The sequence below is a fragment of the Streptomyces sp. NPDC107498 genome (assembly GCF_055582805.1).
The window spans coordinates 227,072-284,742 of sequence record NZ_JBVJPE010000010.1 but is presented as its reverse complement, the minus strand read 5'-3'; the positions used below and the strand labels follow the sequence as shown (position 1 = coordinate 284,742).

Annotated in this window: 47 protein-coding genes; 17 read left to right on the top strand and 30 right to left on the bottom strand. The window is 74.7% G+C overall.

All coding sequences use genetic code 11. The features are described from left to right. The first annotated feature begins 70 nt into the window (after positions 1–70). From ACZ66Z_RS20085 to ACZ66Z_RS20070, 4 genes are all read left to right on the top strand, one after another. Complete coding sequence (locus tag ACZ66Z_RS20085; RefSeq protein ID WP_469935716.1) at positions 71–766, top strand: DUF6766 family protein; 696 nt, start codon at positions 71–73, stop codon at positions 764–766. Positions 767–823: 57 nt separating this feature from the next. Then, positions 824–1,642, top strand: coding sequence for a YhjD/YihY/BrkB family envelope integrity protein (locus tag ACZ66Z_RS20080; protein ID WP_469935714.1), 819 nt, complete (start codon positions 824–826; stop codon positions 1,640–1,642). A gap of 139 nt (positions 1,643–1,781) precedes the next feature. Beyond that, complete coding sequence (locus tag ACZ66Z_RS20075; protein WP_469935712.1) at positions 1,782–2,867, top strand: chitinase; 1,086 nt, start codon at positions 1,782–1,784, stop codon at positions 2,865–2,867. Between the two features lie 82 nt (positions 2,868–2,949). Further along, positions 2,950–4,371, top strand: a complete 1,422-nt coding sequence (locus tag ACZ66Z_RS20070) for an amidase (RefSeq protein ID WP_469935710.1) — start codon at positions 2,950–2,952, stop codon at positions 4,369–4,371. Here the strand turns inward: ACZ66Z_RS20070 and ACZ66Z_RS20065 are convergent. From ACZ66Z_RS20065 to ACZ66Z_RS20020, 10 genes are all read right to left on the bottom strand, one after another. After that, on the bottom strand, positions 4,368–4,820 hold the full coding sequence (locus ACZ66Z_RS20065; protein ID WP_469935708.1) for a hypothetical protein: 453 nt from the start codon (positions 4,818–4,820) through the stop codon (positions 4,368–4,370). The two genes, ACZ66Z_RS20070 and ACZ66Z_RS20065, sit on opposite strands and share 4 nt — an antisense overlap. Next, on the bottom strand, positions 4,817–5,347 hold the full coding sequence (locus ACZ66Z_RS20060; protein WP_469935706.1) for an RNA polymerase sigma factor: 531 nt from the start codon (positions 5,345–5,347) through the stop codon (positions 4,817–4,819). The genes ACZ66Z_RS20065 and ACZ66Z_RS20060 overlap by 4 nt, the downstream gene beginning before the upstream one ends. Beyond that, the gene (locus ACZ66Z_RS20055; RefSeq protein WP_469935704.1) at positions 5,334–5,774 is read right to left on the bottom strand and encodes a DUF3995 domain-containing protein; all 441 of its coding nucleotides are present in this window, start codon (positions 5,772–5,774) and stop codon (positions 5,334–5,336) included. The genes ACZ66Z_RS20060 and ACZ66Z_RS20055 overlap by 14 nt, the downstream gene beginning before the upstream one ends. Positions 5,775–6,119: 345 nt before the next feature. After that, the gene (locus ACZ66Z_RS20050; RefSeq protein ID WP_469935702.1) at positions 6,120–7,496 is read right to left on the bottom strand and encodes a DEAD/DEAH box helicase; all 1,377 of its coding nucleotides are present in this window, start codon (positions 7,494–7,496) and stop codon (positions 6,120–6,122) included. 94 nt (positions 7,497–7,590) lie between these two features. Continuing rightward, the gene (locus ACZ66Z_RS20045; protein ID WP_033201600.1) at positions 7,591–7,794 is read right to left on the bottom strand and encodes a cold-shock protein; all 204 of its coding nucleotides are present in this window, start codon (positions 7,792–7,794) and stop codon (positions 7,591–7,593) included. A gap of 142 nt (positions 7,795–7,936) precedes the next feature. Then, positions 7,937–8,752: a DUF817 domain-containing protein gene (locus ACZ66Z_RS20040; RefSeq protein ID WP_469935700.1), complete on the bottom strand. Its 816-nt coding sequence runs from the start codon at positions 8,750–8,752 to the stop codon at positions 7,937–7,939. Between the two features lie 154 nt (positions 8,753–8,906). Then, entirely contained in the window at positions 8,907–10,352 is a 1,446-nt protein-coding gene (locus ACZ66Z_RS20035; RefSeq protein ID WP_469935698.1) for a glyceraldehyde-3-phosphate dehydrogenase, read from the bottom strand. A gap of 229 nt (positions 10,353–10,581) precedes the next feature. Further along, positions 10,582–11,223, bottom strand: coding sequence for a GNAT family N-acetyltransferase (locus ACZ66Z_RS20030; RefSeq protein WP_469935696.1), 642 nt, complete (start codon positions 11,221–11,223; stop codon positions 10,582–10,584). 99 nt (positions 11,224–11,322) lie between these two features. Then, a complete protein-coding gene (locus tag ACZ66Z_RS20025) occupies positions 11,323–12,354 on the bottom strand; it encodes a serine hydrolase domain-containing protein (RefSeq protein WP_469935694.1) in 1,032 nt (343 codons plus the stop codon). A gap of 103 nt (positions 12,355–12,457) precedes the next feature. Continuing rightward, positions 12,458–14,227 carry a VanW family protein gene (locus ACZ66Z_RS20020; protein ID WP_469935692.1) on the bottom strand — a complete coding sequence of 590 codons (1,770 nt, stop codon included), beginning with the start codon at positions 14,225–14,227 and terminating at the stop codon, positions 12,458–12,460. A 288-nt stretch (positions 14,228–14,515) separates the two neighbouring features. Between ACZ66Z_RS20020 and ACZ66Z_RS20015 the strand changes: the two genes are divergently transcribed. The 4 genes from ACZ66Z_RS20015 (at position 14,516) to ACZ66Z_RS20000 (ending at position 21,424) form a co-directional block, all read left to right on the top strand. Beyond that, positions 14,516–14,845: a putative quinol monooxygenase gene (locus ACZ66Z_RS20015; RefSeq protein WP_469935691.1), complete on the top strand. Its 330-nt coding sequence runs from the start codon at positions 14,516–14,518 to the stop codon at positions 14,843–14,845. 106 nt (positions 14,846–14,951) lie between these two features. Further along, positions 14,952–15,986: a LacI family DNA-binding transcriptional regulator gene (locus tag ACZ66Z_RS20010; RefSeq protein WP_469935690.1), complete on the top strand. Its 1,035-nt coding sequence runs from the start codon at positions 14,952–14,954 to the stop codon at positions 15,984–15,986. Positions 15,987–16,145: 159 nt separating this feature from the next. Then, on the top strand, positions 16,146–20,636 hold the full coding sequence (locus ACZ66Z_RS20005; protein ID WP_469935689.1) for an aminotransferase class I/II-fold pyridoxal phosphate-dependent enzyme: 4,491 nt from the start codon (positions 16,146–16,148) through the stop codon (positions 20,634–20,636). Continuing rightward, the gene (locus ACZ66Z_RS20000; protein ID WP_469935688.1) at positions 20,636–21,424 is read left to right on the top strand and encodes a class I SAM-dependent methyltransferase; all 789 of its coding nucleotides are present in this window, start codon (positions 20,636–20,638) and stop codon (positions 21,422–21,424) included. Before ACZ66Z_RS20005 ends, ACZ66Z_RS20000 begins: the two co-directional genes overlap by 1 nt. Here the strand turns inward: ACZ66Z_RS20000 and ACZ66Z_RS19995 are convergent. The 10 genes from ACZ66Z_RS19995 to ACZ66Z_RS19950 form a co-directional block, all read right to left on the bottom strand. Next, complete coding sequence (locus ACZ66Z_RS19995; RefSeq protein WP_469935687.1) at positions 21,415–22,686, bottom strand: beta-galactosidase; 1,272 nt, start codon at positions 22,684–22,686, stop codon at positions 21,415–21,417. The two genes, ACZ66Z_RS20000 and ACZ66Z_RS19995, sit on opposite strands and share 10 nt — an antisense overlap. After that, positions 22,683–23,777, bottom strand: a complete 1,095-nt coding sequence (locus ACZ66Z_RS19990) for a glycosyltransferase family 4 protein (RefSeq protein WP_469935685.1) — start codon at positions 23,775–23,777, stop codon at positions 22,683–22,685. Before ACZ66Z_RS19990 ends, ACZ66Z_RS19995 begins: the two co-directional genes overlap by 4 nt. Next, positions 23,764–25,416, bottom strand: a complete 1,653-nt coding sequence (locus tag ACZ66Z_RS19985; protein ID WP_469935683.1) for a phospholipid carrier-dependent glycosyltransferase — start codon at positions 25,414–25,416, stop codon at positions 23,764–23,766. Before ACZ66Z_RS19985 ends, ACZ66Z_RS19990 begins: the two co-directional genes overlap by 14 nt. Then, entirely contained in the window at positions 25,413–26,273 is an 861-nt protein-coding gene (locus ACZ66Z_RS19980) for a PIG-L family deacetylase (protein ID WP_469935681.1), read from the bottom strand. Before ACZ66Z_RS19980 ends, ACZ66Z_RS19985 begins: the two co-directional genes overlap by 4 nt. After that, positions 26,255–28,090 carry a glycosyltransferase gene (locus ACZ66Z_RS19975; RefSeq protein WP_469935679.1) on the bottom strand — a complete coding sequence of 612 codons (1,836 nt, stop codon included), beginning with the start codon at positions 28,088–28,090 and terminating at the stop codon, positions 26,255–26,257. The genes ACZ66Z_RS19980 and ACZ66Z_RS19975 overlap by 19 nt, the downstream gene beginning before the upstream one ends. Next, complete coding sequence (locus ACZ66Z_RS19970; protein ID WP_469935677.1) at positions 28,087–30,537, bottom strand: lipopolysaccharide biosynthesis protein; 2,451 nt, start codon at positions 30,535–30,537, stop codon at positions 28,087–28,089. Before ACZ66Z_RS19970 ends, ACZ66Z_RS19975 begins: the two co-directional genes overlap by 4 nt. Then, the gene (locus ACZ66Z_RS19965) at positions 30,534–31,982 is read right to left on the bottom strand and encodes a glycosyltransferase family 4 protein (RefSeq protein WP_469935675.1); all 1,449 of its coding nucleotides are present in this window, start codon (positions 31,980–31,982) and stop codon (positions 30,534–30,536) included. The genes ACZ66Z_RS19970 and ACZ66Z_RS19965 overlap by 4 nt, the downstream gene beginning before the upstream one ends. A 5-nt stretch (positions 31,983–31,987) precedes the next feature. Next, positions 31,988–32,737 (bottom strand): glycosyltransferase, encoded by a 750-nt coding sequence (locus ACZ66Z_RS19960; protein ID WP_469935673.1) that lies wholly within the window; start codon positions 32,735–32,737, stop codon positions 31,988–31,990. Continuing rightward, positions 32,737–33,144, bottom strand: coding sequence for a hypothetical protein (locus tag ACZ66Z_RS19955; protein WP_469935671.1), 408 nt, complete (start codon positions 33,142–33,144; stop codon positions 32,737–32,739). The genes ACZ66Z_RS19960 and ACZ66Z_RS19955 overlap by 1 nt, the downstream gene beginning before the upstream one ends. A 165-nt stretch (positions 33,145–33,309) precedes the next feature. Next, positions 33,310–34,104, bottom strand: coding sequence for a glycosyltransferase (locus ACZ66Z_RS19950; protein ID WP_469935669.1), 795 nt, complete (start codon positions 34,102–34,104; stop codon positions 33,310–33,312). A gap of 213 nt (positions 34,105–34,317) precedes the next feature. Here ACZ66Z_RS19950 and ACZ66Z_RS19945 point away from each other — a divergent pair, with 213 nt between their 5' ends. From ACZ66Z_RS19945 to ACZ66Z_RS19925, 5 genes are all read left to right on the top strand, one after another. Next, on the top strand, positions 34,318–36,165 hold the full coding sequence (locus ACZ66Z_RS19945) for a glycoside hydrolase family 15 protein (RefSeq protein ID WP_469935667.1): 1,848 nt from the start codon (positions 34,318–34,320) through the stop codon (positions 36,163–36,165). Between the two features lie 563 nt (positions 36,166–36,728). Then, entirely contained in the window at positions 36,729–37,802 is a 1,074-nt protein-coding gene (locus tag ACZ66Z_RS19940) for a phosphatase PAP2 family protein (protein ID WP_469935665.1), read from the top strand. A 43-nt stretch (positions 37,803–37,845) separates the two neighbouring features. Next, positions 37,846–40,071, top strand: coding sequence for an NADP-dependent isocitrate dehydrogenase (locus tag ACZ66Z_RS19935; protein ID WP_469935663.1), 2,226 nt, complete (start codon positions 37,846–37,848; stop codon positions 40,069–40,071). A 95-nt stretch (positions 40,072–40,166) separates the two neighbouring features. Further along, positions 40,167–40,457 carry a hypothetical protein gene (locus tag ACZ66Z_RS19930; protein ID WP_469935661.1) on the top strand — a complete coding sequence of 97 codons (291 nt, stop codon included), beginning with the start codon at positions 40,167–40,169 and terminating at the stop codon, positions 40,455–40,457. Between the two features lie 87 nt (positions 40,458–40,544). Beyond that, positions 40,545–42,035, top strand: coding sequence for a sigma-70 family RNA polymerase sigma factor (locus tag ACZ66Z_RS19925; protein ID WP_469935659.1), 1,491 nt, complete (start codon positions 40,545–40,547; stop codon positions 42,033–42,035). 10 nt (positions 42,036–42,045) lie between these two features. Here the strand turns inward: ACZ66Z_RS19925 and ACZ66Z_RS19920 are convergent, their stop codons facing one another. The 4 genes from ACZ66Z_RS19920 to ACZ66Z_RS19905 all read right to left on the bottom strand — a co-directional run bounded on the left by ACZ66Z_RS19920 (position 42,046) and on the right by ACZ66Z_RS19905 (position 45,894). Continuing rightward, a complete protein-coding gene (locus tag ACZ66Z_RS19920; protein ID WP_469935657.1) occupies positions 42,046–42,753 on the bottom strand; it encodes a CAP domain-containing protein in 708 nt (235 codons plus the stop codon). Between the two features lie 145 nt (positions 42,754–42,898). Further along, positions 42,899–43,765, bottom strand: a complete 867-nt coding sequence (locus ACZ66Z_RS19915) for a universal stress protein (protein ID WP_469935655.1) — start codon at positions 43,763–43,765, stop codon at positions 42,899–42,901. Positions 43,766–43,930: 165 nt separating this feature from the next. Further along, positions 43,931–45,280 (bottom strand): acyl-CoA dehydrogenase family protein, encoded by a 1,350-nt coding sequence (locus ACZ66Z_RS19910; RefSeq protein WP_469935653.1) that lies wholly within the window; start codon positions 45,278–45,280, stop codon positions 43,931–43,933. A 158-nt stretch (positions 45,281–45,438) separates the two neighbouring features. Next, complete coding sequence (locus ACZ66Z_RS19905; RefSeq protein WP_469935651.1) at positions 45,439–45,894, bottom strand: RrF2 family transcriptional regulator; 456 nt, start codon at positions 45,892–45,894, stop codon at positions 45,439–45,441. A gap of 555 nt (positions 45,895–46,449) precedes the next feature. Between ACZ66Z_RS19905 and ACZ66Z_RS19900 the strand changes: the two genes are divergently transcribed. Beyond that, the gene (locus ACZ66Z_RS19900; protein ID WP_469935649.1) at positions 46,450–47,313 is read left to right on the top strand and encodes a glutathione S-transferase C-terminal domain-containing protein; all 864 of its coding nucleotides are present in this window, start codon (positions 46,450–46,452) and stop codon (positions 47,311–47,313) included. A gap of 61 nt (positions 47,314–47,374) precedes the next feature. Here ACZ66Z_RS19900 and ACZ66Z_RS19895 read toward each other — a convergent pair whose 3' ends face one another. Then, complete coding sequence (locus ACZ66Z_RS19895; protein WP_469935647.1) at positions 47,375–48,412, bottom strand: NAD-dependent epimerase/dehydratase family protein; 1,038 nt, start codon at positions 48,410–48,412, stop codon at positions 47,375–47,377. A 143-nt stretch (positions 48,413–48,555) separates the two neighbouring features. On the opposite strand from ACZ66Z_RS19895, the gene ACZ66Z_RS19890 reads away from it, so the two are divergent. Then, the gene (locus ACZ66Z_RS19890) at positions 48,556–48,795 is read left to right on the top strand and encodes a DUF5133 domain-containing protein (protein WP_469935645.1); all 240 of its coding nucleotides are present in this window, start codon (positions 48,556–48,558) and stop codon (positions 48,793–48,795) included. A gap of 146 nt (positions 48,796–48,941) precedes the next feature. After that, positions 48,942–51,329: an excinuclease ABC subunit UvrA gene (locus tag ACZ66Z_RS19885; RefSeq protein WP_469935644.1), complete on the top strand. Its 2,388-nt coding sequence runs from the start codon at positions 48,942–48,944 to the stop codon at positions 51,327–51,329. A 109-nt stretch (positions 51,330–51,438) separates the two neighbouring features. Here the strand turns inward: ACZ66Z_RS19885 and ACZ66Z_RS19880 are convergent, their stop codons facing one another. Both ACZ66Z_RS19880 and ACZ66Z_RS19875 read right to left on the bottom strand, forming a co-directional pair. Beyond that, positions 51,439–52,092 (bottom strand): DUF6058 family natural product biosynthesis protein, encoded by a 654-nt coding sequence (locus ACZ66Z_RS19880; protein WP_469935643.1) that lies wholly within the window; start codon positions 52,090–52,092, stop codon positions 51,439–51,441. A 145-nt stretch (positions 52,093–52,237) separates the two neighbouring features. Further along, positions 52,238–53,476, bottom strand: a complete 1,239-nt coding sequence (locus tag ACZ66Z_RS19875) for a D-alanyl-D-alanine carboxypeptidase family protein (RefSeq protein WP_469935642.1) — start codon at positions 53,474–53,476, stop codon at positions 52,238–52,240. A 363-nt stretch (positions 53,477–53,839) separates the two neighbouring features. Between ACZ66Z_RS19875 and ACZ66Z_RS19870 the strand changes: the two genes are divergently transcribed. Continuing rightward, entirely contained in the window at positions 53,840–55,093 is a 1,254-nt protein-coding gene (locus ACZ66Z_RS19870) for a cytochrome P450 family protein (protein WP_469935640.1), read from the top strand. Between the two features lie 33 nt (positions 55,094–55,126). Here the strand turns inward: ACZ66Z_RS19870 and ACZ66Z_RS19865 are convergent, their stop codons facing one another. The 3 genes from ACZ66Z_RS19865 to ACZ66Z_RS19855 form a co-directional block, all read right to left on the bottom strand. Further along, positions 55,127–55,372: a hypothetical protein gene (locus tag ACZ66Z_RS19865; protein ID WP_469935638.1), complete on the bottom strand. Its 246-nt coding sequence runs from the start codon at positions 55,370–55,372 to the stop codon at positions 55,127–55,129. 408 nt (positions 55,373–55,780) lie between these two features. Next, the gene (locus ACZ66Z_RS19860; protein ID WP_469935636.1) at positions 55,781–56,257 is read right to left on the bottom strand and encodes an NUDIX hydrolase; all 477 of its coding nucleotides are present in this window, start codon (positions 56,255–56,257) and stop codon (positions 55,781–55,783) included. A 78-nt stretch (positions 56,258–56,335) separates the two neighbouring features. Next, positions 56,336–57,550, bottom strand: coding sequence for an FAD-dependent oxidoreductase (locus tag ACZ66Z_RS19855; protein WP_469935634.1), 1,215 nt, complete (start codon positions 57,548–57,550; stop codon positions 56,336–56,338). Positions 57,551–57,671 lie beyond the last annotated feature (121 nt).

Genomic DNA, 57,671 nt, shown 5'->3' with positions numbered 1-57,671 from the left:
TGTTCGTGGCGTGCGTGGTCACCGTCGTGGGCGGTCTCGCCTACTTCACCGCGATCGGGATGATGCAGCGGTGACGGCCGAGCGGTCCCGGGAGCGCGGATTCTGGCGGTCGAACAGCCTCACCCTCTGCTTCGGGGCGGCCTTCCTGGTCGTCCTGGGCGCCCAGGCGGTCTCCGGGCGCGCGGAGTTCAACGAACAGCTCGCCATCGAGGGGCTCCAGCAGATCGGCTTCGGCGACTACCTGATGTCCTCGGACTTCGCCGTCGACGTCACCGAGAACTGGCAGTCGGAGTTCCTGCAGTTCTTCCTCTACATCTTCGGCACGGTCTACCTCCTCCAGCGCGGCTCGCCGGAGTCCAAGGAGCTGCACAAGGCGGGCACGGAGAGCGAGCGCGACCAGCACATGGGCGACCACGCGCGGCCGGACTCACCCCGCTGGGCGGCCACGAAGGACTGGCGGCAGGCCGTCTACTCGCGGTCGCTCGGACTCGTCATGGCCGTCTTCTTCCTGCTGTCCTGGCTGGCCCAGTCGATCTCCGGCGCGGCCGCCTTCAACGAACTGCGGCTGCGGCAGCTCCAGGCGCCCGTCTCCTGGTCCTCCTACCTCGCCTCCGCCGACTTCTGGAACCGGTCCCTGCAGAACTGGCAGTCGGAACTCCTGGCCGTGGCGTCGATGGCCATCCTCTCCGTCTACCTCCGCCAGCGCGGTTCACCGGAGTCCAAGCCCGTCGGCGCCCCGCACGGGGCCACCGGCATCGAGGGCTGACGCCGGCGCCGGGCGGCCCCGCTGGTTGCCGGCGCGGGTCGGTCCTACCGTGGAAGGGTGGTCTTCCGTCCCACCGGGCGATGGCCCCGGGCCGGGCGGACGCGGAGGGCGGTCCGCCGCTTCCGGGCCGGGCACCGGTGGGCGCCGGCCAGGGACCTCGGGCTGTGGCAGCGCTCGCTGGGGTTCGCGGCGCTCGCCTTCCTCACGCTGGTGCCGCTCCTGATCGTCGTGTCGGCGGCGGGCGCGGGCGGCGGGAAGGGGTTCGCCCAGTGGCTCGGCGACGGCATCGGGGTCTCGGACGCCGCCAGGGCCGAGATCGAGCGGTTGTTCGCGCTGCCGGGCCAGGTGCGACGGACCACGACGGCGTTCGGCCTCGCCCTGCTCGCCGTCTTCGGCCTCACGTTCGGCACGGCGGCGCAGAGCGGGTACGAGAAGGTCTGGGACCTCCCTCCGGCCCACTGGAGGGCCCGATGGCGGCACGCGGTGTGGCTCGCCGTGCTCATCGGGGTCCTCTACCTCCTCGCGGTCTTCCCGTTCTGGCGGGACGTCCCGGTGAGCGACGCCGTCACGCTGCTGATCGGCACCCTCTTCTTCTGGTGGTCGCAGCGGCTGCTGCTCGACGGACGCGTCCCGTGGCTCGCCCTGCTGCCCGGGGCGGTGTGCACCACGCTCGGGCTGCTCGGCCTGCGGGTGTTCTCCCGGCTCGTCTTCTCCCCGCTGATCGCGTCCAGCGCCGTCACGTACGGCCCGTTCGGCGCGTTCCTCGTCATCCAGACCTGGCTCGTCGCGGTGGGCGTCGTGGTGTTCGGCGGTGCGCTCGCGGGCCGCCTGGTCGACGAGGAGCTGTCCCGGGCGACGCGTGCGCGGAAACGGTGACGGTGACGCCGGGGGCCCGTCCCCGGAGCCGTGACTCCCTTGTACGTGCGGGTGGTTGACGAAAGGTCTGGACCAACCTACGGTCTCCTGGAGCGCGCGCCACGTCCAGGACCGCCCCCCCACGTCCTCAGGAGCACGCATGCCAGGCCCTCTGATCCCCCGTGCCCTCGGAGCGGGGCTCGCCGCCCTGCTCGCCGCCGCGTTCCTCGCGGGTCCCGCCGCCGCCGAAGACGCGCAGCCCGCCCCGTCCCCGTCGTCGACCGCCGCGGACACCTGCGCCCTCAAGCCGAAGCCCACCGGAAAGGTGCTCCAGGGCTACTGGGAGAACTGGGACGGCTCCGCCAACGGCGTGCACCCGCCGTTCGGCTGGGCACCCATCGACGACCCGCGTTTCGCCGCCCACGGCTACAACGTCGTCAACGCCGCGTTCCCCGTGATCCGCTCGGACGGGACCGTGCTGTGGGAGGACGGCATGGACAGCACCGTGCGCGTCGCCACCCCGGCGGAGATGTGCCGGGCCAAGGCGGCCGGGGCGACGATCCTGATGTCCATCGGGGGCGCCGCCGCCGGGATCGACCTGAGCTCCCGGGCCGTCGCCGACCGCTTCGTCGAGACCGTCGTGCCCCTCCTGAAGACGTACAACTTCGACGGGATCGACATCGACATCGAGACCGGCCTCGTCGGCAGCGGCAGCATCGGCACCCTGTCCACCTCGCAGGCCAACCTGGTCCGCATCATCGACGGGGTCCTGGCCCGCATGCCCGCGGGCTTCGGACTGACGATGGCGCCGGAGACCGCGTACGTCACCGGCGGCAGCGTGGCCTACGGGTCGATCTGGGGCGCGTACCTGCCGATCGTCAAGAAGTACGCGGACAACGGCCGCCTGTGGTGGCTGAACATGCAGTACTACAACGGCAGCATGTACGGGTGCTCCGGCGACTCCTACTCCGCCGGCACGGTCGCCGGGTTCGTCGCCCAGACCGACTGCCTGAACCGCGGACTCGTCGTCCAGGGCACCACCGTCAGGGTCCCCTACGACAAGCAGGTCCCCGGCCTCCCGGCCCAGCCGGGCGCGGGCGGCGGACACATGGCGCCGTCGGCGGTGGCCCAGGCCTGGAACCACTACGGCGGCTCGCTCAAGGGCCTGATGACCTGGTCGGCCAACTGGGACGGGTCGAAGGGCTGGACCTTCGGCGACAACGTCAAGGCGCTCCAGGGACGCTGACCCGTGTCGACCCCTCGCCTGTTACCCGCTGGTAGGCAATGATGGCGGGAGACCATCCACACGGCCGGGGGCTGAGGCAACGGTGACGACTTTCGACCAGAAGACCAGGGTGCACGCCTTCCGGGACGACGCCCTGGGGGAACACGACGCCGTCGGACTCGCCGAGGCCATCCGCCGCGGCGAGGTCGGCGCCGCCGAGGCCGCCCGGGACGCGGCCGAGCGGGTGCGGGCCGTCGAGGAACGGCTCCACGCCGTCCAGACGCACGTCGACGCCCCCGCGCCCGGCGCCGCGACCGGCGGCGCCTTCGCGGGCGTCCCGACCTTCGTCAAGGACAACACCGACCACCAGGGGCTGCCCACCGGCCACGGCAGCGCGGCCTTCACCCCGAGCCCGGCACGGCAGCACGCGCCCTTCGCCCGGCAGTTCCTGAGCACCGGCGTCACGGTGCTCGGCAAGACCCGCCTGCCCGAGTTCGGCTTCAGTCCCACCACGGAGTACGAGGGCGCCGAGCCCGTCCGCAACCCGTGGAACACCGGCCACTCCGCGGGCGGCTCCTCGGGCGGCAGCGCGGCGCTCGTCGCCGCCGGAGCGGTGCCGATCGCCCACGCCAACGACGGCGGCGGCTCCATCCGGATCCCCGCCGCCGCCTGCGGGCTCGTCGGCCTCAAGCCGACCCGCGGCCGCGTCGTGCCGAACGCCCAGAGCCGCCGACTGCCCCTGGACCTCGTCGTCGACGGCATCGTGAGCCGCTCCGTACGGGACAGCGCCGCGTTCCTCGCCGCCGCCGAGACGTACCGGCGCAACCCGAAGCTGCCGCCCGTGGGACTGGTCGAGGGCCCCTCCGGACGACGCCTTCGCATCGGATTCCTCCTCGACTCGCCGAACGGCGTCACCTCCGACACCGTCACCCGGGAGGCCGTCACGGAGACGGCGACGACGCTCGAACGGCTCGGCCACACCGTGGAGCCCGTCGAGATGGCCGTCGACCCGCGCTTCACCGAGGACTTCCTCACCTACTGGGGGATGCTGTCGTACCTCCTCGGCGCCACCGGCCGCTCCCTCGGCGCGGACTTCGACCGGCACCGCATGGACGGCCTCAGCCGCGGGCTGCGCGCCACCTACCTGGAGAACTGGCGGCGCACCCCGGGCGTGCTGCGGAGGCTGAAGCGCACGAAGGAGGCGTACGCGGCGGCGTTCCGCGGACTCGACCTCCTCCTCACCCCCGTCCTCGCCCACCCCGCACCGCCGATCGGCCGCCTGGCCCCGACCGTCCCGTACCCGGTGCTCGTCGAACGGATCCTCGCGTACGTGGCGTTCACCCCGGTCGACAACGTCGTCGGCACCCCGTCGATCTCGCTGCCCAGCACCCGCACGACGGACGACGGACTGCCCGTCGGCGTCATGTTCTCCGGCCGCCCCGGCAGCGAACGGACCCTGCTGGACGTGGCGTTCACCCTGGAGGCGGACCGGCCGTTCCGCCGGATCCAGGACGACGCCGTCTAGGAACCGACCCGTTCGGCGAGGCGCGCCATGGCACGCTCCAGCTCCCGGCGCGCCCCGAACGGGAGGAGCGCGGCGCGTCCCGGGACGCGGACGCCGCCGGTGAGCGCCACCCTGGTCCGGCCGCCCTCGTCCACCGCCGCCATCCCGACGACCAGGAACCGGCTCTGCAGCCAGCACCAGCCCGGCCGCAGCACGCCGTGGAAACGGGCCCGCAGGCCGTAACGGCTCCGCGCGAGGGCCTCCACCCGGTCGCCGTCCCTGCGCAGCACCCGCACCGACCGCATGTCGGGCTGGAACTCCCCGAAGCCGCCCTCCAGATCGCCCATGACGCCCCACACCACGTCGAGCGGCGCGGGGAGCACCCGCTCCACGATCCGCGCGCCCCGGACGGCGGCGCCCATGACCCGCAGCCGCCGCACCTCGTCGATCATCGCCTCGTCGCCGTTCACGCGGACCACGCCCTTCGGAAGCTCTGCCGTGCCCGGTGCAACCGGGACTTCGCCGTGCCGGCCGGCACTCCGAGGAGCGCCGCCGCGGCCTCCTCGTCCCTCCCCTCCACGTCCCGCAGGACGAGCACCGCCCGGTGCGCGGGCGACAGCCGGGCCAGGACGTCGCCGATGTCGGCGGCCAGCTGCGGATCGCCCCGCTCCGGCACGTCCGGCAGCTCCGCGGGCCGCGCCCGCGCCGCCCGCCTGGCGACCCGCACCGCCTCCCGCACGGAGATCGCCCGCACCCACCCGTACAGCGCCTCGGGCTCCCGCAGCGACCGCAGCGAGGTGAAGACGGCGACCAGGGCCTCCTGGGTGGCGTCCGCTCCGTCCTCCAGGGCGATGGGCCGGCAGATCCGGGCGATGTACGGGGTGAGGTGGTCGAGCAGGTCGTGCAGGGCCAGGGTGTCGCCGCGCCGGGCGGCCCGGGCGAGCGCGACGCCCCGGTCGACGGGGTCGACGGGGTCGACGGCCTCAGCGGGCGGCACGCAGGGCCGTCCAGCCGAAGACCAGGCTCAGCGGCGTGTACAGCAGCGCGTTCAGCCAGGGAAAGGCCGCTCCGGAGCCGTCCCGGCCGACGACGATCCACACCAGACCGGCCGCCCCGCGCAGCAGCATCCCGCAGGCCACGGCGTACGTGACGAGGCGCGGGACCCGGCGGGCGCGGACCCCGCGCGCGTGGGCCGCCACGGCGACCGCGGCGCCCCCTTCGAGGACGGCCAGCGGCAGCACCACCGCCGGCCCGAAGGACACCACGCCGCCGAGGACGGCGAGCGAGAGGCCCCGCTCGTCGGCGGCCGGCCAGGTCAGACCGGTGCCCCAGTAGACGTGCGCCAGTGCGAGGACGGCGAGCAGCACGGCGACGGCACGCCCGCCGGTTGCCGCACGAGGCCGCTGGATGTCGATGACCGCCATGGGGTCCCCTCCGTATCGGGATGGTGAACGAGCCCGGGTCCGGCGCCGCGGGGCGCCGACACCTGAAGGAGGAAGCGAACCGGGCGGGGGTTCCCTGTGATCCGGCTCACACGCACCGGCCCGCCGCCCCCCGATGCCGGCGGCCCGGCGCGGGGCGGGCCGAGCACGCCCACCACCCCGGGCGGCGACCCGCTCGTCCCGCCCCGCTCTTCCGGGACCGGGACCCGGCCGCCTCCCCGCTCGTCCTCACGCCCGTCGGCACGGGCGTCCCCGTCCTGCTCCTGGTCCCGTACCTCCGGGCCGCCCTTCCGGAGCCACGTCCCCGACGATCACGGAGCCGTCCGGTCAGCCGCCGCGGCGGATCCTCGCCGCCCGTCGGGCCTCGGCCGTTTTGCGCGCCTCGGCGACCCGCCGGGACTCGTTCTTCGCGCGGCCCGGGCGGCCCGGGACGGTGCCGATGCCCCGGAAGGCCGCACCGCCGCGCCGGTCGCGCTCCTGGCTCGGCGCGCTGCCCTCGACCGGCACGCCCGAGGGCTTGCGGGCACCGGTGAGGCGGGTCAGCTCGGCCTCGCCGGAGCGGACCCGGGTCTCGCGGGGCCGGATCCCGGCCTCCGCCATGAGGCGGGCCACGTCACGGCGTTCCTCGGGCGTGACCAGCGTGACGACGACGCCCGACTCGCCCGCGCGGGCGGTGCGCCCGCCGCGGTGCAGGTAGTCCTTGGCGTCGGCGGGCGGGTCGACGTTGACGACCAGGTCGAGCTCGTCGACGTGGAGGCCGCGCGCCGCCACGTCCGTGGCGACCAGGACGGGGACCTCGCCGGTCCTGAAGCGGTCCAGGGTGCGGGTCCGCAGCGGCTGCGACTTGCCGCCGTGCAGCGCCGCGGCCCGCACGCCGCTGCCGAGGAGGTGCTTGGTGAAGCGGTCGACGGCGGCCTTGGTGTGCAGGAACATGATCACGCGCCCGTCCCGGGCGGCGATCTCCGTGGCGGTGGCGAACTTGTCGGCGCCGTGCACGTGCAGCACGTGGTGCTCCATGGTGGAGACGGCGCCGGCCGCGGGGTCGACGGAGTGGCCCGCCGGGTCCCGGAGGTAGCGCGCGACCAGCTCGTCGACGTCACCGTCGAGGGTGGCCGAGAACAGCATCCGCTGGCCGGCGCCCGGCACCTGGTCGAGCAGCTCGGTGACCTGCGGCAGGAAGCCCAGGTCGGCCATCCGGTCGGCCTCGTCGAGGACGGTGACGGCCACCCGGTCGAGACGGCAGTCCTTGCGCTCGACGAGGTCCATGAGCCGGCCGGGAGTGGCGATCAGGACCTCGGCCCCGTCACGCAGCGCGCCGGCCTGCCGCCCGATCGACATGCCGCCGACCACGGTCGCCAGGCGGAGCCCCAGGGCCTCGGCGTACGGGGCGAGGGCGTCGGTGACCTGCTGGGCCAGCTCGCGGGTGGGGACCAGGACCAGGGCGAGCGGCCTGCGGGCCTCGGCCCGGCGCCCGGCGGTACGGGCGAGCAGCGGCAGGCCGAACGCGAGCGTCTTGCCGGAGCCCGTCCGCCCGCGTCCGAGGACGTCGCGGCCCGCGAGGGCGTCCGGGAGCGTGGCGGCCTGGATCGGGAAGGGCGTCTCGACGCCGTGGCGGGCGAGCTCCGCGAGCAGTCCGGCCGGCAGGCCGAGGGCGGCGAAGGTCACGGCCGCCGCGGAGGCGTCCTTGGGGGGCGTGGTGTTCATGCGGCACCTGGTCCGTCGGAAAGGCTGGGAAACGCGACGGGCCGGGGCCCCCACCACACGGGTGGGGGCCCCGGCCGCGTCGGACGTGTCAACGTCAGGCGGGGAGGATGTTCTCCGCCTGCGGGCCCTTCTGGCCCTGCGTGACGTCGAAGGTCACCTTCTGGCCTTCCTGGAGCTCACGGAAGCCGGAGGTGGCGATGTTGGAGTAGTGGGCGAACACGTCCGGGCCGCCACCCTCCTGCTCGATGAAGCCGAAGCCCTTTTCCGAGTTGAACCACTTCACGGTGCCAGTAGCCATGTCATATCTCCTTCGGGGCGTAGCCCTGGGAACCGCACTGTGCGGGTCCCGGCGTCGCCGTGATGATTGCCCCGTCCGGAAAACTGCACCGAAAACACATAAAGTGCCTGACGATGTCGAATCGTCGAAGGCACTTGTAAGTTCAATGGGAACCACGACTGCAACTGATCCACACTGTAGCACGGTTCCGGCGGCCGCGCATGAGGAATGTCCGATTTGCCGTGAGGACGAACGTGACCGTGACGAGCAGCGCCCAGGCGCCGAACTTCGTGGGGGAGACCGGCCGCCAGCCGTCCAGCTGGTCCGGGTAGCTCCAGGCGCCGACGTACGTGGCCGCGTTCTCGGCGATCCAGAGGAAGAAGCCGATCAGGACGAAGGACAGGGCCAGGGGCATCCGGTGCTCGCTCTCGCCGACCCGGAAGCGGACCCGGGTCCCCGCCGTCGCGGCCAGGAGCAGCGCGGCCAGGGCCCAGCGGGCGTCGGGCAGCCAGTGGTGGCTGAAGAAGTTCACGTACACGGCCCCGGCGAGGACCGCCGTGACCCGGGGCCGGTAGCCCGTGAGCCGCAGGTCGAACAGGTGCCAGGCGCGGCAGACGTAGCTGCCGAGCGCCGCGTACAGGAACCCGCCGTACAGCGGTACGCCGCCGAACTTCGTCAGGGCGTCCTCCGGATAGCTCCACGAGCCCATCCGCACCTTGACCAGCTCGAAGAGGAGGCCGATGGCATGGCACGCGGCGATCACGGCGACGTCCCGGCCGGTGTCCCAGCCGACCTTCCACGCGAGGACGGTGAGCCCGACGCCGTACAGGAGCAGCAGGTCGTAGCGGGCGAGCGGCAGTTCGGGCAGCAGGGCCGAGGCGCCGATGCCGCCGACGAGCGCGACGGCGAAGGCGCAGCAGCGCGCCTCCAGGACCGCGAAGCGCAGCAGCTGGCGCGTCGCGTGGATGAGCGTCTCCATGGCGGGAGGGACGCCGGCGGCCCGCGATCGGTTCGCCGGTCCGGCCGGACCGGCGCGGCGGCGTCCCGCACTCCCGGAACGGTGGAACGGCGGCGCGCCGCACTCCCGGGAGGGGGAGTGCGGCGCGCCGCCGTGCCGTCGGGCGTGCCGGAGGTCAGACCGCCGGGGACGGGAAGGTCGGGTACTCCACGCCGGAGACGTGCTGGACGACCCGGATGACCTGGCACGAGTAGCCGAACTCGTTGTCGTACCACAGGTACAGGATCGCGTTGTCGCCGTCGACCTTGGTCGCGCCGGCGTCGACGATGGAGGCGTGGCGCGAGCCGACGAAGTCCATCGAGACGGCGTCGGGGGCCGTGGTGAAGTCGATCTGGCGCTTCAGCGGCGAGTGCAGCGAGACGTCGCGGAGGTACTCGAGGACCTCCTCGCGGGTGGTCTCGCGGCCCAGGCGCAGGCTCAGGATGGCGATCGAGACGTCCGGGACGGGGACGCGGATCGAGCTGCCGGTGATCGGCGCCTTCAGGTCGGGCAGCGCCTTGGCCACGGCGGAGGCGGCGCCCGTCTCCGTGATGACCATGTTGAGCGGCGCGGAACGGCCGCGGCGGTCGGCCTTGTGGTAGTTGTCCAGCAGGTTCTGGTCGTTCGTGAACGAGTGGACCGTCTCCACGTGGCCGCGCAGCACGCCGTACTCGTCGTCCATGGCCTTCAGCGGCGGGACGATCGCGTTGGTGGTGCAGGAGGCGCAGGACAGGATCTGCTCGTCCGGCTTCACCGTGTCGTGGTTGACGCCGTGCACGATGTTCGGCACGTCGCCCTTGCCGGGGGCGGTCAGGACGACCTTGTCGATGCCGGGGCGCAGGTGCTTGGAGAGGCCCTCGCGGTCCCGCCACTTGCCGGTGTTGTCGATGAGGATGGCGTTGTCGATGCCGTACGCCGTGTAGTCGACCTCGGAGGGGTCGTTGGCGTAGATCACCTTGATCGTGTTGCCGTTGGCGACGATGGTGCTGTTCGCCTCGTCGACCGTGATCGTGCCCTGGAACTGGCCGTGGATGGAGTCGCGGCGCAGCAGTGAGGCGCGCTTCACGAGGTCCTGGTCGCCGCCGCCGCGGACGACGATCGCGCGCAGGCGCAGACCGTTGCCGGAGCCGGCCTTCTCGATGAGGAGACGGGCGACGAGGCGGCCGATGCGGCCGAAGCCGTAGAGGACGACGTCGCGTCCGTCGCGGCGCTCGATCTTGTTCTCGCCGATGGCGCCGGCGACGGCCTCGGCGGTGAACTCCGCGACCGAGAGACCGCGGTCGTCGGTCTTGTAGTCGGCGGCGAGCACACCGATGTCGATCTGGCAGGGGCCCAGGTCGAGGGTCGTGAGCGTCTGGAGGAACGGCAGCGTCTCGGTGACCGAGAGCTCCTCGCCGTCGATCTGCCGGGCGAAGCGGTGGGTCTTGAGGATGCTGACCACCGACTTGTTCACCAGGGAGCGGCTGTGGACCAGGACGGTGACGTCCTGCTCCCGGTGCAGCTTCCCGATGATCGGGATCATCGACTCCGCGATCTCCTCGCGGTTCTTCCAGCTGGTGAACGAGTCGTCATTGACAGTCACAAGATTATCTTTCGAGCTAGGCGGCGCTCATATGGTAACCCCCGGCCGGTTTGATCAATCAAGGGGTGCCGAACCGTACGACGGGACGCGTCGGAGGCCTGCCCCCGCCCCGGTGGACAGGCGCCGGGGGCGTACCGGCCCGGAGTGATCCCCGGCCGGTTCGCGGTCGGCCTCCGCCACCGGGCGGGCCTCCGCGCCGGGGCGGCCTCCGCCACCGGGGCGAACCCCGTCACCGGGGCGACGCGCGGCGCTTCCGGATGTCCGCGAGGCGTCCTTCGAGGGCCGCCCGGCGCTCGGGCCACTCCTCGGCGACGATCGAGAAGACGGCGGAGTCCCGGAGGCGGCCCTCCTCGCCCGGGGCCCAGGAGGCGGCCCATCTGCGCAGGACGCCCTCGAAGCTCGCGCCGACGCTCGCGATCGCGGCCCGCGAACGGGCGTTGCGGGCGTCGGTCTTGAGGTCGACCCGGGCCACGCCCCAGCTCTCGAAGGCGTGCCGGAAGAGCAGGTACTTGGCCTCCGTGTTCACCCCGGTGCCCTGGGCGGAGGCCGCGAGCCAGGTGTAGCCGATCTCGATCGCGCACAGGCCCTCCCCGGAGGGCCACGGGCGCGGATCCAGGAAGGCGGTGGCGCCGACCACCCGGCCGGACGCCGGGTCGACCTGGACGTACGGGGCGACCTTGCCGTCGGCGGCGCGGCCGAGCTGCGCGTCGACGTAGGCCCCGGCCTCCTCCCGGCGCGGCACCCAGGTGAACCCGTACGCGTCCCTGTTCTCCTCCGCCGCCTCCGCGAGACCGGAGAGGTGGTGGTGCCCCAGCGGCTCCAGGCGGACGAACGCGCCCTCCAGAACCGGCCTTTCCCCTGTGAAACCCATCAGTCCGCACCCCGTAGGCGTCGAGTCGTCCAAGAGCGTTCGATCAGGGTGCAGGGTCGCAGAGCGGAGGCCGGGCGGCACCCCGTTTCCGCCCGGTGGTCAGCCGAAGGCGAGGGTGCGGAAGTCGTCCCTGACCCGGGCCAGCGGGCCGGGGGCGCGGGTGAGGCGGAGCCGGTTGGTGAGCAGCACGGCCCAGCGGCCGCGCGCGGGCGACACCCACAGGGCCGTGCCGGTGAAGCCGAAGTGCGCCCAGACGTCCTCCGCCGGTTCCGTGCCCGGCGCCGGATGCCAGAACAGCCCGCGCGGCGGGAGGAGCCGGCCGGTGTGGACGCGCAGCGAGGCGGCCGTCCATCCGGCGGAGAAGGTGCCGGGCACCGGGGCGAGCAGATGGCGCAGGAACCGGCCGATGTCGGCGGTGGTGGTGAAGACCCCCGCGATCCCGCAGGCGCCGCCGAGGAGCCGGGCGGAGAAGTCGTGGACGGTGCCCCGGAGCGGGGCGCCGCTCTCCTCGTCGTACTCGGTGGGCGCGCACCGTTCCCGGGCCTCGGCGGGCAGCGGCCCGTACCGGGTCCGCGTCATGCCGAGGGGCGTCCAGACCCGGTCCCCGGCGAGCCGGGGGAGCGGCTGCCGGGTGAGGTGCTCGGCGAGGTAGCCGAGGACCAGCGCCGCCCGGTCGGTGTACGCGACGGCCTCGCCGGGCCGGTGCCGCAGGGGCTCGGCGAGGACGCCGTCGCGGACGTCCTGCGGATCGGAGCCGTACAGGTGCCGGAGGTTGGCGCGGAGCGGCAGGCCCGCGGTGTGGGTGAGGAGGTGGTGCGCCGTCGCCCCGGCGAGCGGCCGGCCCGCGGCCTCGGGCCAGTACGAGCCGAGCGGGGCGGACAGGTCGAGCTTCCCGGCGTCGACGAGCGTGCCGACCACCGCCCAGACCGCGAGGACCTTGGTGAGGCTCGCGACGTCGAAGAGGGTGTCGGGGCGCGTCGGCGCGTCGGGGTGCGCCGGGTCGAGCAGCCCGACCGCCCCGGACGAGAGGGTGGCGCGGGCGTCGCCGACGGCCCATGCGGCGCCCGGGTACGTGCCCGCCCGCGCCGCCTCGTCGAGGAGCCGCCCGAAGGGGTCGCTGCGCTGTGCCAAGGCGTGCCTCCGACGGTCCGGGGAGGTTCGGGGCGGACCGTCGGGGTGCCGACGGACCGCGCTCCGAAGTCATGCCCCGGGCGTACCGGAAGACACCCTTCCGTCAGTGGCCGTCGCCCTCCTGGGCGGTCGGCGCACAGGTCACCTCGTCGCGCGGGGTGTAGTGGGTCTTGTAGGTCTCCCGCTTGACCTCGACGCCGTCGTTCTTGAAGACGCGGTCCACCGAGACGTCGAAGCCCTCTAGGGGCGTCTGCGGCACACAGGCCTTGCCGGTGCCCTCGCGCTTGGAGGGCTGCGTGATGTTCGTGCGCGGTCCGGCGACCGCCTCGACGGAGTCGTACTTCTTCGTGCCGAGGAAGCTCACGGTGACCGAGGAGTCCGTGGCGCTCGCCTTGATGTAGATCGGCTTGCCCGTGTCGTTGCGGAACTTCAGGTCGAGCGAGCCCCAGGCGACGGTCGCCTCCCGGCCGGCCGGGTAGCGCTCGATGTAGAAGGAGTGGGCGCCGTGCTCGACGGGCTGCACCCCCGCGAAGAACATGGCGTTGTAGACGGTGGTGGCCATGGCCGACACGCCGCCGCCGGGCGCGGAGCGGTACGAGCCGTCGAGGATCATCGTGCCGTCGACGAAGCCGTTGTCCGGGGTCCGCTCGCCGACCGTCCTGTTGAAGCTCCACACCTCGCCCGGCTGCACCAGCGAGCCGTTGATGAGCTCGGCCGCCCGGCCGATGTTCGTCGTCCGGTACGGCGCGCTCGGGAAGTTCACCGTGAACGTCGACATCTGCTCGGTGATGCCCAGCCGGGCCAGCGAGGCGGAGGTCAGCCCGGGCTCGGTGACCGTGGTGGCCACCGGAGCCGTGCGGGCCGCCTCGCCCGTTCTGGTGAGCAGCGGGCGCACGGCGTCGCCCAGGGCCTTCGCGGTCACCTCGTGGCCCGGCCGGCCCTCCGACTCCACGACGACCTTGCCGTCCCGCACCCCGAGGGAACCCTCCACCGGCGCGTTCGTCAGCGCGGCGAGGGGCCGCGCCACGTCCGGGTCGCGCCGCAGGGCCTGCGCGTCGAGGGAGCCGGTGAGGCGGCCGCCGTCGTTCTTGACGGCGAGGTGGTCGGCGAGCGTGGCGGGGGAGATCCGCAGCCGCTGGCCGGCCGCCGTGAGCGTCACGGGGCCGGAGACGGCGGGCTTCGCGTACGAGTCGAGGAAACGGGACACCTCGGCGGCGGGCAGCCTGGGCTCGGTCACCGAGACGGGGAGCGCCACCGCGGCGGCGCCGGTGGCGGCCGGATAGGCCGCGCGCAGGGACTCGGCGGCGCGCTCCGTGTCCAACGCGCTGCCCGTGACGGGCGGGGTCGCGACGGCCTTGCCGTCCCGGAAGGCCACGGAGCCCTCGCGGACCGCCCGGTCGTTCTGCTTGGCCAGCTCGGCCACGGCGGCCCGGGTCCTGGCCCCGTCGTACGCGAACACCGGCCGGACCTCGCGCTCGCCGGAGGAGAACAGCCGCCCGATCACGGTGAAGGGGTCGCGGGACGGGTCGGCCGCCAGGTCGGCGGTCTTCGCGACGTCCACGGTCAGGCCGGCGGAGGCCGGGTCCACGGTGGCGGCGCGGTCGCCGACCCGCACGGGTATCGGCGCCTTCCAGGAGGCCGGGGCCGCGGCCGTCAGCTTGGCCCGGGCCTCGGCGCGGCTCATGCCGCCGATGTCCACGCCGTCGACCCGGGTGCCGGCGGATATGTCGTCCCCGGTGGCGACCAGCCCCGTCACGTACAGGCCCCCCGCGGCGACGGCGACCACGCCCGTCGCGATCGCCGCCGTCCGGAGGAGGCGCGGACGACGCCCCTCGCGGGGCGTCGGGGCAAGGTCGGTCCTGGGGCGGGGCACGCGCTCTCCCGGGGCGTCGAGGAATGGGGCAACCACACGACGGTACGCCGAAAGAGTGTCTTATGCACATAAGAAGGTTTTGACCTGCGGTGATACGGAGTGAGGCGAATCGACCACGGAGCGTACGGCCGTTCGGGTGCGGCCGGACGGGACCGGGGCCGCACCGGCCCGTGCCGTGCCGTGCCGAGCCGTGCTGTGTTGTGCCGTGCCGTGCCGAGCCGTCCGGTCCCGCCGGAATCCCGGGCCGTTCCGCTCGCCCGTCGGGCCCCATGGGCGCAAGGTGGACGCATGATCTTCATCGCCGTACGGTTCACCGTCCGCCCCGACCGCGCCGACCGCTGGCTCGACCTCGTCGACGGCTTCACCCGCGCCACCCGCGCGGAGCCCGGCAACCTCTTCTTCGACTGGTCCCGCAGCGTCGACGACCCGAACGTCTTCGTCCTCCTGGAGGCCTTCGCCGACGCGGAGGCGGGCGCCGCCCACGTCGCCTCCGACCACTTCGCGGCCGGGCTCTCCGCCATGGCCGACGCCATCGCCGCCACCCCCGAGATCATCAACGTCGAGGTCCCGCAGCAGGGCTGGGGCGCCATGGCCGAACTCGCCCCGAACGGCGCCTGAAGCACTCCGCCGACGACCCCCGGCGCGCCCCGCCCCGCCTGATAGGTTCGCGTGGAACGTCGCGTGAGACGCGGGTGGGGCGGCGCCCCGAGGGGAGGACCGGCACATGGCGGTGAGCGGGCGACAGACCGGCAGACCCACCCTCGAGGAGGTCGCGGCCCGGGCCGGAGTCGGGCGCGGCACGGTCTCCCGGGTCATCAACGGCTCCCCGAAGGTGAGCGAACAGACCAGGGCCGCCGTCGAACGGGCCGTCGCCGAACTCGGGTACGTCCCCAACCGGGCCGCCCGCGCCCTCGCCGGCAGCCGCACCGACGCCGTCGCCCTGGTGATCCCCGAGACCGAGGCGCGGCTCTTCGCCGAGCCGTACTTCCTCGACATCATCCGCGGGGTCAGCGCCGAACTCGCCGCCGCCGACAAGCAGTTGCTGCTGACCCTCATCCGCAGCGAGCAGGAGCGGCAGCGCTTCGAGCAGTACCTCGCCGCCCAGCGCGTCGACGGCGTCCTCCTCGTCTCCGTGCACGGAGACGACCCGCTGCCCGACCAGGTCCGCGCCCTCGGCCTGCCCGCCGTCCTCAACGGCCGCCGCACCGAGGCCGAGCGCGTCGCCTTCGTCGACTCCGACAACACCGGCGCGGGCCGGACCGCCGTCGCCCACCTCGCCGCCCGCGGGCGGCGCGCGATCGCCACCGTCACCGGACCCCTCGACATGTACGTGGCCCGCTGCCGCCTCGACGGCTACCGCGAGGGCCTCACGGAGGCCGGACTCACGCCCGACGGGACGCTCGTCGCCAACGGCGACTTCACCGAGGAGGGCGGCCGTCGCGCCATGCGGGAGCTCCTGGACCGCCGGCCCGACCTGGACGCCGTCTTCGCCGCCTCCGACGTGATGGCGGCCGGCGCGCGGAGCGTCCTGCGCGAGGCGGGCCGCCGGGTCCCCGAGGACGTGGCCCTCGTCGGCGTCGACGACTCGGCGGTCGCCCGGCACATGGACCCGCCGCTGACGAGCGTGCGCCAGCCCATCGAGGAGATGGGCCGCACCATGGCGCGCCTGCTCCTGGAGGAGATCGCCTCGCCCGGCGACGCGGACGAACAGCCCCGCCGCATGCTGCCGACCGAGCTCGTCGTCCGCGCCTCCTCCTGACGCCGGCCCGCGCCCCACCGGTCCCGCCGACGGCTCCGGTGCCCCGGGTGCCGAGATGCAGCCGCCCCGAGTGTTCCGGAGAATGGACACCGTACGGGGCCCGTATCCGCGAACAGGGCGCCTCCGACGGTGTCCGACCCGGCTAGGGGGCGGTGGACGATGTCGCTGCGCAGGCCGAACCGGCCGCCCACGGCGCCCGGCGCCCTGCGCCCCTGGACCCTGGTGTACCTCCTGGTCGTGACCCTGCTGACCGTCGCGTACCTGGAGGTCCCCGCCCGCCACACCACCCTGTGGGCGCTCATCGGACTCAGCGGCGTCGTCGCCATCCTCGTCGGCGTCCACCGCAACCGGCCGTCCCGGCGCTGGCCCTGGCTGGTGCTCGCCGCCGCCAACCTCGCCTTCGTGAGCGGCGACACCGCCTACAACGCCCTGGAGGCCTTCTTCGGCCAGACCAGACCCTTCCCGTCCGTCGCGGACGCCCTCTACCTGATCACCTACCCGCTGTTCGCGATCGGCCTCTACGGATTCATCCGCCACCGGGCCGTGGGCCGCGACCTCGGCGTCCTCCTCGACGCGCTGACCCTCACCTCGGGGCTCGCGCTGCTCTGCTGGGTCAACCTCATCACCCCGCTCGCCCGGAGCGAGGACATGACCTGGCTCGAGAAGGCCATCTCCATCGCGTATCCCCTCGGCGACGTGCTGATGCTCGCCATGCTCGCCCGGCTCCTCGTCCCCGGCGGGCTGCGCTCCCGGTCCGTGCAGCTCCTCGCCCTCGGCACCTGCGGCATCCTCGCCTCCGACGTCGTCTACGGCATCAAGCAGCTCGACGGCACCTGGCAGGTCGGCACCCCCTGGGACCTCGGCTGGGTCGTCTTCTTCACGGCCTGGGGCCTCGCCGCCCTCCACCCCTCCATGACCGGCCTCACCGAGCGCGCCCCCGAACCGGCCCCGCGCGTCGCCGAACGACGGCTCGCGCTGCTCGCCGGGGCCTCCCTCGTCGCCCCCGGCCTGCTGCTCCTCCAGTCGCTGCGCCACACGCAGAACAAGGACATCGCCGTCATCGCGATCTTCTCGGCCCTGATGTTCCTGCTGGTCCTCGCCCGGCTCTGGGGCATGATGAACGACCACGGCAAGGCCGAGGCCCGCGAGCGCAGCCTCCGGGTCGCCGCCGCCTCCCTCGTCGCCGCCCTCAGCCCCCGCGAGGTCGCCGGAGCGGTCGAGACGGCCTCCGCGACCCTCTTCGGGCCCGGCACCTCCCACCAGGTCCTCCTGCTCGTCCGGGACCGCCGCGGCGGCCTCACCGCCGTGGCCACCGCGGAACACCCCTGGAGCTGCCGCACCGACGAGCTGATCCGCCCCCGCGGCACCCCCTGGCCCGAGCTGGTCGCCGAAGGCGCCCGGCTGCTCCCGCTGACCCGGCTCGACCCGTCCGTCGCCGCCGAGATCACGCCCGAGACCCACGTCCTGCTCTGCCCCCTGGAGCTCCAGGCCCCCTCCGGGGGCGAGCCACTGCTCGGGGTGCTGCTCTTCGCGGGATCCGAGAAGAAGCTCGCGGAGATCTCGGGCCCCGCCCAGTCCCTCGCCTCCCAGGCGGCCCTGGCCCTCGAACGCTTCGGGCTCAGCGAGGAGGTCAACCGCCGCACCAGCGAGGCCTACTTCCGCACCCTCGTGCACAACACCTCGGACGTCATCCTGATCCTGGACGACGACGACACCATCCGGTACGCCAGCCCCTCGGCCGAGTCCATGTTCGGCCGCTCCCTGCTCCCCGGCACGCCGCTCACCGAACTCCTCGCCCCCGCCGACACGGCGAGCGCCCTGCGCCTCGTCGCCGACGCGCGCGCCCGCGGCGCCACCGACGCCCGGGACGACTGGAAGCTGCTGCACGGCGGCTCCGGGGAGCTGGAGGCCGAGGTCCGGTGCAGCAACCTGCGCGACGAGCGCACCGTCCACGGCCTCGTCCTCACCCTCCGCGACGTCACCGAGCAGCGGAAACTGGAGCGGGAACTCACCCACCGGGCCTTCCACGACTCGCTCACCGGCCTCCCCAACCGGGTCCTGCTCCTCGAACGCATCGAGCGGGCACTGCTCCGCGGACGCCGGGAGTCCACCCTGACCTGCATGCTCTTCGTCGACATCGACGACTTCAAGGTCGTCAACGACACCATGGGGCACTCCGTCGGCGACGAGCTGCTCGTCGCCGTCGCCCGCCGTCTCGCCTCGGTCCTGCGGCTCACCGACACCGCCGCCCGGCTCGGCGGCGACGAGTTCGCCGTCCTCATCGAGGGGGCGCGCGAGCCCCGCGACGCCGAGGCCCTCGCGGCCGAGATCGTGCACACCCTCGGCCAGCCGTTCCTCCTCACCGACGGCGCCGTCTCCGTGTCGACCAGCGTCGGCATCGCGACCGTGCTCGACAGCGCCCACGCCGAGGAGCTCCTCGGCCACGCCGACCTCGCCCTGTACGCGGCCAAGGCCGCCGGCAAGAAGCGGTGGCGGCTCTTCCACCCCGAGCTCCACTCCCGGCTCGTCGCCCGCCACGAACTCCAGGCGGGCATGGACCGGGCCATCGCCGACCACGCCTTCGCCCTGCGCTACCAGCCGATCGTCGAGGTGGAGGACGGGGCCCCGGCTGGCCTCGAAGCGCTCATCCGCTGGCCGCACGCCCGCCGCGGCATGGTGCCGCCCGACCAGTTCATCACCCTGGCCGAGGAGAGCGGCCACATCATGCCGCTGGGCGCCTGGGTCCTGGAGCACGCGGCGCTCGACATCGCCCGCTGGCAGCGCGCCCACCCCGGCCGCACTCCGCTGCGGGCCAACGTGAACGTCTCCGCCCGGCAGTTCCGCGACCCCGGGTTCCTCGAAGAGGTGCGACGCGCCCTCCACTCCTCCGGGCTCGCACCCGGCTCGCTCGTCCTGGAGCTCACCGAGACCGTCCTCATGCGCAGGGACACCCAGATCAGGACCACCATGTCCGCCCTCAAGGAGCTGGGGGTCGGCATCGCCATCGACGACTTCGGCACCGGGTTCTCCTCCCTCAGCTACCTCCGCGAGTTCCCCATCGACGTCCTCAAGGTCGACAAGTCGTTCATCGACGACATCACCACCGACCCGCAGCAGGTGGCGCTCGTGGAGGGGATCGTGCGCATCGCCGACGTCCTCGGCCTCCAGGTCGTCGCCGAGGGCATCGAGCACGAGGAACAGCGGGCGCTGCTCGCCGAGATGGGCTGCCGCTACGGGCAGGGCTACCTCTTCGCCCGCCCCATGACCGCCCACCAGGCCGAGTCCTATCTGCACCGCGCCCCGCCCGCGGCCACCCGGCCCGGCGCCCGGCCCGCCGCCCGTCAGGCCGTCCGGCTCGCGGGCCCCGCCCCGGCCGTCCGCACCGCCCGGGCCCCGAGCGAGTCCCGCTGGCGGGACCTGGAACACCTCCAGCGGACCAGCCTCATGTGCGACGCCGTCATCGACGAGGTCGACGGCCGCCGCATCCGGGTCGGCGACGACTGGCTCGTCGACTTCGCCTCCTGCAACTACCTCGGCTTCGACCTCGAACCCGCCATCATCGAGGCCATCGAACCCGAGGTCCGGAAGTGGGGCACCCACCCCAGCTGGTCCCGGCTCATCGGCAGTCCCCGGCTCTACCCCCACATCGAGGAGCGGCTCACCGAACTCCTCGGCGCCCCCGACACCCTGCTGCTGCCCACCATCACCCTCATCCACCAGTCCGTCATCCCGCTGCTCGCCGGCACCGGGCAGGTCTTCGTGGAGGCGCAGGCCCACCGCACCGTGTACGACGGCTGCGTCGGCGCGCGGGGACAGGGCGCCGAGGTCCACCGCTTCCGCGCCGACCGGCCGGAGGAACTGGCGGGCCTGCTGCGCGGCGCGCCCGCCGACGCCGGCCGGCTCGTCTGCATGGACGGCGTCAACAGCATGACCGGCAACTTCCCCGACCTGCCCGTCCTCGCCCGGATCTGCCGGGAGAACGGCGCCCTGCTGTACGTCGACGACGCCCACGGCTTCGGCGTCATCGGGGAGCGCCGCGCCGGCGAGAGCAGTCCGTACGGCTCGCGCGGCAACAGCATCGTCCGCCACCTCGGCGAGAACTACGACGACCTGGTCCTGGTCGGCGGCTTCTCCAAGGCGTTCTCCTCGCTGCTCGCCTTCCTCGCCGTACCGAAGTGGCTCAAGGACCACCTCAAGGTGGCGGCGGCCCCGTACCTGTACTCGGGACCCTCGCCGACCGCCTCGCTCGCCACCGCCCTCGCCGGACTCGACCTCAACGACGAGCGCGGCGACGAGATCAGGGCCCGCCTGTACCGCATGACGGCCCGCGTCCTCGCCCACGTGCGGGGCCTGGGCATCGCCACCCCCAACACCGACGGACTGCCGATCATCGAGATCCCCCTGGGCGACGCCGGGGACCTCGACGCCGTCGCCACGTTCCTCTGGGAGCGCGGCATCTACGTGACGCTCGCGTCGTACCCGCTCGTCCCGCGCGACCGGGTCGGCTTCCGCGTCCAGATCACGGCCGCCAACACCGACGAGGAGATCGACGAGCTGTGCGGGGCCCTCACGGAGCTCGCCGCGCGCTACGCCCTGCAGCCCGCCGGGGCCCCCCGCACCGTCGGGGCCGGCCGGCCGGCGGAGGAGTGATGGGCCGGACCCCACCGGGCCCCCCGCGGGCGGGCCGGGTGCGCCGCAACCGGGACGCCGACTGGAACGACTGGCCCGTCGCCGACTACCTCGCCGAGAACTACCGCAGGCTCCACCCCTGCGACGTCGGCGTCATCCGCCACCACGCCGCCGTCTACCGGCGCTTCGCCCCCGGCGCCCTGTCCCGCACCCTGGAACTCGGCGCCGGTCCCAACCTGTACCCGCTGATGCTCGCGGGCGCCGCCAGCCGCGCCGTCGACGCCCTCGAACCCAGCGCCGCGAGCGTCCGCTACCTGCGCGGACAGCTCGCCCACGGCGTCGACGACAGCTGGCGGCCGTTCTACGCCCTGTGCCGCTCCCTCGACCCCGGCCTCCCGGCGGACTGCGCGGAGGCGCTCCACCGGGTGCGGGTCGTGCGCGGCACCGCCGACGACCTGGCCCCCGGCACCTACGACCTCGCCTCGATGAACTTCGTCGCCGAGAGCGTCACCGAGGACTTCGACGAGTTCACCGCCCTCTGCGACGCCTTCGTCCGCGCCGTCCGCCCCGGCGGCACGCTCCTCGCCGCCTTCATGGAACGGATGCCGAGCTACCGCATCGGGACCGGCCCCGTCTGGCCGGCCTGCCCGGTCGACGAGACCGCCCTGCGGACCGTGTTCGACCCCCGTACCACCGGGCTGCGGATCCTCGGGCTCGCCAAGGACCGCACCCTGCCCGAGTACGGGGACACCGGCGTCCTGCTGCTCACCGCCGAACGGCCGGGCACGGGCGCGCCGCTTCAGGGGTGACGCCGGATCGTCTCCGCGTACCGGTCGAGCGAGGAGCCGGGCGTCCCGTCGTACAGCTGCCGGTCGAAGGCCCACATCATGCCCTCGAGGCCGCAGGACGCCATCTGCCGGTACGCCGTGTCCGTCACCCCGTCGCGGTACGCGGCCACCTGCGGGCCCGCGCTCTCCCCGGCCAGCCGGGTGAAGCCCGCGCTCCGGGCCACCGCCGCCACCCAGCGCGCCGAGGACCAGTCGCGCACCGTCGCGTCGTCCGGCGCCGACACGTCGACCCGGGCGTCCTCTGCCGCGCAGCCGTTGTCCCGGGGGTGGCCCGTGCCGTCCACCAGGGCGGTGGTTACGATCCTCACCGCGTCCCCGTGCGCGACCCGGCCGAGCGTCAGGAAGAAGCCCACGCCGCGCCCGACGAGCCGGATCGACGGCGAGCCGGCCAACCGGGCGTCGACGGCCGCCCGCAGGTCGGAGGGGTAGAAGCCGGAGCCCGGGATCAGGACCTTGAACTGTCCCCGGTAGCCGAGCGAGGCGTACAGGTCGAACTGCCAGTTCACGGCCCCGGCGAGCGCTCGCGCGTACCAGTCGTACCAGCGGGTCACCTCCTCCCGGGTGAACCGCCGTCCGTGGTACGTGCGCTCGCCCGGACGCCATCCGGGGAACGGGGAGCCGGCCTGGGCGTGGCTGTCGTACGCCCAGAACTCGCCCGGTCCCCCGTCCTTCGACCGCGGCTTCGGGTAGGCGAACTCCCCGTTCTCGTCGATCCCCACGCGGACCGCCCAGAAGTTGCCGAGGCCGACCCGCCGGTCCACCGCGCGCGCGTAGGCGGCGACGTGCTTCCGCACGGGCTCGCTGAACACGATGTTCGGGGTGGTCGTGGACCGCTCGCCGAACTGGTTCACGTAGACCGAGTCCGGGAAGGCGCCGGCCAGCCAGGACGGCGGGTGGTTGAGTCCGAGACTCGTCTCGACGAGCAGTCCCGCGCTCCGGAAGGCGCCGAGCCGGTCCCGCACTTCGCGTGCGTACCCCTCGTCGTACACGCCCTGCTCCGGTTCGAACCTGCCCCAGTCGATCTGCAGGTGCGCGACCCGGATGCCGTGGTCGTACTCGGTGCGCGCCCGCTCGGGATCGGTCTGGAGCGTGCCGTACCAGTACGGCCGCGGCTCGGACTCGCGCCGCAGCTCCCGGAACGCCCCCGCGAGCAGCAGGAGCACCGCGAGGACGACGAGCGCGGCCGGCACGCCCCGGCCCCCCGCCCACCACGGCGCCGTCACGACAGCAGCTCCCGGTAGAGCGTCGCGTACCGGGCGGCGAACCGCTCGGGCCCGAAGCGGTCCTCGACCAGGGCCCGGCCCCGCTCCGCGAGCATGTCCCAGGAGCGCGGCTGGCCGAGCAGCCACGCCAGCTGCTGCCCGGTGCGGCGCCCGTCGCCCGCCGGTGCCCGCAGCACGGCGTGGCCGAAGTCGGCGAACTGGGGCAGGTCACTGAGGATCGAGGGCCGTCCCGAGGCCAGCGCCTGGAGCACGGTGAGCGGGACGTCCGCCTTTCCGCCGAGCGAGGTCGGCGGGAACAGCAGGACCTGGACGGAGGCGATCAGGGCGTGCATGTCGTCGACGTACCCGCGCACCTCGACGTCCGGCACCCCCGCCGCCTCGGCCCGTTCCCGCAGCGCCCTGCCGAGGGTCTCGACGTCCTGCCCCGGCCGTCCCCGCATCGCGAGCACCAGCCGGAACCTGGCCCCTTCCCGGTGGGCCTCCGCCGCCGCCTCGATCGCCGTCTCCGCCCCGCCGCGCGGATCGTGGTGCCCGGCGAAGAGGACCGTGGGCAGTCCCTCGGGACGCGGCAGGTACGGCCACTCGTCGAGGCCGATCATGGGAGGGACGACGCGGACGTCCCCGAAGTCCGCGGCCCGCAGCCGACGGGCCATGGACTCGGACAGGGCGACCGTCGTCCCCAGCGGCCGGGCGTGCCGGAGATGGCGCTCGTCCATCACGCCGGGCACGGTGTGCACGACCGGCCGTCCGTCGAACAGCAGCGGGCGCAGCCAGGAGAAGGCCGGGAAGGTGCGGCCGATGGTGAGGAAGGCGTGCACCAGGTCGACACGGCGGGAGAACAGGCTCCCGGCGAGCGCGGACTGCACGCGCTCGGGGACGTGCGGCACGCCGTCCCGGGAGACGATGCGGACCGGCCTGCCGCGCTCCGGCGCGGCCTGCCGCCTCCTCGGCCACTGGGTGAACCACACGAAGTCCACGTCGGAGAGGGTCCCGAGGACGTCGGCGGCGAGCCGCATGTCACAGCCCTCCGACCCGTCCAGCGGACTGCTGGTCAGGAGGAGGACACGGAGGCGCCGCTCAGCGTGGCGCATCGGACACCTCCGCGGCGGCCGGTCCCGGCGCCGGGAGCAGCGGCCCGGTCACGGCGGAGCCGGGCACGACGAGGCGTGCGAGGTCCGGACCGGGCAGCGGCGCGGGCAGCCGGTACAGGGCCAGCGTGCCGTACGTGTGCCCGTGGTAGGCGGCCAGGGGCCGCAGCCCCTCGGTCAGCCGCCGCACCTCGGCGAGGGGGGAACGGCCGTATCCCTGCTCGACGACCCGCCACGGGACGATCAGGTAGCCGGCGTTCGCGGCGGCCCGTTCGCCGGGCGTCACCCAGTGGCCGAGCCGGTAGGTGTCGTCGAGCGTCCAGGACGTCACGCCGCGCGTCCGCTGCCCGTCGACCGTGACGATGCCGCTGCCCGCCGGGACGTGCGTGAGCAGATACGCCCGGAGGCGCACGAAGCCGTCGTCGGGCGCCCAACGGCTCTGGGCGTACACGGCGGCGGGAGTGGCGAGCACCGCGAGCAGGACGCCGCCGGCCAGCACCCGCAGCCCGCGCCGGTGCCGGGACGGCACCGGCACGGTCACCGCGAGCGCCACCAGGTTCGGCACGAACAGCAGGTACAGGGCCTGCTCCTCCAGGGTCCCGAAGGCCAGCGCGTACCCCAGGGTCAGGATCGCGGAGGCGTGGAAGAGCGCGAGGAGCCGGTACACGGGTTCCTTGCGGCGCCACAGCAGCACCAGCGCCACCGGGGTCAGGGCGAGCAGCAGGTACGTGCTCGCGTAGCCCGGGAGTTCGGCGACGAGCCGGCCCGAGAGCGAGGGCGTGCCCGCCGCGTTGAAGCCGGTCTCCTGCAGCAGTCCGAGCAGCCGCCGCACCCCGGCCGTCTTGGCCTCCCAGAAGGGTTCGAGGTGCCCGAAGCCGGCGACGAGCGCCACGTACACCGCGTACGAGAGCACCGTCACCGACAGGGTCAGCGCCACCAGCCGGCGGGGCGGCCCCCAGCCGAGGAGCAGGGCGACGAGCAGCGGCAGCACGGCGATCAGGGCCGCGTGGTCCTTCGTCAGGACCGCGAGGCCCAGGAACACCCCGGCGAGCAGCGCCCGGGCGCGGGGGCGCCCCGGCGGATCGGGGCGGGCGAGGCCCACCAGGACCAGGTAGCCGGCGAGGACCCACATCATCGTGGAGGTCTCCAGGAGGACCCGGTCGTTCTGCCGGACGCAGAACTGGTCGAGGGCGAACAGCAGCCCGGCGACCGCGCCGGCGCCGCGTGAGCGCACCCGGGCGACCAGGAGGACGAGGAGGGCCGCGGTCACCCCGGCGAGCAGGGAGTTGAGCACCCGCGAGGAGTGCACGCCCGCGATGACGTCCGGGTGCTCCCCGACGAGCTTCGTCCAGCCCGCCTCGACGTAGAAGTAACCGGGCGGGTGGAGGAAGAACAGTCCCTCGTCGGTCCGGGGGAAGCCGCCCGCGGCGGCGCTGTCGCCGAGACGCCGGTAGATCGGCTCGTCGACGAACACGTCTCCCGCCCGCCCGATCTCCATCAGGCGCAGCGTCACGGTCAGCAGCGCCGCCAGGGCCGCGTACACCCCGGCGGGGAGGGGGGCGCGCCGCCGGGGCGCACGCGCGGACGGCGATGCCTCCGGGGCGGTCCCGACGGGCGCGGAAGCGGTGTGCGGGGCGGTCACGGCACACCCCCGGCGGTCCGCGCCCCGGTGCCGGCCGGCCGGCCGGCGGTCCGGAGTCCGGTCTCGGGCAGCAGGTACACCTCGGGCGCGCGCGGAACGCGGCCTCCGGGGAACAGCGCGTCGGCCTGGGTGCGGTAGCCCCGGACGAGCTCCGCCTTCCGGTCGAGGTCCCGTTCCCAGGCGTACGCCACCAGCCGGTGCCGGCGGGTGAACTCCGCGTCGGCGGCGGACGTCTGGTTGTACGGGAAGTCGCTGTAGTACACGACGCCGCGGCCGCTGCGCTCGGCGGCGGTGCGGACCAGCACGTGGTCGGCGTGCCCGCCCACGCCCAGGGGCGCGAGCAGCAGGCCGCCGGAGCGGGCGGGCAGCAGCGCGTCGATCGTCTCCCCGACCACGCCCAGGGTGGCGTCGTCGTGCGCGGAGATCCGGCCCCGGGACAGGTGCAGGCGGTACGTCGGGTACACGTGCGCCAGTTCGGGGAAGAGTCGGGCCAGCCGCTCCGTGCCGGGGCGGGCCCGCGGCAGCCGCCGGAACAGCCCGTCGACCAGGCCGACGTGACGCCAGCCGACGTCGAGCGGCTCCAGGACCCGCCGGTCCTCCTCGCGCCGCTCCGCGAACAGCTCCTCCGCGTCCCCGGCACGGGTCTGCTTCAGGTACTGCCGGGCGGAGAGGGTGTACGGCGGTGGCGCGGCTTCCGTGAACAGCGAGGCGACCGTCACCGACGCCCGCCGCCCCGCCCGGCCGAGCAGCGCGCCGCAGGACAGGACGGCGTCGTCCAGGTGCGGCGAGAGCACGAGCACCGGGACGCCGGAGCCGACGACGGTACGGACGAATTCGGTCAGCGGGTCGTCTGCCATGACGCACCCCTCCTCCTCGACCGCCTCACGGCGGTGGGCGGGTCCAGAAGCCGGTGGGCCAGGGCCAGGTAACGACCCGTCGCCTCGTTCCACGTGTAGTGCCGCGCCGCGATCCCGGCGCGGTGGCCCAGCCGGCGGCGGAGCGCCGTGTCGGTGGCCAGCTCGGTCATGCGCGTCCCGAACGCCGCCACGTCGAAGGGCGGCACGGCCACGTCGCCGCCGTCGCGCATCCAGCGCAGCGAGGGCAGGTCGAAGTGCAGCACGGGCTTGCCGTACGACATGCCCTCCAGGGCCACCAGACCGAAGGTCTCGTGCCGCGACGGCATCACCAGGAAGGCGCTGTCGCGCAGCAGTTGCCGCTTGCGTTCCTCCTCGGCGAAGCCCACCCAGTGGATCCGGGGCTCCGGGCCGCGGGAGCGGGCGGCGACCATCGCGGCGAGCCGGCGCTCCTCGGCCGGGGTGCCGCTGCCCGCGAGGAGCAGGTCGAGCGGGGGCCGGGCCCGGTCGTAGGCGTCGAGCAACAGGTCGATGCCCTTGCCCCAGGTGTCGATCCGGCCCAGGAAGAGGATGAACTGCCCGCTCCCGAGGAGGGACCCGTCGATCCGGTGCTGCTCCACCCCGTTGGGGATGACCTGCACGTCGGCCCGCGGGCTGAGCCGGCGGACCGCCGAACCGTCCGCCGTGTTCAGCACCACGATGTGCCGGTAGCAGCGCAGTCCGAGACGCTCGACCAGGACGAACGGGACGTGGTACCGCCGCCACAGCGCCTCCGCGCTGCGGCCCTGGTCGATGCCGACCACGGGGGCGCGGCTCGTCAGGGGCAGGAAGCTCGTCGAGAACGGGGGGGTGAAGCTCTCCAGCCACAGGTCGTGCCGAATCCGACGGGCCGCGAACGGCAGCGCCAGGAGGAACAGCAACTGCCCGGCGCGCGGCCCGGCCCGGCCCACCGGCAGCCGGACGTACCGGATGCCGTCCCGGTCCTCGGTGCCGCCGCGCCGGCCCGCCGTCACGACCGTCACCCGGAAGTCCTCCGCCAGCCGCCGTGCCACCTTGGCGACCACCAGCGCCCCGCCGCCCCGGTAGGCCGGGTTGTCCGCGTCGTCGTAGGTCGACAGCACCACGTGCCGCCGGTCCCCGGCCGCCTCGCGCTCCGGCACGGCGGCCGCCCGTCCGCGCGTCCGCACCTCGTCGAGGATCCGCTCCAGGGCCGTGTCCGCCACCAGGGACGGACCCCGCTCGCCGTCGAGGCGCGCGATCCCCGGCAGGCTCCCCGACCAGTTCCGGTAGCGGGTCCACCAGACGGTCGGCGGTCCGGCGATCTCCTCCCAGCCGCGGCTTCGCAGCGTCTCGGGCCCGGTCTCCACCAGCAGGGTCAGGCCGTAGCGGTCGGCGATCCGGCGGAGGACGGACGCCGCTCCGGAGGAGGCCGGCAGGTCGAACTTCACCAGCGCGTCGAGCGGCCCCCGGTCCGTCACGACCACGGCCGGCCCGCCGCGCGCCCGTGCCCGCGCGAGCAGCCGGGTCGCGGCGATCCGGGCCGCGAGCTCGCCCGCGTCGAGGAACGCGTGGGCACGCCGCAGCCGGGGTCCCCGGCACTCGGGGTCCGAGGCGCGTCGTCCGCACCCGTCCCCGTCCGGCTCCCCCGCGCGGGGCGGAACCGGGAACCGGCGGCACAGGAAGCAGCCGTAGCAGTGTGTGGTGACGACGGTGACCCCGCGCTCGCGGAGCAACGTCGACAGCCGGCGCACCAGAGAGGACTTGCCCGCGCCGTCCGGTCCCGACACCGCGACGAGCAGAGGGCCTCGGAAGGTCGTCATGACACCCGCCTCCGCAGCTTCTTGGCCGTTACCAGGGGGATCCGCAGGGACGCCTCGCGCGCCGCGGCCCGGAACCGGCCCGCGCCGAGGAGGTGCCCGGAGTGCTCGGCCCCGGCCCGGAGGGAGGTCCCCGCGGGCAGCGGCAGCGGCAGCGGGACGGGCTCGCCCCGGTCGAGCCGCGCCATCGCCCCGACGGCGAGCACGAGCGCCGCACGGCCGCTCGTGCCCCAGCCTTCGCGGGCCGCCTCCCGGCAGGCCTCGGCGATCACTTCGGGGCGCAGCAGGGGCCGCAGCGCGAGGAGCTCGGACAGGTCGAAGGCCAGGTTCTGGAAGAGGGCGTGCGCCAGCCAGATCCGCAGCCGGTCGGACGGACACGGCGTCAGCCAGGCACAGCCCCCGCCCTCGTCCGCGGGCACGGCCCGCGCGAACAGCCGCTCGGTGGGCACCACCGGCACCCCGAACCAGGAGACCGAGCCGTGCAGATGCGCGGCCGGGCCGGTCGGCGGCTCCAGGAGCACCTTGCTGGTCCGCTCCAGCCAGTAGACCGAGCGGTGCGCGGACCAGCCGTCGAGCGCCTCCTGCGCCGCCGGCAGCCGGCCCGGGGGCACCACCAGGTCGAAGTTCCCGTACACGTAGTCGCCCGAGAGGTCGGCCTTGATCAGGACGGTCGGGATGCCCGCCGCCCGCAGCCGGTCCGTGGACTCCACGAGGTTCCGCCGGAACAGCGCGGTCGCGCTCTCCACCTCGTCGAGCGTCGCCGCGAGCTGCCGGGGGTAGGCGCGGGCCAGCCGGCCCTCGACCTGGTTGCGTCGGGCGGCGGCCAGCGCGCCGGGCAGCTCCCCGTCACCGGCGGGCCGGACCCGGCCCCGCCAGACGGCGTCGACGAGCAGGGCCACGGACCGCTCGTCGGGGGCCGCGGTCCGCGTCGTCGGCCGCTCGTCGTCGACCGGCGCCCCCGTACCGGGCCGACCGGCGCCGGACTCCGCGGCCGGGCCCGGGGGCGCGGCCGGCGCCCCGTCCCCGGCGGCGCCCGCCGCCGGGACGGGCGCGCCGCGCCGTCCGAAGAAGCGCCACAGCGTGACGGCCGTGACCAGCACGGCGGCGGCGAACCAGGCGTGGGCGTACGGGCGGAGCAGGGCCAGCGCGCAGGCGAGCACGAGCAGCGGCAGCACCACGCGGCCGAAGGGCCGCTCCGCCGTGCCGAAGCCGTGCAGGCGGGCGTGCCGCGCGACGAGCAGCACCAGGGCGGTGGCCGTCCCGCACAGTCCGCCGATCGCCATGCCGAGCACCCCGCCGACGGCCCAGCCGGACGCCAGGCCGGTCACGTAGACGGCGAGACCGGCGAGGAGGGTCCGCAGACAGGCGTAGTCGTTGACCGCCTGGGCGAAGGTCACGAGCAGGGCGAGGGCACCGAGCGCGAGGCCCGACGTCGCCGTGCAGGCCATCAGGGTTGCGATCATAGAATATCCCGGGGGGAAGATCTCCGCGAGCAGGGCGCCGGGCGCCGTCGCCGCCACCGTCGTCAGGGGCAGCGCCACCGTGAGGTACATCCGCAGCGCGCTCGCCGTCAGCGGATCGCCCGCCCGCCGCCGCGACAGGGCGGGCAGGAAGGCGATGGAGACGGCGCCGGCGAGGAAGAGCGGCACCCGGCCCAGCATCACGGCCGCCTGGTAACTGGCCGCCGCGGCCCGGTCGGTGGGCAGTATCGCGACGAGGACGATGTCCACGGCGGCGAGCATCGCGACCACGCCCTGGAGCGAGGCGACGCCCATCGCCTTCCGCCACAGCCGCCGGTCGACGCCCACCGCCCGCCACGGGCGGCGCGAGGTGCCGGGGAACCGGTGCGGCCGGACGAACACGTACGGCAGGACGGCGATCCCGAAGGCGGCGAGGGCGCCCGTCTCGCCCATGCCGAGCGCCGTGACCAGGAACAGCCCCACGCCGAACTTGAGGAAGGCCTCCAGGGCGGTGAGGACGGCGAGCGTCCGCAGCCGTTCGGTGCCCTGGAGCCAGCCCGCGCTGACCCGTGTGACGTACACGCCCAGGGTGCCGGCCGCGACGACCAGGGCCGTCGCCCCGCTCGCGAACCCCAGGGACACACAGGCCACCACGATCGCGGCCACGGCGCCGCCGGCGAACGCCGTGATCACGGCGAAGCTCACCGCCTCGCCGCGTTCGGTGTCCGAACGGGCGCGGGCCAGGGCCTGCGCCAGCATCCAGGGGACGGTCACCACGGCCACCGCGGCGGTGCACACGAGGAGGCCCTGACCGGCGGCGAAGGTGGCGTACTCGGAGACGTCGAGGAGCCGGGTGAGAACCAGGGAGTACGCGTAGTTCAGCACGCCGACCACGAGGACGGCGGTGGCTATCCAGCGTGCGCCGTGCACCGCCCTGGCCTCGTCCTGCTGCACGGGCGCCCGGGTGGCGACGGAGCCGGCGGGGGTCACGGCCGCCGCCCCGGAGGCCGGCCCGTGGCGGGCCCGTCGGGCTCCGCCGTACCGAGCAGGACGTCGTGACCGCTCGCCAGGGAGACGTCGGCCTCGTCGACGTCGAGGCGGTCCAGGGCGCTCAGCGCCCGCACCTCGTCGCAGCCGTGGAGGAGCAGCCGGAAGGTGTCGCCCGCACGGTTCCAGACGTCGGTCTGGCGCAGGGAGCTCCGCAGCGTCCGTTCGGTCGTGTCGGGGTCGGCCGAGGTGAAGCGGGTGAGCACCGACAGGTCGTTGGCGGAGCGGCGGGAACGCCGGTGGCGGTGGATGCGCTGGAGGTCCTCCAGGACGACCTGGGCGAGCCGTTCGGCGCTGGCGTCCCAGGAGAAGGAGTCGGCCCAGGCCCGGCACCGGAGCGCGGCGAGGCGCCGCGCCTCCGCCGTGGACAGCGCGTCGAGCGCGGCGGCGACGCCGTCCGCGAGGTCCGTCTCCGGGTCGAGCAGCCAGCCGTTGACGCCGGGCCGGATCGCGTCCCGCAGTCCCGGCACGTCGAAGGCGAGGGCGGGGGTGCCGACGGCGTTCGCCTCGATGACGGCGAGCCCCCAGCCCTCGGCGACGGACGGCACGACGGTCAGCCACGCGCGGTGGAACAGTTCCTGCTTGCGCTCCTCGGTCACGTGCCCGTGGAAGACGACGGCGGAGCCCACGCCCAGCTCGGCGGCGAGCTTCCGCAGGCGATCGGCCTCGGGGCCGTCCCCGCACAGGTCTACGCGCAGCTCCGGACGACGGCGCAGCAGCGCGGGCACGGCCCGGAGGATCAGGTCGACCCGCTTCTGCGGGACGAGCCGGCTGACGACGGTCAGCACGGGGCTGTCGGACCGCTGCCCGGCCGGGGCCGTGGGCCCGGGGCCGGAGCGCCCGTTGGGGACGATGTGGATCGGATTGCCGAAGCCGAGTTCGCGGCGGGCGCCCTCGCGGGTGGAGGGCGAGACGACCACCATCGGCCGGCCCCGGTACACCCGCCGGCTGACCTGCTTCTCCAGGACCCGCCCCACCGAGTTCAGGGGCCAGCGGAACCTGGTGTCGAACTGCTGCTGGTGGACGTGGTGGAGGACGCAGATGTCGGCGGTCCACCGGGGGGTGAAGAGCGGGGAGAAGAACGGGATCCCGTTCTGGAAGTCGATCACGGCGTCGTACGCGTGACGGTTCCGCAGCAGGTGGGCGGCGGTGGCCGCGTACACCCCGAAGGTGCCGCCGCCGCGCACGACGCGGACCCCGTCGCGGTACTCCAGGGCGCGCGAGCCGGGGTGCCGCGACGAGACGAGGGTGACGTGGGCTCCGGCCGCCGCGAACCGCCGGGCGATCTCCCAGCAGTACGTCTCGGCTCCGCCGGCGTCGGGGTGGGCGGGGTCGCGCCAGTTGAGGAAGGCGAGGTCGGTGCGGGCGAGCCGGTCGAGTGCGGTCACGGCGATCACCGGGCCAGCGAGATCCGCAGCAGGTCGGCCATCGAGCGCAGTCCGTCGCGCCGTGCCGAGAACGTCGAGCCGGGCACGTCGTGCCAGGCCACGGGAACCTCCACCACGTCCCGTCCGGCCCTCACGACCCGGGCGAGCAGCTCGACGTCGAAGGCGAAGCCGTCGATGCGGCAGTCCCGCACGATCGACCGCGCCAGTGGCCCGGGGAAGAACTTGAAGCCGCACTGGGTGTCGGCGACACCGGGGAGCGACAGGTGCGCCAGCGTGCGGAAGAGCAGGCCGCCGCCGCGCCGCAGCAGCGGCTGTTCCACGGCGAGGTGCGCGCCGGGCGCGTGGCGGGAGGCGATGACGGCGCCGTGCCCCGCCCGCAGCAGCCCCATGACCCGGTCCAGGGTCTCCACGGGCGTGGCGTTGTCCGCGTCGGCGAAGCCGACGAACCGGGCCGAGGAGGTCTCGATCCCGCGCCGGACCGCCGCGCCCTTGCCCTGGTCGCTGCAGCCGATGGCGTGGACCGGGACGGAGGAGCCGGCGAAACGCCCGAGGACGTCGAGCGTGCCGTCGACGCTGTTGTTGTCGACCACGACGACCGCCGAGGACCAGGGCCGTCCGGCCAGGTAGTCGACGGTCGCGGCCACGGTCGAGGGCAGCCGGCGCTGCTCGTTGAACGCGGGGATCAGGAGTTCCAGTTCCACCGGCGGTCGGACCAGCCGGCGGGGGAGCGGTACGTGGACGCGCGCGGCTGCCATCACGCCTCGCCTCCTCGGGGGACGGCGCGGGGCGCGGGGCGCACGGTCGCGCGGGGGTTCGGGACGGGGACGAGGGCGCGGTGGACGGCGCCGTCAGCCGTGCGGGGGGAGGCGGGCGGACCCGAGGGGGCCGGGGGGCGGGCCGGGCCGGAGCGGCGGGACGAACCGGACGGGCCCGGTGGGTCCGATGGGCCGGACGACCGGCCCGAGCCCCGGCCGCGCCCCGCCGCGCGCGTGCGGGTCGTGCGGGCCCGCCGCCGGCGCCCGGCGCCGTGCGGCCTGCAGGCCAGGGGCCGGGGGACGCCGAGGGCGATCCGGTCGGACGCCCGGCGGGTCGGGTGGGCGGCGGTGCGCGGGGAGCGGCGGAGCGAGCGGCGCCCGGCATCGGCGAGGGGCCAGTCGGTCACGCGTCGCAGCGGGTGCGGAACGGGTGCCACCGGCGTTCGGCTGAGGGGCTGTGAGGTCACGACGAGCCTCTTCGGTCAACCGACCCTGTCGAAGATGTGCGCTCAGGGTCTGCTTTGTCCTGAAATGTTGCTTCCCCTAGCGTTAGCACCCTTCGGTGCGTTTCGTCAACCGGGCGCGTCCCGGGAACGACGGAAGGCCCCGCGCGCCAGGCGCGACAGGACGTTGTGCGGCCGCTCGTGGACGAGGGTGCCGAGGATGCGGGCGCCGTCGCGGATCGTGCGGGGGTGCGACGGATCGTGACGGCGCTCGTGACGGCGCGGCAGTTCGAGGCTCGGCACCTCGGCGACGCGCAGCCCGTAGTGCAGCGCGTGCGTGACGAGTTCGGCCCCGAGCTCGACGCCGTCCTCGCGCAGGTCGAGAAGATCGACGAAAGGGCGCCGGAACGCGCAGAATCCGTACCAGAGATCCGTGAGGTGCTGACCGTACAGCCGACGTGCGAGCCGCAGCAGCGCGCGGTGTCCGAGGCGCCGCGACAGCGGATAGTCGGCGTAGTCGCCGCCCGCGATGAAACGCGAGCCCTTCACGAAGTCGTAACCGCTTTCCAGGTAATGCAGGTAATGCGGGATCTCGTGCGGCGACATGGTGCCGTCGGCGTTCATCAGGACGACCAGGTCGCCGGTCGTCGCGAGCAGGGCCGCGTGCGGGATGTCGCCCCGGGTGGAGTCCCAGGCGCCGAGCCGGAGCACCCGGAGCCCCTCGCGCACGGCGCCCTCCCCGGCGGGTCCGCCGACCAGGACGACCTCCCGCACGCTCGGCGGCACCTGGTCGAGGAGCCGGTCGAGCGCCGCTCCGGGACGCCCGCCGCCGGGGCGGACCGTGAGGACGAGGCTCACCGTCCGGGTGCCGGAGCGGGGCGTCCGGTCGGTCGACCGGCGCAGGGGGTGCGAATCGCTGCTCATAAGGGCCCGCCGCTCATGAGGGACCACTACTCATCGGTACGCCCTACTCGTCGGCCCGGCCTTTCGTCGACCGGCCCGCGACTCTCAGAATCCTGCGCCCGGGGCGGCGCCGTCAAGGAAAACGGAAGAGTATGCGGCCGGTCGCGAAGGAATGACCCGCCCTGTCGCCCGGTCATTTCTGCGCGTGCCCTCCGAGAGGAATACAATCCCGTCATGGCAGGGCGAATTGAGGACTACGCCCTCGTCGGTGACCTGGAGACCGCTGCGCTCATCGGGACCGACGGGTCCGTCGACTGGTGGTGCGCGCCGCGCTTCGACTCGCCCGCCTGCCTCGCCGGCCTCCTCGGAGGGCCGGACCACGGCAGCTGGATCCTCGCCCCGGTCGGCAAGAGCCGCTGCACACGCAGGAGTTACCGGGGCGACACGCTGGTCCTCGACACCTTCTGGGAGACCCTCTCCGGCACGGTCCGGGTCACCGACTTCATGCCGCCGCGCTCCCGGGGCCTCCCGGTCGACGGCGGCCCGAGGATCGTCCGCGTCGTCGAGGGGATCACGGGACGGGTGGACGTGCGGGGCGAGTTGAGGGTCCGCTTCCACCACGGCAGCATCGTGCCCTGGACCCGCTCGACGGACCGGCTCACCGTCGTCTCCGTCGCCGGCCCCGACTCCGCCCACCTCTCCTGCGGACCCGGCGTCGAACTCGACGTCACCCCGGAGCGCACGAGCTGCGCGTTCACCGTCACGGCCGGTCGACGGGTCGCCTTCGTCCTCGGCTGGAGCCCCTCGCACGTCCCGGCGCCGCGGCCCGCCTCGCCCGCCGACGTGGCCGCCGCGCTCACCCGCACCCTCGACTTCTGGAACGACTGGGCCGCCGCCCTCCGCTACGAGGGCCCCGCGCGCGAGGCCGTGCTCCGCTCCCTGCTCACCCTCAAGGCCCTCACCTACGCCCCCACCGGCGGCATCGTCGCCGCCGCCACCGCCTCCCTCCCGGAGTCCGTCGGCGGCGGCCGCAACTGGGACTACCGCTTCTGCTGGCTGCGGGACTCCACCTTCACGCTCTCCTGCCTGCTCCGCAGCGGCTACCGCAGGGAGGCGCTGGCCTGGACCGACTGGCTGCTGCGCGCCGTCGCGGGCGACCCCGCCGACCTCCAGCCGCTGTACGGGGTCGAGGGCCAGCGACGGCTCCCCGAGACGCACGCCGACTGGCTGCCCGGCTACGAGGACTCACGGCCGGTCAGGTTCGGCAACGCGGCCGTCGACCAGTTCCAGCTCGACGTCTACGGCGAGGTGCTCAGCACCGTCTACTCGGCCGTCCGCGCGGGCATCGTCCTCGACCCCGCGGCCTGGGCCCTGGTGGCCTCGCTCCTGGAGTACCTCGGCGAGCGCTGGCGGGAGCCCGACGAGGGCATCTGGGAAGTCCGGGGCCCGCGCCGCCACTTCGTCCACTCCAAGGTCATGGCCTGGGTCGCCGCCGACCGGGCCGTCCGCCTCGCCCGCGTCGCCGGACTGCGCGGCTCCCTCCCGCGCTGGCAGGCGGTCCGCGCCGAACTGCACGCGGAGATCTGCGCCCGCGGGTGGAGCGAGGAACAGCGCTCCTTCACCCAGTACTACGGAAGCCGACAGGTCGACGCCACCGCCCTGCTGATCCCCCGGCTCGGCTTCCTGCCGGCCGGCGACCCCCGCGTCCTCGGCACCGTCCGGGCGATGGAGCGGCTCGACGACCACGGGTTCCTGCGCCGGTACGGCGACGTGCGGGACGGCGGCACGCACGACCTCGACGACCTCGGGGACACCGAGGGGGCCTTCCTCGCCTGCACGTTCTGGTACGCCGACGCGCTCGCCGTGACGGGCCGCGCCGACGAGGCCCGGGCCGTCTTCGAGCGGCTCCTCGACGTCCGCAACGACGTCGGGCTCCTCGCCGAGGAATGGGACCCCGTGGCGGGCCGCCAGCTCGGCAACACGCCCCAGGCGCTCAGTCACGTCGCCCTGGTGAACACGGCGTTCACCCTGTACGGCACGCGTCGCCGCGACCGCGACCGGGGTCGCCTCGCCGTGGCGTGACCGGGCCGACTCCCGGCGCGGTGCCGGAGGGGCGGGGACGGACCGTGCCCCGGTGCCCCGCGCTTCCGGCCGCCGTGCTCGCGGCCCTGCGGCCCCGCCTGCCGGCCGGCGGGGCGGCAGCGCTCCGCAGCGGCCGGGCGACGCCCCGGCGGCGGGGTGCGTCCACCGGACGCGACTCCTCGGCCGGATGCGTCTCCTCGGCCGGACGGAGCCGGCGCCGGGAGGGGCCCTCGCGCTCCAGACGTCCACGGCGCTTCGGGTGTCCACGCGCTTCGGGCGTCCACGGGCTCCTAGCCGCCCACGGCGCTCCAGCCCGCCCATGGCGCTCCAGCCCCTCCGCGGCGCTCCAGCCCCTCCACGGCGCTCCTCCACGGCCGCGGAGCGGACTCCACGGTCCGGCTGATCGGCCCGGGCCGCCCCTTCGCGGGGCTGGCCCCCGCCGGGCCCCGGCGCCCGTCCCCGGAGCGCCGAGACGCCTGTGAGGTGCCCGACCGTTCGGCGTCGGCGTGTCGTTCGGGTGCGTCCAGCGGGCGCCACGGGCGCGCGTGGGTTCGAATCGGGGCATGGCTTCCTACGACAGGCCCCGCGCCGGCGGCTCCCCGAGGCCGCTGGAGACCGGTGACACCTGGTGGTACGCCGCCGTGGCCGGCGAGGCCGCCGGCTCGTTCAGCACGCGGGCCCGCACCCGGACCCGGCGTGCCTGCCTCGGGGCCGTCCTCGTCCTCACGGTCGTCTACGCGGGACTCGTGCTCACCGCGACCGGCCGCCGCTGGGGCGACGCCGCCGTGACCGGCCGGCGCGCCGACTCCGTGGCCGTCACGGTGATCCGCGAGCACCCCTCCCTCGCCGGGCTCACCACCCTCTCCCTCATCCTGGGCTGCGTCCTCCTCCTCGCCGTCGGACTCATACGCAGGCGGTACGCCCTCACCGGCGCCGCCGCCGGTGCGGTCGTGACCGCCCTCGTCCTCACCGGGCTCCTCCAGCGGTACGCGCCCCGGCCCCGGCTCGTCGACACCGCGGGCGCCCTCGTCCCCAGCGGCTTCCCCAGCGCCCAGACCACGCTCGCCCTCGGCGTCGCCCTCGGTCTGGTCCTCGTCGTCCCCCACCGGCAGCGCGCCCTCGCCGTCGGCGTCGCCACCCTCTGGGCCGCCGCGGTCGGCACGTACACCATCGCGTCGGGGCGGCACCGGCCCGGCGACGTCATCGCCGCCGCCCTCGTCGTCCTCGCCGTGACCTCCGGCCTCCTCGCCGTCATCGCCCGCAAGGGCAAGGTCCGCCCCGCCCCGCGACGCGGCACCCCCCTGCCCGGCCTCCTCGCCGCCCTCCCGCTCGCCCTCCTCACCGTGGCGGGCCTGGGCGCCGGACTGTGGCTGCTCGGCGACACCCTCGCACTGCCCGCCGCCGCCCCGTACGACCCGGCCCAGCTCCGGCTCGCGCACCGCTGCGGCCAGGCCCTCGCCGCGGGCGTGGTCGCCGCCGCCGGCCTGGTCCCGCTCCTCCTGCTCCGCCGCGTCGACGTGGACGGCGCCCCCGCCCCGTACCGGCTCGGAGGCCCCTTCGTCGAGGCCGCGGGCGTTCCGCACGACGCCGAGCTCGTGGGGCCCTTTACGGAGGACCACGATCACGAGATATCTTGATGTCGAGCAATCTCGCATACGCAGACGTGGAGCGGAGCACCCGGTGACTGACTCGACCATCATCTACACCCACACTGACGAGGCGCCCGCCCTGGCGACGTACTCGTTCCTGCCCGTGATCCAGGCGTATGCCTCGCAGGCCGGCGTCACGGTCGAGACGCGTGACATCTCCCTCGCGGGCCGCATCATCGCCGTCTTCCCCGAGTTCCTGGAGGAGGGGCAGCGCATCCCCGACGCCCTCTCCGAGCTCGGTGACCTGGCCAAGACGCCCGGCGCCAACATCATCAAGCTGCCCAACGTCTCTGCGTCCATCCCGCAGCTCAAGGCCGCGATCGCCGAGCTCCAGGCGCAGGGCTACGCCCTCCCGGACTACCCGGACGACCCGAAGACGGACCAGGACAAGGACGTCCGCGCCCGTTACGACAAGATCAAGGGCTCGGCCGTCAACCCGGTCCTGCGCGAGGGCAACTCCGACCGCCGCGCGCCCGGCTCGGTCAAGAACTACGCCAAGACCCACCCGCACCGCATGGGCGCCTGGACCCCCGAGTCCAAGACCAACGTCGCCACGATGAGCGAGAACGACTTCGCCTCCACGGAGAAGTCCGTCGTCATCGCGCAGGACGACACCCTCCGCTTTGAATTCACCGCCGCCGACGGCACCGTCGGCGAGCTCCGCGAGCCGCTGAAGGTCGTCGCGGGCGAGGTCGTCGACGCCGCCGTCATGCGCGCCGCCGCCCTGCGCACCTTCCTCGGCGAGCAGGTCGCCCGCGCCAAGGCCGAGGGCGTGCTCTTCTCCGTGCACCTCAAGGCCACGATGATGAAGGTCTCCGACCCGATCGTCTTCGGCCACGTCGTGCGCGCCTTCTTCCCGAACACCTTCGCCAAGTACGGCGAGGTGCTCGTCGCCGCCGGCCTGTCCCCGAACGACGGCCTCGGCACCGTCCTGAGCGGCCTGGACGCCATCCCGCACGGCCTGGGCGCCGAGATCAAGGCCTCCTTCGAGGCCGAGCTCGCCGACGGCCCCGCCCTGGCGATGGTCGACTCCGACAAGGGCATCACCAACCTGCACGTGCCGTCCGACGTCATCGTCGACGCCTCGATGCCGGCCATGATCCGCACCTCCGGCCACATGTGGGGCCCGGACGGCCAGGAGGCCGACACCCTCGCGGTCCTCCCGGACCACAGCTACTCCGGCGTCTACCAGGCCGTCATCGAGGACTGCCGCGCCCACGGCGCCTTCGACCCGTCGACCATGGGCTCCGTCCCGAACGTCGGCCTCATGGCGCAGAAGGCCGAGGAGTACGGCTCCCACGACAAGACCTTCGAGATCGCGCAGGCCGGCACCGTCCGCCTCGTCGACTCCGAGGGCACCGTCCTCCTGGAGCAGGAGGTCTCCGAGGGCGACATCTTCCGCGCCTGCCAGACCAAGGACCTGCCCATCCAGGACTGGGTCAAGCTGGCCGTCACCCGCGCCCGCGCCACCGGCGCCCCGGCCGTCTTCTGGCTGGACGAGAACCGCGCCCACGACGCGCAGCTCATCGCCAAGGTGAAGCAGTACCTGCCGGAGCACGACACCGAGGGCCTGGACATCAAGATCCTGTCCCCGGTCGAGGCCACGAAGTTCTCCCTGGAGCGCATCCGCCGCGGCGAGGACACCATCTCGGTCACCGGCAACGTCCTGCGCGACTACCTGACCGACCTCTTCCCGATCCTGGAGCTGGGCACCAGCGCCAAGATGCTGTCGGTCGTCCCGCTGATGGCGGGCGGCGGCCTCTTCGAGACCGGCGCCGGCGGCTCCGCCCCGAAGCACGTCCAGCAGCTCGTCAAGGAGAACTACCTCCGCTGGGACAGCCTCGGCGAGTTCTTCGCCCTGGCCGCCTCCTTCGAGCACCTCGCGACCACCACGGGCAACAGCCGCGCCCAGGTCCTCGCCGACACCCTCGACCGCGCCACCGGCACCTTCCTCAACGAGGACAAGTCGCCGACCCGTCGCCTCGGTGGTATCGACAACCGCGGCAGCCACTTCTACCTGGCCCTCTACTGGGCCCAGGAGCTGGCCGCCCAGACCGAGGACGCGGAGCTGGCCAAGGTCTTCGCCCCGCTCGCCGAGACCCTCTCCTCGAACGAGCAGAAGATCGTCGACGAGCTCGTCGCCGTCCAGGGCTCCCCGGCCGAGATCGGCGGCTACTACCAGCCCGACCCGGCCAAGGCCGCGGCCGTGATGCGCCCGTCCGCCACGTTCAACGAGGCCGTCGCGTCCCTCGCCTGATCCGGCGCGGGCCCCGCACGCCCCGGCCGGAACTCCTCCGGCCGGGGCGGTCCCGTCAGTGGCGCATCTCACCCCCCGGTGTGACCCTGGAGGGCATGAGCTGGGCATCTTGGACGACCGCCGGTGTCTACACCGGGCGAGGTGGGGTGCTGACCGCCGAGGCGGGCGTCGTCACGGGCGATCTGACCGTGCACACGACGTTCGCCGAGGGCGAGGCACGCGTGGCCGTGCAGTACAGCGGCGCATCCGACTGGTTCACCATGTCGGGCAGTCCCGTTCCGTGCGGATCGGAGGAGGAGAGCCGCGAGCTCCACGACGCCGTCGTGGCAGCCGTCCGGGAGGGGAGCGGGGCCACGGTCCCGAGCCTGCCCGTACCACCGAGATAGCCACCGTCCCGGAAGAAGTGTTATCCCTCCCGTGCCCGCGGGTCTCCCACCACGGGGGACTCGGACCAGGGATGAGGGAGCAGATCCATGCACAGCGACGAGCGACGCACCACCGCCCTCGTGGAGGCGGCCAGGGCGGGCGACGCGGACGCCAGGGACGCGCTGGTCCGCGCCCATCTGCCGCTCGTCCACGACATCGTCGGCCGGGCCCTCGACGGCCACGCCGACACGGACGACGTCGTCCAGGAGACGATGGTCCGCGCCCTCGACGGCCTGACCGGCCTCCGGGACCCGTCCCGCTTCCGGTCCTGGCTCGTCGCCATCGCCATGAACGGGATACGGCGCCGCTGGCACGAGCGCCGACGGGCGCCCGTGCCCGGCCTCGACCGGGCCACGGACCTCGCCGACCCGGCCGGCGACTTCACCGAGCTCACCATCCTGCGCCTCGGCCTCTCCGGGCAGCGCCGCGACGTGGCCCGCGCGACCCGCTGGCTCGACGAGGACGACGCCGAACTCCTCGCCCTGTGGTGGCTGGAAGCCGCCGGCGAGCTCACCCGCGCCGAGCTCGCCGAGGGCCTCGGCGTCGCCCCCCAGCACGCCGCCGTCCGCGTCCAGCGGATGAAGGAGCGCCTGGACACCGGCCGTGCCGTGGTCCGCGCCCTGGACGCGCTGCCGCCGTGCCCGGAGCTCACGGAGACCCTCACGGCCTGGGACGGCCGCCCCTCCCCGCTCTGGCGCAAACGGATAGCCCGCCACCTGCGCACCTGCGCCGCCTGCACCTCCCGCGTGGCGGGCCGCAGCGGCCTCGCCCCCGTCGAGGGCCTGCTCGTCGGCATCGGCCTCGTCCCGCCCCTGACGGCCGCGGCCGCGCTCACGGACGGACCGGCGACGGAGTACGCCGCCCACGCGACCGGGCTGCCCGAGGCCTCCGGCACCACCGGGTGGTGGACCCCGCTGCGGCGCGCCTCCGCCGCCGGGGCCGCGGCCGTCGCCGTCCTCGGGGCGGTCGCCCTCCTCGTGCCGCCGCGGCCGGAGGCACACGTCCGGCCCGACCGGCCCGTCGCCGCGCCCCCGGCCACGACGGCCCCGGTCACGGCCCCGGCCTCCCCGGGCCCGGAGGCCACCGTCGCCGCCCCCGCACCGACGACCGCGGTCCCCGCGCCCCGCCGCACCCCGCGCCCGACGCCGGCCGCCGACCCGGGGGAGCGGGTCACCGCGCTCGTCAACCGGCTCCGGGCCTCGGCCGGTTGCGCCCCGCTGCGGACCGATCCCCGACTGGTCGAGGCGGCCCGCGGCTACGCCCGCGACATGGCCGCGCGCGGCTACTACGGGCACAGCAGCCCCGAGGGCGACTTCGCGGGCACCCGGATCACCGCCGCCGGATACGACTGGAGCGCCTGGGCGGAGAACCTGGCCAGAGGCGCGGCCGGTCCGGAGGCCGTCGTCGAGGACTGGCGGGACGGGGCCATGCACGAGGAGAACATGCTCGACTGCCGGTACCGGGACACCGGCGTGGCGTCGGTGCCCGGTCCCGGCGGCAGGATCTGGGTGCAGCAGCTGGCCGCCCCCGCCTCCTGAAGCGCAGGCCTCAGCCCCTGGTGCCGAAGTCCTGCACCCACCAGGGGCCGTTGGCCGCGAGGGCCACCCCGACGCCGATGTCCTTGAAGGAACAGTTGAGGATGTTCGCCCGGTGCCCGGGGCTGTCCATCCAGTCCTCCATGGCCCGGGCCGGGGTCTTCGGCCCGCGGTGGATGTTCTCCGCCCAGGCCGACCACGCGTATCCGGCGCCGCTCATCCGGTCGCCCGCGTCCCGGCCCTCCGGGCTGTGGTGCTCGTAGTAGCCGCGGGCGGCCATGTCGTCGGCGTGCCCCTGGGCCGCGTTCCGCAGATGTCCCTCCGCGCGCAACGGGCCGCAACCGGCCTTCTCCCGCTCGGTGTTGACGAGCGCGACGACGTCCCGCACGAACTGCGCGACCTTCCCGGTGCCGGCCTTCCCGGTGCCGGCCCGGGCCGGGGCCGCCGCTTCGCGCGGCGCCGCGGCGACCGTCGTGCCGGTGGCCGGGACGGCCACGTACATCCCGGTCACCACGGTGAGGACCACCGCCGCGGAACCGGCGAGGGTGACGACGGTGCGGAACGACGGACGGCGCGGGCGGCGCCGCCGCGTCCCGTCGGCTCTTCGGTGCCGGCCCCCGGCGCGCCCCGCCGGGGCGGCCGGCCGGGCTCCTCCGGACGGGTCGGGCCGCGCGGGGCCCCGGGGGGCTTCGGAGTGACCGGGACGGTCGTGGTGCCGCATGGAGCTCCGCTCTCTCGCCGGGGTCGCCGGACGGTCCGGTTCCGGGGAGGGCCACCGGGGCGACGGCGGTAAGGCTTTCCGGCCCCGGCGGTCCCGACACTCCTCGTCAACACGGCACGTCAACTCATGTCCGACCCTTTCAGCCCTACGGGACGACCGCCACCGGACAGGGCGCGAGGTGGAGCGCCGCGTGCGCCACGGAGCCGATCCGCGGCCCGACGGCCCCGCGCCGGGCGCGCCGGCCGACCACGAGCAGCTGGGCGCCGCCCGAGGCGGAGAGCAGCACCTGCCCCGCGCTGCCCATCTCGACGTGCTCGGAGACCGGAACGTCGGGGTACCGCTCGCGCCAGGGGGCGAGCGCCTCGCGCAGCGCCTTCTCCTCGTACGGGACGAGCCCGCCGGCCTCGTCCGCGAGCCGCATCGAGGCCGGGCTGTACGCGTACAGCGGCGGCAGGCTCCACGCGCGCACGGCCCGCACGGCCGCCCCGCGCGCGGCGGCGGTCTCGAAGGCGAAGCCGAGCGCGGCCGCGCTGTCCTCCGGGCCGCCGAGCTGGCCGACGAGCACGTGTCCCGTCGGTGGTTCGGCCTGCTCGCCGTCGCGGGACCGGACGGCGACGACCGGACGGGCGGCGGAGGCGACGATCTGCTGCCCGTACGAGCCGAGCAGGAAGCCGATGACGGCGCCGTGACCGCGCGAGCCGATGACGAGCATCTCGGCCCGGTCCTCGGTGCCGAGCAGCGCGGTGACCGGGGTGTCGGGGAGGAGCTCGGCCGTGAGCGCGAGCTCCGGGTGGCGGGCGGCGACCGTGGCCTCGGCCTCGTGCAGGACGGCACGGGCCGTGCGCTGCTGGGCGTCGGGGTCCTGGACGAGGGGCAGGTCGAGCGGTTCCCAGCGCCACGCGTGCGCGAGCCGTAGCGGGAGGCCCCGGCGCAGGGCCTCCCGGGCGGCCCAGTCGGCCGCGGCGAGGCTCTCGGGGGAGCCGTCCACTCCTGCGACGACCTCACGACTCATCAGGCTGCCTCCGTCGGTGCGGTGACGGGCCCGCCGACCGGCCGGCCCTCCTCCCTCCAGCTTGGGCCCATCGGCGGGTTGACGGGAGGGCCGGACGTCCCGACGTGCCGGTCCGACCGTCCCTCTGTCCCCCTGCCCGTCCCTCCGGCGGCCCTGCCGACGGGCTCAGGCCAGCAGCGTGAGCCGGGCGTGGGTGCCGTGGAGGTAGTGGTCCCCGATGTCGCGGAGCCGATGGGCCGCCTGGGTGGGGGCGGTGAGCGCACGGGCGTTGCGCCAGAAGCGGTCGAAGCCCGGCCCGCCGCCGTGGGGGTCGGCTCCCGTCGCTCCGTCGACGAGTTCGAGGACGCGCGTGGTGATGTGGACGGCCGCCCGTCCGGCGACCGTCTCGGCCGCCGCCACGAGGACGCCGATGTCGGCGCGTTCCTCCAGGCCGAGCGACCACTCGGCGAGCAGCCCCCGGGCGAGGACGTGCGTCGCCCGCTCCACCACCGCGGCGGCGGTGTGCGCGGCCGTCGCCAGCTCCCCGTAGGCGAGCAGGAGGTACGGGTCGTCCCCGCCACCGATGCCGTCCGTGGCCGTCGGGACTCCCGCGCGGTCGACGGGGACGGGGCCCGCCTGTCCGGCGCGGCTGATGTCCCGGGCCTCCGCGAGCGCCCCCTCGGCGATGCCGAGCCCGACCTGGACGAGGAGCAGCCGCAGGGCGAGCGGCGCGAGGGCGGTGAAGGGCGCGACGGCGTGCTCGTCCTGCGGAAGGACCCCGAGGACGTCCCGGGGTTCCACCGGCACCTGGTCGAACGTGACGGTGCCGGCCCCGGCCAGGCGCTGACCGACCCGGTCCGCGGCGGCGTCCGTGAACACCCCCGGCCGGGCCGGGTCCACGAGGACGACCAGCAGGTCGCCGGTGCCGCCGGGCCGTGCGCCGACGACGAGCCGGTCGGCGACCGTGACGCCGGAGGAGAAGGCGCGGCGCCCGTCGAGCGTCCAGCCGCCGCCGGTGCCGTCGGCGGGCGTGAGCGTGAGGCCGGGGACGGCTTCGACGTGCGGCGGTTCGATGCCGCCGGCGAGCAGCCAGCCCTCCTCGGCCGTGCACACGTCGAGGGCGGGCGCGGGGGAGGGCGCGGGGGAGGGCGCGTCGCCCGCCCCGGGCGCGAGACCGAAGAAGCGGCTGCTCCAGGACAGCGCGTAGTGGTGGGCGAGGAGTTCGCCCACCGAGCTGTCGGCGGCGGAGATCTCCCGTACGACCGCGCAGGCGGCCCGCAGGTCCGCGCCCCGCCGGGTCGGACCCGGCGCCGTGAGGAGGGCGGGCAGTCCCGCCTCCCGGAGGCGCGCGACCTCGTCGAAGGGCGCCTTGCCGGCGCGGTCCCGGGCGAGGGCGTCGACGGCGAGGTCGTCGGCGAGCTCGCGGGTGACGCGGGGCCAGATCTCGTCGTCGGCCGACCGTTCGACGGGCCGGCCGGGCGGTGCGGAGGCGGTCCGTACCGCTGGTCTCTTCGGCGATCTCCTCGGCGTACTCACGTCACCTCACCCGATCCCTAGTATCCCCACTGGAATAGTAGGGATACTGGCAGAGGCGGTCGCCCACTCCCAAGGGGCGTCCATGGGCTGGACAACGCCGTATCGATGGGCGAGACGGCTTCAGGTTCGCGCAGGTGGCGAGGGGGCGGCCGATTCGATCAGGGGTTGGTCCAGGCCTCGGGGTCGTCCGCGAGCGCGACGATCCCGGCCGGCAGCTCCGCCGCCGCGAGCTCCGCGAGCGACACCCCCAACACGCCCCGGACGCTGGCCCGCAGCGCGATCCACAGCGTCAGCAGCGACTCGGCCGGCCCCGAGTACGACAGGTCCGGCGGGCGCTCCCCCCGCACGGAGACCAGCGGCCCGTCCACGCAGCGGATGACGTCCGCCACCGAGATCGTCTCGGCCGGACGGGCCAACCAGTACCCGCCGTTGCCCCCGCGCTGGCTCTGCACCAGACCGCCCCTGCGCATGTCGCCGAGAATGCCCTCCAGGAACTTGTGCGAGATGTCCTGGTCCACCGCGATGGCCTCCGCCTTCAGCGGCCCCGCGTCCGGGGCTGCGGCGAGCTGGAGGGCGGCCCGCACCGCGTAGTCGGCCCTGGCTGAAATGCGCATGCGCGCATTATTCCGCACGGGCGCGGCCGGAGCCGTGCGCCCGCACGGCGGCCCGTGCCGTGTCCGCACGGCGGCCCGTGCCGTGTCCGTGCGGTGACCCGTGCCGCCGCCCGTGCGGCGAACGCGCGGCGACCCGTACCGCGCCCTGAGGCGGCCGTGCCGCACCCTTGACGGCGTCCGTGGCCCGCCGGACACTCGTGGACGGGAAACCGAGCGAACAGGTAGGGAACCATGGGACGCACCGGCCGGAGGGACACCTCGCCCGCCGCGCCCCTCCCGCGCCCGCTGCCCCTGACCTCCCGCCGGCACATCGATCTGCTGCGGGTCTGCAGTGCGGCGAGTCGACGTTCCCGCGCGGACGTCCCCCCGTCCCCCGAGGCCTGAACCGCGGGGCGCGCCCCCGGGACGCCCGCCGCGGTCCGCCCGTCTCCTCTTCCCGTACCCCTGCCGCCTCCGGGCCCCGTGCGGCCGACGCGCCACGCCGCCGGCGGGACCGTCGCGCCCCGCGCCGTCGCACGCCGCCCGGTCCGGCACCGAGCACCCCGAGGGAGAACCATGTCCGTCGTCGTCCCGTCCCGGCTCCTGCCCGCCTCCACCGCCGTGCCCGTCTTCCGGGGCCGCATCGGCCGCGACGCGAACAGCGGCCACTACGCCGTCCCGCACCGCTACCGCCTCCACGTCGACCCGTCCGACCCCCGGTGTCTGGGCATCGCCCTCACCCACGGCCTGCTCGGACTCGACGACACGCTCCCGCTCACCGTGCTCCCCGGCACCCCCGACACGCCCGACGGCGGGTACGCCGTCCTCCGCCCGCTGTACGAGGCGAGCGCCCACCTCTACACCGGTCCGGCCGCCGCGCCCGTCCTCAGCGACGGCTGGACCGGACGGATCGTCAGCACCCACGTCCCGGACATCCTCCGCGACCTCGCCCTGCGCTTCCGCGGCGACGGCCCCGACCTGCTGCCCGAGGCGCACCGCGACGCCGTCGACGCGATCGCCGACCTGTGCGAGCGGAGCGTCAACGGGGCCGCCCAGCGCGCCGGTGAACTCGGACTCGACGGCGAGTCCGCCCACCACGACCCGCTCACCGTCCTCCTCGCCGCGCTCGGCTCCCTGGAACGCCGCCTCGCCCACCGGCCGTACGTCCTCGGCGACGCCCCGACCGCCGCCGACGTGCACGTCTGGGTCACCCTCGTCCAGCTCGACACCGTGCACCGCTGGCACCTCGACGCCGCCGCCATGGACCGGGTCGCCGCGCACCCCGCGCTGTGGGCCTACGCCCAACGCCTGGCCGCCCGGCCCGAGTTCGCCCGGCACCTCGACATCGACGCCCTCCTGCGCCGCCACCGCGCCCACTGCCGCGGCCGGGAGGCCGCCGGTGCGGCGATACGCCTCGTCGACTGGTCCGCCGGGCGCTGACGCCGGCCGACGCGCCCGCCCCTGCTTCCGACGCGCCCGCCCCGGCCCCCGGCGGGCGCCGTCAGCCGATGCGGTGCCCCGCCAGGGGGGCCGTGTCGTCGCCCGTGCCCCCGCGGACCCCGCGCAGAAACGCCTCCACGGCCTCCAGCGAGCTCGCCGCGGGCTCCCAGCCCAGCTCCCGCCGGGCCCGCTCGGTGGAGAGCAGCGGCAGGTGCCGCAGTGCGTCGAAGAGCCCCGGGGAGGCGGGGACCAGCCGCAACCGCCAGGCCGCCGACAGGGCGCCCCGCACCGCACCGGCGGGCACCTTCACCGGCCGGGCGTGCAGCAGTTCGCCCAGCGTCGCGCCGTCGATCACCGGCTCCGCGGCGAGGTTGAACGCGCCCCGGACGTCCCGCAGCAGCGCCCTGCGATAGGCGTCCGCCGCGTCCTCCGTGTGCAGGACCTGGAACCGGAGACCGTCGAACTCCGGCAGCAGCGGCAGCAGTTCGGGCCGCATCAGCTGCCCGGGGAAGAACCGTCCCGCGAAGATCCGCCGCTGCTCGCTCGCCGACTCCTCCTTGAAGAGGAAGGCCGGCCGCATCCGGACCACCCGGGTCAGCGGATGGTCACGCTCGAACGTGTCGAGGACCCGTTCCAGATAGGCCTTCTCCCGGGTGTACGCGGCGCCCGGCCACCCGTGCGTCGGCCACGCCTCGGACACCGGGGGGCCGCCGTCGGGACCGGGGGAGTACGCGCCCACCGAGGAGGCGTACACCAGGACCGGCACCCGTGCCGCCGCCACCGCGTCGAAGACGCGGGCCGAGCCCAGGACGTTGGTCCGCCAGGTCTCCACCGGGTCATGGGTCGGCCCGAAACGCCAGGCCAGGTGCACCACCGCGTCCGCGTCCGCCACGTACTGCGCGAGCCGGGGCTCGTCCCCCTCCCGGGAGAGGTCCAGCTCGGCCCACTCCACCCCCGGCAGGTCGAAGCCGGGCCGGCGGCGGGCGAGGCCGAGGACGGAGCCGACGTCCGGCTCACGTGCCAGGATCCGGATGAGGCTCGTGCCGACGTTGCCGGTGGCGCCGGTGACGACGACGCGCGAAATCGTGCTCGGATTCATGTGTCCGACCCTCCGCCATGGGCGGCGGAAGCGCATTCCGGCAGCCGCCCCTGGCCATCGCCGTCACCCAGCGTGTCCGTATGGGTCGCGGGCGGAGCCGACGGCCGGGAATATGAAGCGACTCAGGAGACAGGAGAACGGCCATGCTGCTGCCCGACAGGAACACCGTCGACCGGCTGCTCCGGCACTTCCGCGCCCAGGAGCGGACCGTGCTGGACAGGCCGTGCGACCTGTCGGCCCGTCGGCGCTTCGAGGACACGGCGTACACCCTGTGCGTCCTGATGGGAGTGCGCACCGCGCGCGAGGCCGTCCTCGCCGCGGAGCGCTACGTGACGGCGGCGGAGATCAGGAATCGAGAAGCACGGCCCCCGTGCCGCCACTAGCGTGACCGTCACGACCTTCGCTCACGTGCTCGACGCGCCCGACGTGCTCGACGCGCCCGATGCGCCTGACGTGTCCGACGCGCACGACGCGCTCGACCACGGACGCGGAGGATCACCGACAGGCATCGCGCGAAGGCTGGAGACACATGAGCAAGGCCCCGAGGACGGACGAGCAGGCGTCCGTGCCCCACGCCGCCGACCGGCACGACCTGATCCGCGTGCACGGCGCGCGCGAGAACAACCTCAAGGACGTGAGCATCGAGATCCCGAAGCGCCGGCTCACGGTCTTCACCGGCGTCTCCGGCTCGGGCAAGAGCTCCCTCGTGTTCGACACGATCGCCGCCGAGTCCCAGCGGCTGATCAACGAGACGTACAGCGCCTTCGTCCAGGGCTTCATGCCCACGCTCGCCCGGCCCGAGGTCGACGTCCTCGAAGGTCTGACGACCGCGATCATCGTCGACCAGCAGCGCCTCGGCGCCGACCCCCGCTCCACCGTCGGCACCGCCACCGACGCCAACGCGATGCTGCGGATCCTCTTCAGCCGCCTCGGCGCGCCGCACATCGGCCCGCCCAGCGCCTACGCCTTCAACGTCCCCTCGGTCCGGGCGAGCGGAGCGATCACCGTCGAGCGCGGCAGCAAGAAGACCGAGCGGGCGACCTTCGAGCGCACCGGCGGCATGTGTCCGCGCTGCGAGGGCCGGGGCACGGTCTCCGACATCGACCTCACCCAGCTCTACGACGACTCCAAGTCGCTCGCCGAGGGCGCGCTCACCGTCCCCGGCTACACCCCGGGCGGCTGGAACCACCGGCTGTACACCGAGTCCGGCCTCGTCGACGCGGACAAGCCGATCCGCGAGTACACCGAGAAGGAACTGGCGGACTTCCTCCACCACGAGCCGGAACGGATGAGGATCGCCGGGATCAACATGACCTACGAGGGCCTGATCCCGCGCATCCAGAAGTCCTTCCTGGCCAAGGACAAGGAGGGCATGCAGCCCCACGTCCGGGCGTTCGTCGAGCGGGCCGTCACCTTCACCACCTGCCCCGAGTGCGACGGCACCCGGCTCAGCGAGGGCGCCAGGGCGTCGAAGATCGGGCGGATCAGCATCGCCGACGCCTGCGCGATGCAGATCAGCGACCTCGCCGCCTGGGTCCGCGGCCTCGACGAGCCGTCGGTGGCGCCCCTGCTCACCGCGCTCCAGCTGACCCTGGACTCGTTCGTGGAGATCGGTCTCGGCTACCTCTCCCTCGACCGGCCCGCGGGCACGCTCTCGGGCGGCGAGGCCCAGCGCGTCAAGATGATCCGCCACCTCGGCTCCTCCCTCACCGACGTCACGTACGTCTTCGACGAGCCCACCGTCGGCCTGCACCCGCACGACATCCAGCGGATGAACGAGCTGCTCCTCCAGCTGCGCGACAAGGGCAACACGGTGCTCGTCGTGGAGCACAAGCCGGAGGCCATCGCGATCGCCGACCACGTCGTCGACCTCGGCCCCGGCGCCGGCACGGCCGGCGGCACCGTCTGCTTCGAGGGCACCGTGGACGGACTGCGGGCCGCCGGCACCGTCACCGGTCGCCACCTCGACGACCGGGCCGCCGTCAAGGAGTCGGTCCGCAAGCCCACCGGGGCCCTGAAGATCCGGGGCGCGTCGACGCACAACCTGCGCGACGTCGACGTCGACGTCCCGCTCGGGGTGCTCACCGTCGTGACCGGTGTCGCCGGCTCCGGCAAGAGCTCGCTCGTGCACGGGTCGATCCCCGCCGGCGAGGAGGTGATCTCCGTCGACCAGGGCGCGATCCGGGGCTCCCGGCGCAGCAACCCCGCCACGTACACCGGTCTGCTCGACCCGATCCGCAAGGCCTTCGCCAAGGCCAACGGGGTGAAGCCGGCGCTGTTCAGCGCCAACTCCGAGGGCGCCTGCCCCACCTGCAACGGCGCGGGCGTCGTCTACACCGACCTCGGCATGATGGCCGGCGTCTCCGCCACCTGCGAGGACTGCGAGGGCAAGCGGTTCCAGCCCGCGGTGCTCGAATACCTCCTCGGCGGCCGGGACATCAGCGAGGTGCTCGCGATGTCCGTGACCGAGGCCGAGGAGTTCTTCGGCTCCGGCGAGGCGCACACTCCGGCCGCCGGGCGGATCCTGGCCCGGCTCACCGACGTCGGGCTCGGCTACCTGAGCCTCGGCCAGCCGCTCACCACGCTCTCCGGCGGCGAGCGGCAGCGCCTCAAGCTGGCCACGCACATGGGCGACAAGGGCGGCGTCTACGTCCTCGACGAGCCGACCACCGGCCTCCACCTCGCCGACGTCGAGCAGCTCCTCGGCCTGCTCGACCGGCTCGTGGACTCCGGCAAGTCGGTCATCGTCGTCGAGCACCACCAGGCCGTCATGGCGCACGCCGACTGGATCATCGACCTGGGCCCCGGCGCGGGCCACGACGGCGGAAGGATCGTCTTCGAGGGCACGCCGGCCGACCTCGTCGCGGCCCGCTCCACCCTCACGGGCGAACACCTCGCGGAGTACGTCGGCGCCTGACGGGCACGTACGACCGGCGACCCGGCGATCCGGAGCCCCAGGTCCGCGCCGGGCGCCGGGCCGTCGGGCCGCTGTGCCGCCGGGTCGCCGGGGCGCGCCGGGGCGCCGCTCAGCGGGACGTGCGGGGGAAGAACGCCCTGGGGGCGTCCACGCAGGTGTCCCGCGAGACCGGCCCGCCGAACCGCAGCCGGTCGTACGGGGCGAACGCCGGCTCCAGGGCGTCCAGCTCGTCCACGCACGCGTGGAGGGCGGCGCGCCCCTCCGGCGAGGGGTCGTCCCCGGCCGTCGCGAGGCGCGCGGTGATCTCCGCCGTCAGCTCGTCCTTCCGGTGGATGTTCGCCGGGGTGACCGCGTGCAGGCAGACGTACCGGCCGCTCAGGTACGCCGCCCACTCCTCGTCGCCCCGGGCCGGGTCCTCCCAGTGCCCGGTGAACCACGCGCGCAGGCGGTCGACGCCGCCCGCCGCGTCGGCGAGCGCGAACAGATCGCGCGGCACCATCTCGGCGCCGTCCGACCGCAGGTAGCCGGGCAGCGGCAGCAGTCCCGCGAGCATCAGCAGCCGGACCTCGTCGGGGTCCCGGCCGAGCGCGGCGCACAGCGTGTCCAGCGGGACGAACTGGGCGGTGACGTACGCGTCGTCGGCGGCGGTCATCGGATGGTCGCCGTTCACCTCGCGGAACCGTTCGGCGACCCGTACGGCCGGCGACCGCTCCACCGCCGTCCGGTCCGTTGCCACCCCGGCACTCGGCGTCCGGTCCGTCATCGCGTCACTCCTCGGGAAGGCCGTCCGGGCCGGTCCCCGACGGTGTTCCCGCAGGCTAGGAGCCGGACCGTGCGGCGCCCACCGAACCGTCGCCGGCACGACCCGGGTCCGGTGTCTCCAGTGGCGCCGCACGGCCGGCGGTCCGTCAGGCCCGGCGGGCCGTCCTGCGCCGCCACCCCCACAGGGCGAGCGCGGCGGCGCAGGCCGAGCCCACCAGGGTCAGCGGAAGGCCGGCCGACGGGCCCGGGGACTTCGCCTCCCCGGACCTCTTCGCGGGCGCGGCCGGCGCCCCGGCCCCGGGCCGGGGCGCCGCCGCCTCCGCGCCGCGTCCCTGCCGGGCCACCGACACGGCCCGCGTGTCCGGGGCGGCCGCGGCCTTCGCCCGCACCGGCGCGAGCGAGCCCACCGGACGCACCCGGCCCGCGGCCTCGAAGCCCCAGTCGAGCAGCGACCGCGCCTCCTCGTACACGGCGAACCCGCCGCCCTCCTGAGGGTTCATCACCGAGACGACGAGCGTCCGGTCACCGCGCCGGGCCGCCGAGATCAGGGTGTTGCCCGCGTGGCTCGTGTAGCCGTTCTTGATCCCGAGGAGCCCCGGGTAGCGGCCCACCCCGTCCGCGCCCGTCAGGAGCCGGTTGGTGTTGGCGATGCCGTACGACCAGGAGCCCGCCGGGAAGTCCGCGTACGCCGTCGAGCAGTACCGGGCGAAGTCCGGGTCCTGGAGCCCGGCCCGGCCGAACACCGCCAGGTCGTACGCGGAGGACACCTGGCCGGGGGCGTCGTACCCGTCGGGGGAGACCACGTGGGTGTCCTCGGCGCCCAGGGAGCGGGCCTTCTCCTGCATCTGCCGGGTCATCGACTCCCAGCCGCCGTTCATCGCCGCCAGGACGTGCACGGCGTCGTTCCCCGAGCTGAGGAAGACGCCGTTCCACAGGTCCGCGACCTTGTACGTGTACCCCTCCTTCACCCCGACCAGGCTGCTGCCGGCCCCGATCCCGGTCAGCTCGGCATCGGCCACGGTGTGCCGCTCGGACGGCCCGTGGTGGGGGAGCGCGGTGAGCGCGAACAGCGCCTTGAGGGTGCTGGCCGGAGGCAGCTTCCGGTGCGCGTTCCGCGCGGCGAGCACCTCGCCCGAGGAGGCGTCCGCCACGACCCACGACAGCGCGGAGACCGACGGCACGGAAGGCGCTCCCGGCAACCGCTGCACCTGCGTGCCCTGCCGGTCGAGGCGCGCCGGGTCGACGTGCCGGCGCGCGGGCGGCGTGGGCTCCCCGACGGAGGCGGTGAGCGTGACGGGAGAGGCGGCGGCCGCGGGAACGGGCAGCACGAACAGCAGCGCCGCGGAACCGGCGGCGGCATGACGGACAGCTGACGTGACGATCATTCAGTCACCGTAGGAAGGCGGTGCGGACCGCGCAGATCGGAGTGCGCCGACCGGCGTACCAGGTGTGGCGTACGGCGGCGCGTCGTGCACCCGCCCGAGTGGCGGACGCCGCCCCGATCCCCGTTGCGTGACCCGCGCCCGACGGGGCGGTGCCCTTCCCGCACCTCCGTGGGGGCAATCGTCCCGCTGGGCGAGGGGGCCCCCGGCGGAACGACTGCCCACAACGGAACCCGGAGGGGCGGCGCCCCGGTGGAGCGACCGGTCACCACGAGGGGTGGCAACTCCATACGGATGACGCGGCGTTGACCGTAGGATCTGACCGCTCACGCGCCGAGACGGCCCCCCGCAGTCAGGAGCCCTTCCTTGAACACACCGCCCACCACCCCGCCCGCCGGCCGCCCCCCGTACCGCATGGACCCGGCCGGTGGCTGCCCCCACGCGGCGAACGCCCGGCTGCTCGCCGAGGGCGCCGTGGCCCCCGTGGTGCTGCCCGGCGGGATCGAGGGCATGGCGGTGCTCGGCCACGACGCGCTGCGCGACTTCCTCTCCCACCCCGACGTCGCCAAGGGCCCCCAGCACTTCACCGCCCTCGCCGAGGGCCGCATACCCGACGGCTGGCCGCTGCGGACCTTCGCCACCGTGCCCGGCATGGCCACCGCCGACGGAGCCGACCACCGCCGGCTGCGGACCCTCGTCAGCAGCGCCTTCACCGCCCGCCGGGTGGAGGAGCTCCGCCCCCGCGTCGAGGCCGTCACCGCCGGCCTCCTCGACGGACTCGCGGAAGCCGCCCGCGCCGGCGACGGCGTCGCCGATCTGCGCCGCCACTACGCGCTGCCCCTGCCGCTCGGCGTCATCTGCGAACTCCTCGGCGTCGACCCGGTCCACCAGGACCGGCTGCACCACCTCTCCAGCCTGGTCGTCGCCACCGACACCGAGCCCGCGCGGGCCGTCGCCGCCAACCGCGAGCTCGTCGAGCTCCTGGGCGCCATCGCCGCCGACAAGGCCGCCGCGCCCGGCGACGACCTCACCAGCGCCCTGATCGCCGCCCGGGACGAGGGCGGCGACCGGCTCGGCCAGCCCGAGCTCATCGGCACGCTGCTCCTGATGATCATCGCGGGCCACGAGACCACCCTGAACCTCGTCACCAACGCGGTCCGCGCGCTCTGCGCCCACCGCGAGCAGCTCGTCCTCGTCCTCGAAGGCCGCGCCGACTGGGCCGCCGTGGTGGAGGAGACCCTCCGCTGGGACAGCCCGGTCAGCTACTTCCCGTTCCGCTACCCCACCCGTGACCTCACCGTGGACGGCACGCTCGTCCCGCGGGGCACCCCGGTCCTCGCCGGATACTCGGCGGCGGGCCGCGACACGAAGGCGCACGGCCCGGACGCCGACCGCTTCGACATCACCCGCGCCGGGGCGGTGAAGCACCTCTCGCTCGGCCACGGCCCCCACTACTGCCTGGGCGCCCCGCTCGCCCGGATGGAGGCCGCGATCGCCCTGGAAGCGCTCTTCACCCGTTTCCCCGGCCTGGACCTGGCGGTCCCGGAGGCGGAGCTGACCCGCCACTCCGGCTTCGTCGGCAACAGCGTCCGGGCCCTCCCGGTCCGTCCGGGCGTCTGAGCGCGCGGCTCCGGGGCCGGAGCCGCGCCGTCCTCAGCCGGTCCGCCCCCAGGCACTCGCGGGAGAGGCCCGCAGGGAGGAGACGAGGCGCAGCAGCCGGTCCTCGTTCCCGGCGAGGCCCGCGGCGCGGAGCGCCTCGTCCGCCTCCGCCATCGGGTGGGTGAGCATCATCCCCGCGTACGGCGCGAGCTGCGGGTCGCTCAGCACGGCCTGCGTGGATTCGAGCAGCCGCAGGTACGCCTGGGCGGCCGCGCGCTCGCTGGCGGTGATCGTGGTCATGTCGGGCTCCCTCTCGACAGTTCGGCGCTCACACCCTCTCGTACGGGTCTGACAGTGAGGATGTCCCTGGCGTCGTTCGGGGGTCTGACTCCGGGTCTGACCGACGTTTCGGCCGTCCGTCTCACCCCGCCCGGCGGCCGTCCGCGTCAGCCGGGGTCGAGCGACTCGGACGCGGTCAGCCGCTCGACGAACGTGCGGAAGTCCGCCGCCGGCGGAAGCTCCGTGCCCTCGTCCACGTCGAACCACGTCACGGACGGCTCCCCGCGCTCCCCGCACACCCGGTGGTCGAGGGCGATCCAGCAGTGACCGTCACCGGACGGCAGGACCACAGGAGACGGACCGAGCCACGAACGCGTCCTACGGGTCCCCCCCCACGGCCCTGACGGGCCGGAGGAGCCTCCACGGGGCTCAGGCCCGTCCGTCGAGGTGGGCCGCCAGCCGCTCCAGGAACACCCGTTGCCCGGAGACGAGCAGCGGAGCGGCGGCCTCCGGCGCGAACCAGCCCACCCGGTCGATCTCCGGGAACTCCTCCCGGACGCCCGACCGGGGCGGCCACTCCATGACGAAGGTCCCCGGCACCACCCCGGCCGGGTCGAGGTCGCCCTCGACGGCCCACACGGTGACGAGCTTCCCGTTCCGCTGGCGGGCCTCGCCGAGGTCGACCCACTCGCCGTCGGGAGCGGGGAGGCCCAGCTCCTCCAGGAACTCACGGCGCGCCGCGGCCTCGGGAGCCTCGTCGGGCCCGTACTCCCCCTTGGGGATCGACCAGGCCGACTCCTCGCGGGCCGCCCAGAAGGGTCCGCCCATGTGACCGATGAGGACCTCGACGCCCCCGCCCGCCGTACGGCGGAAGACCAGGAGACCCGCACTGCGCTTGTCCGGCATGCGCCCCAGTCTGACCGAAGGGTGCGGCCGCCGCAGCCCCCCGCGGTCGTGCCCCCGTCCCCCCGTTCCTCCTGCTCCCTACTCTTCCTGCTCCTCCGCGTCGACCGTCACCGGGCCGCCCGCGAGGTCCACGCCGCTCGTCCACCGAGCCCCGAGCCGCACCGAACGCCAGGGGACGAGCGACCCGCCCAGCCGCTCCCGCCGCAGCGGGGCGCCGTCCTGGGCGACGGTCAGGACCGGGCGCGCGAGCCGCCGGTCCGTCCGCACGAGCAGGGGTGCGGCCGCCGGGCCCAGCAGACCGGGCGCCACCCACCGCAGCGGGCCCGTCGCCACCACGGGAACCCCGGTGACGGGCCAGGGGCGGCCGCCGAGTCGTTCGAGCACCGCCCCGGCCACCGCACGTCCCTCGGCGGCGGCCACGAGGGCCGGTTCCACCCCGCGCAGGAGGTTGCCGACGGCGAAGACCCCGGGCTCGGCGGTGCGGAAGCCATGGTCCGTCACGGGGCCCCGGGTGCCCGGCGCGAGCGGCAGCCCACGGGCGCGGACGAGCTCGTGGTCCGGGATCCAGTCGCCGGTGAAGACCACCGTGTCGCACCGCAGCACGGCCGTCCGGCCGTCCCCGCCCCGCACCGCGACCCCCGTCAGCCGACCGCGTCCGAGGAGCTCCGTCACGACCGCGTCGGCGAGGACCGGCGCTCCCGCGAACGCCACGGCACGGCAGGCGCGTTCGGCGACGACGGCCGCCACCTCCACCCCGGCCGCGCGCAGCGTGCGCACCGCGCCCCGGGCCACCGGATCGCCGCCGACGACCACCGCCCTGCGCCCGATGCGCTCCCGTCGCGGGCCGAAGCGCAGGACCGTCCGCTGGAGCTCGCCCGTGGTCAGCACCCCCGCGGGCCGGGTGCCCGGGACGAGCCGGGCGCTGCGGGGCCGTTCGCGGGCCCCGGTGGCGAGGACCACCGCGGCCGCCCGGACGCGTTCGAGTCCGGTCGGGGCGGTGACGTCCAGGGTGAGGGGCCCGGCCCAGCCGGTGGCCGAGACGCCGGTCCGGACCGTCGCCCCCGCCCGCAGCGCCTTCCGCACCGCGCGCCGCGCGTACGCCGGGCCGTCCAGGGCGCGCCCCAGGGCGTCCGCGCCGAACCCCGGCCGGGAGCAGTGGCGCGGCACTCCGCCGGCCGTCGCCTCCCGCTCCAGGACCTCGACCCGGCCCGCGCCCGCCGCCGCGAGCCGTGCGGCCGCGGCGAGCCCGGCGGGTCCCGCGCCCACGACGAGGACGTCGACCGCCCGGGTCACGACGCCCCCTCCCCGTACCGCCCCGCCCGGGTCACGACGCCCCCTCCCTGCACCGCCCCGCCCGGGTCACGACGCCCCCTCCCTGCACCGCCCCGCCCGGGTCACGACGCCCCCTCCCCGT

Excerpts from the sequence above, each read along its gene's own strand:
- ACZ66Z_RS20075 (WP_469935712.1), top strand. The coding sequence starts at position 1,782 with ATGCCAGGCCCTCTGATCCCCCGTGCCCTCGGAGCGGGGCTCGCCGCC.
- ACZ66Z_RS20055 (WP_469935704.1), bottom strand. The coding sequence starts at position 5,774 with ATGGCGGTCATCGACATCCAGCGGCCTCGTGCGGCAACCGGCGGGCGT.
- ACZ66Z_RS20050 (WP_469935702.1), bottom strand. The coding sequence starts at position 7,496 with ATGAACACCACGCCCCCCAAGGACGCCTCCGCGGCGGCCGTGACCTTC.
- ACZ66Z_RS20045 (WP_033201600.1), bottom strand. The coding sequence starts at position 7,794 with ATGGCTACTGGCACCGTGAAGTGGTTCAACTCGGAAAAGGGCTTCGGC.
- ACZ66Z_RS20040 (WP_469935700.1), bottom strand. The coding sequence starts at position 8,752 with ATGGAGACGCTCATCCACGCGACGCGCCAGCTGCTGCGCTTCGCGGTC.
- ACZ66Z_RS20030 (WP_469935696.1), bottom strand. The coding sequence starts at position 11,223 with ATGGGTTTCACAGGGGAAAGGCCGGTTCTGGAGGGCGCGTTCGTCCGC.
- ACZ66Z_RS20015 (WP_469935691.1), top strand. The coding sequence starts at position 14,516 with ATGATCTTCATCGCCGTACGGTTCACCGTCCGCCCCGACCGCGCCGAC.
- ACZ66Z_RS20010 (WP_469935690.1), top strand. The coding sequence starts at position 14,952 with ATGGCGGTGAGCGGGCGACAGACCGGCAGACCCACCCTCGAGGAGGTC.
- ACZ66Z_RS20005 (WP_469935689.1), top strand. The coding sequence starts at position 16,146 with ATGTCGCTGCGCAGGCCGAACCGGCCGCCCACGGCGCCCGGCGCCCTG.
- ACZ66Z_RS20000 (WP_469935688.1), top strand. The coding sequence starts at position 20,636 with ATGGGCCGGACCCCACCGGGCCCCCCGCGGGCGGGCCGGGTGCGCCGC.
- ACZ66Z_RS19990 (WP_469935685.1), bottom strand. The coding sequence starts at position 23,777 with ATGCGCCACGCTGAGCGGCGCCTCCGTGTCCTCCTCCTGACCAGCAGT.
- ACZ66Z_RS19980 (WP_469935681.1), bottom strand. The coding sequence starts at position 26,273 with ATGGCAGACGACCCGCTGACCGAATTCGTCCGTACCGTCGTCGGCTCC.
- ACZ66Z_RS19975 (WP_469935679.1), bottom strand. The coding sequence starts at position 28,090 with ATGACGACCTTCCGAGGCCCTCTGCTCGTCGCGGTGTCGGGACCGGAC.
- ACZ66Z_RS19960 (WP_469935673.1), bottom strand. The coding sequence starts at position 32,737 with ATGGCAGCCGCGCGCGTCCACGTACCGCTCCCCCGCCGGCTGGTCCGA.
- ACZ66Z_RS19950 (WP_469935669.1), bottom strand. The coding sequence starts at position 34,104 with ATGAGCAGCGATTCGCACCCCCTGCGCCGGTCGACCGACCGGACGCCC.
- ACZ66Z_RS19945 (WP_469935667.1), top strand. The coding sequence starts at position 34,318 with ATGGCAGGGCGAATTGAGGACTACGCCCTCGTCGGTGACCTGGAGACC.
- ACZ66Z_RS19940 (WP_469935665.1), top strand. The coding sequence starts at position 36,729 with ATGGCTTCCTACGACAGGCCCCGCGCCGGCGGCTCCCCGAGGCCGCTG.
- ACZ66Z_RS19930 (WP_469935661.1), top strand. The coding sequence starts at position 40,167 with ATGAGCTGGGCATCTTGGACGACCGCCGGTGTCTACACCGGGCGAGGT.
- ACZ66Z_RS19925 (WP_469935659.1), top strand. The coding sequence starts at position 40,545 with ATGCACAGCGACGAGCGACGCACCACCGCCCTCGTGGAGGCGGCCAGG.
- ACZ66Z_RS19920 (WP_469935657.1), bottom strand. The coding sequence starts at position 42,753 with ATGCGGCACCACGACCGTCCCGGTCACTCCGAAGCCCCCCGGGGCCCC.
- ACZ66Z_RS19915 (WP_469935655.1), bottom strand. The coding sequence starts at position 43,765 with ATGAGTCGTGAGGTCGTCGCAGGAGTGGACGGCTCCCCCGAGAGCCTC.
- ACZ66Z_RS19905 (WP_469935651.1), bottom strand. The coding sequence starts at position 45,894 with ATGCGCATTTCAGCCAGGGCCGACTACGCGGTGCGGGCCGCCCTCCAG.
- ACZ66Z_RS19900 (WP_469935649.1), top strand. The coding sequence starts at position 46,450 with ATGTCCGTCGTCGTCCCGTCCCGGCTCCTGCCCGCCTCCACCGCCGTG.
- ACZ66Z_RS19895 (WP_469935647.1), bottom strand. The coding sequence starts at position 48,412 with ATGAATCCGAGCACGATTTCGCGCGTCGTCGTCACCGGCGCCACCGGC.
- ACZ66Z_RS19890 (WP_469935645.1), top strand. The coding sequence starts at position 48,556 with ATGCTGCTGCCCGACAGGAACACCGTCGACCGGCTGCTCCGGCACTTC.
- ACZ66Z_RS19885 (WP_469935644.1), top strand. The coding sequence starts at position 48,942 with ATGAGCAAGGCCCCGAGGACGGACGAGCAGGCGTCCGTGCCCCACGCC.
- ACZ66Z_RS19880 (WP_469935643.1), bottom strand. The coding sequence starts at position 52,092 with ATGACGGACCGGACGCCGAGTGCCGGGGTGGCAACGGACCGGACGGCG.
- ACZ66Z_RS19875 (WP_469935642.1), bottom strand. The coding sequence starts at position 53,476 with ATGATCGTCACGTCAGCTGTCCGTCATGCCGCCGCCGGTTCCGCGGCG.
- ACZ66Z_RS19865 (WP_469935638.1), bottom strand. The coding sequence starts at position 55,372 with ATGACCACGATCACCGCCAGCGAGCGCGCGGCCGCCCAGGCGTACCTG.
- ACZ66Z_RS19860 (WP_469935636.1), bottom strand. The coding sequence starts at position 56,257 with ATGCCGGACAAGCGCAGTGCGGGTCTCCTGGTCTTCCGCCGTACGGCG.